This window comes from Streptomyces sp. NPDC016851 (assembly GCF_055562795.1).
On sequence record NZ_JBVHEP010000031.1, the window covers coordinates 1 to 55,005 of the forward strand.

56 protein-coding genes and 1 pseudogene (1 of these 57 only partly in view) are annotated in these 55,005 nt (G+C 72.0%); 23 read left to right on the forward strand and 34 right to left on the reverse strand.

The window, feature by feature from the left end:
• The first annotated feature begins 164 nt into the window (after positions 1–164).
• Genes ACZ3I3_RS35555 through ACZ3I3_RS35570 form a run of 4 tightly spaced genes read left to right on the forward strand, consistent with a single transcriptional unit; the run spans position 165 to position 3,917 of the window.
• Complete coding sequence (locus tag ACZ3I3_RS35555; protein ID WP_467371913.1) at positions 165–596, forward strand: CBS domain-containing protein; 432 nt, start codon at positions 165–167, stop codon at positions 594–596.
• Positions 593–1,267 carry a diguanylate cyclase gene (locus ACZ3I3_RS35560; protein ID WP_467371915.1) on the forward strand — a complete coding sequence of 225 codons (675 nt, stop codon included), beginning with the start codon at positions 593–595 and terminating at the stop codon, positions 1,265–1,267. Before ACZ3I3_RS35555 ends, ACZ3I3_RS35560 begins: the two co-directional genes overlap by 4 nt.
• Positions 1,268–1,272: 5 nt before the next feature.
• Positions 1,273–1,815, forward strand: a complete 543-nt coding sequence (locus ACZ3I3_RS35565; RefSeq protein WP_467371917.1) for a type 1 glutamine amidotransferase domain-containing protein — start codon at positions 1,273–1,275, stop codon at positions 1,813–1,815.
• Positions 1,815–3,917 (forward strand): catalase, encoded by a 2,103-nt coding sequence (locus ACZ3I3_RS35570; protein WP_467371919.1) that lies wholly within the window; start codon positions 1,815–1,817, stop codon positions 3,915–3,917. Before ACZ3I3_RS35565 ends, ACZ3I3_RS35570 begins: the two co-directional genes overlap by 1 nt.
• A 685-nt stretch (positions 3,918–4,602) precedes the next feature.
• Here ACZ3I3_RS35570 and ACZ3I3_RS35575 read toward each other — a convergent pair.
• Positions 4,603–4,890 (reverse strand): DUF6158 family protein, encoded by a 288-nt coding sequence (locus tag ACZ3I3_RS35575; RefSeq protein WP_010038687.1) that lies wholly within the window; start codon positions 4,888–4,890, stop codon positions 4,603–4,605.
• Positions 4,891–4,955: 65 nt separating this feature from the next.
• Between ACZ3I3_RS35575 and ACZ3I3_RS35580 the strand changes: the two genes are divergently transcribed.
• Positions 4,956–6,056: a baeRF2 domain-containing protein gene (locus ACZ3I3_RS35580; protein WP_467371921.1), complete on the forward strand. Its 1,101-nt coding sequence runs from the start codon at positions 4,956–4,958 to the stop codon at positions 6,054–6,056.
• A 46-nt stretch (positions 6,057–6,102) separates the two neighbouring features.
• On the opposite strand, the gene ACZ3I3_RS35585 is transcribed toward ACZ3I3_RS35580, so the two are convergent.
• Complete coding sequence (locus ACZ3I3_RS35585) at positions 6,103–7,722, reverse strand: ABC-F family ATP-binding cassette domain-containing protein (protein ID WP_467371923.1); 1,620 nt, start codon at positions 7,720–7,722, stop codon at positions 6,103–6,105.
• A 92-nt stretch (positions 7,723–7,814) separates the two neighbouring features.
• Positions 7,815–8,357, reverse strand: coding sequence for an MOSC domain-containing protein (locus ACZ3I3_RS35590; RefSeq protein ID WP_467371925.1), 543 nt, complete (start codon positions 8,355–8,357; stop codon positions 7,815–7,817).
• A gap of 92 nt (positions 8,358–8,449) precedes the next feature.
• Here ACZ3I3_RS35590 and ACZ3I3_RS35595 point away from each other — a divergent pair, with 92 nt between their 5' ends.
• From ACZ3I3_RS35595 to ACZ3I3_RS35605, 3 genes are all read left to right on the forward strand, one after another.
• Positions 8,450–9,799, forward strand: a complete 1,350-nt coding sequence (locus ACZ3I3_RS35595) for a diacylglycerol/lipid kinase family protein (protein WP_467371927.1) — start codon at positions 8,450–8,452, stop codon at positions 9,797–9,799.
• A 99-nt stretch (positions 9,800–9,898) separates the two neighbouring features.
• On the forward strand, positions 9,899–10,720 hold the full coding sequence (locus ACZ3I3_RS35600) for a class I SAM-dependent methyltransferase (RefSeq protein ID WP_467371929.1): 822 nt from the start codon (positions 9,899–9,901) through the stop codon (positions 10,718–10,720).
• A gap of 42 nt (positions 10,721–10,762) precedes the next feature.
• Complete coding sequence (locus ACZ3I3_RS35605; protein ID WP_020270859.1) at positions 10,763–10,933, forward strand: hypothetical protein; 171 nt, start codon at positions 10,763–10,765, stop codon at positions 10,931–10,933.
• A 1-nt stretch (position 10,934) separates the two neighbouring features.
• On the opposite strand, the gene ACZ3I3_RS35610 is transcribed toward ACZ3I3_RS35605, so the two are convergent.
• The 13 genes from ACZ3I3_RS35610 to ACZ3I3_RS35670 form a co-directional block, all read right to left on the reverse strand.
• A complete protein-coding gene (locus ACZ3I3_RS35610) occupies positions 10,935–11,255 on the reverse strand; it encodes a gas vesicle protein K (RefSeq protein ID WP_356925355.1) in 321 nt (106 codons plus the stop codon).
• The gene (locus tag ACZ3I3_RS35615) at positions 11,252–11,440 is read right to left on the reverse strand and encodes a gas vesicle protein (protein WP_003994122.1); all 189 of its coding nucleotides are present in this window, start codon (positions 11,438–11,440) and stop codon (positions 11,252–11,254) included. The genes ACZ3I3_RS35610 and ACZ3I3_RS35615 overlap by 4 nt, the downstream gene beginning before the upstream one ends.
• 16 nt (positions 11,441–11,456) lie before the next feature.
• A complete protein-coding gene (locus ACZ3I3_RS35620; protein ID WP_467371932.1) occupies positions 11,457–12,212 on the reverse strand; it encodes a GvpL/GvpF family gas vesicle protein in 756 nt (251 codons plus the stop codon).
• Positions 12,209–12,547, reverse strand: coding sequence for a gas vesicle protein (locus ACZ3I3_RS35625; protein ID WP_086560744.1), 339 nt, complete (start codon positions 12,545–12,547; stop codon positions 12,209–12,211). The genes ACZ3I3_RS35620 and ACZ3I3_RS35625 overlap by 4 nt, the downstream gene beginning before the upstream one ends.
• On the reverse strand, positions 12,544–13,626 hold the full coding sequence (locus ACZ3I3_RS35630) for an SRPBCC family protein (protein WP_467371934.1): 1,083 nt from the start codon (positions 13,624–13,626) through the stop codon (positions 12,544–12,546). Before ACZ3I3_RS35630 ends, ACZ3I3_RS35625 begins: the two co-directional genes overlap by 4 nt.
• A complete protein-coding gene (locus ACZ3I3_RS35635; protein ID WP_467371936.1) occupies positions 13,623–14,255 on the reverse strand; it encodes a DNA primase in 633 nt (210 codons plus the stop codon). Before ACZ3I3_RS35635 ends, ACZ3I3_RS35630 begins: the two co-directional genes overlap by 4 nt.
• The gene (locus ACZ3I3_RS35640; RefSeq protein WP_467371938.1) at positions 14,252–14,515 is read right to left on the reverse strand and encodes a gas vesicle protein GvpG; all 264 of its coding nucleotides are present in this window, start codon (positions 14,513–14,515) and stop codon (positions 14,252–14,254) included. The genes ACZ3I3_RS35635 and ACZ3I3_RS35640 overlap by 4 nt, the downstream gene beginning before the upstream one ends.
• 4 nt (positions 14,516–14,519) lie before the next feature.
• Complete coding sequence (locus ACZ3I3_RS35645; protein ID WP_467371940.1) at positions 14,520–15,293, reverse strand: GvpL/GvpF family gas vesicle protein; 774 nt, start codon at positions 15,291–15,293, stop codon at positions 14,520–14,522.
• The gene (locus ACZ3I3_RS35650) at positions 15,290–15,724 is read right to left on the reverse strand and encodes a gas vesicle structural protein GvpA (RefSeq protein ID WP_010038714.1); all 435 of its coding nucleotides are present in this window, start codon (positions 15,722–15,724) and stop codon (positions 15,290–15,292) included. The genes ACZ3I3_RS35645 and ACZ3I3_RS35650 overlap by 4 nt, the downstream gene beginning before the upstream one ends.
• Positions 15,725–15,767: 43 nt before the next feature.
• The gene (locus tag ACZ3I3_RS35655) at positions 15,768–16,145 is read right to left on the reverse strand and encodes a gas vesicle protein GvpO (protein WP_467371942.1); all 378 of its coding nucleotides are present in this window, start codon (positions 16,143–16,145) and stop codon (positions 15,768–15,770) included.
• A 92-nt stretch (positions 16,146–16,237) separates the two neighbouring features.
• Positions 16,238–17,164, reverse strand: a complete 927-nt coding sequence (ligD, locus tag ACZ3I3_RS35660; protein WP_467371944.1) for a non-homologous end-joining DNA ligase — start codon at positions 17,162–17,164, stop codon at positions 16,238–16,240.
• Positions 17,161–19,008, reverse strand: coding sequence for a transketolase (locus tag ACZ3I3_RS35665; RefSeq protein ID WP_467371946.1), 1,848 nt, complete (start codon positions 19,006–19,008; stop codon positions 17,161–17,163). Before ACZ3I3_RS35665 ends, ligD begins: the two co-directional genes overlap by 4 nt.
• Positions 19,005–21,221, reverse strand: a complete 2,217-nt coding sequence (locus ACZ3I3_RS35670; RefSeq protein WP_467371948.1) for an NAD(P)/FAD-dependent oxidoreductase — start codon at positions 21,219–21,221, stop codon at positions 19,005–19,007. Before ACZ3I3_RS35670 ends, ACZ3I3_RS35665 begins: the two co-directional genes overlap by 4 nt.
• Positions 21,222–21,393: 172 nt before the next feature.
• Between ACZ3I3_RS35670 and ACZ3I3_RS35675 the strand changes: the two genes are divergently transcribed.
• Together ACZ3I3_RS35675 and ACZ3I3_RS35680 are read left to right on the forward strand one after the other, a co-directional pair.
• On the forward strand, positions 21,394–22,356 hold the full coding sequence (locus tag ACZ3I3_RS35675) for an LLM class F420-dependent oxidoreductase (RefSeq protein WP_467372029.1): 963 nt from the start codon (positions 21,394–21,396) through the stop codon (positions 22,354–22,356).
• Between the two features lie 19 nt (positions 22,357–22,375).
• Positions 22,376–23,467, forward strand: a complete 1,092-nt coding sequence (locus ACZ3I3_RS35680; protein WP_467371950.1) for an enolase C-terminal domain-like protein — start codon at positions 22,376–22,378, stop codon at positions 23,465–23,467.
• A gap of 65 nt (positions 23,468–23,532) precedes the next feature.
• Here ACZ3I3_RS35680 and ACZ3I3_RS35685 read toward each other — a convergent pair whose 3' ends face one another.
• On the reverse strand, positions 23,533–24,561 hold the full coding sequence (locus ACZ3I3_RS35685; protein WP_467371952.1) for an SDR family oxidoreductase: 1,029 nt from the start codon (positions 24,559–24,561) through the stop codon (positions 23,533–23,535).
• A 6-nt stretch (positions 24,562–24,567) separates the two neighbouring features.
• Complete coding sequence (locus ACZ3I3_RS35690; protein WP_467371954.1) at positions 24,568–25,071, reverse strand: phage holin family protein; 504 nt, start codon at positions 25,069–25,071, stop codon at positions 24,568–24,570.
• A 48-nt stretch (positions 25,072–25,119) separates the two neighbouring features.
• Between ACZ3I3_RS35690 and ACZ3I3_RS35695 the strand changes: the two genes are divergently transcribed.
• Positions 25,120–25,467, forward strand: a complete 348-nt coding sequence (locus ACZ3I3_RS35695; protein WP_466096755.1) for a VOC family protein — start codon at positions 25,120–25,122, stop codon at positions 25,465–25,467.
• Positions 25,468–25,483: 16 nt separating this feature from the next.
• On the opposite strand, the gene ACZ3I3_RS35700 is transcribed toward ACZ3I3_RS35695, so the two are convergent.
• From ACZ3I3_RS35700 to ACZ3I3_RS35750, 11 genes are all read right to left on the reverse strand, one after another.
• On the reverse strand, positions 25,484–26,044 hold the full coding sequence (locus ACZ3I3_RS35700; RefSeq protein ID WP_467371956.1) for a GNAT family N-acetyltransferase: 561 nt from the start codon (positions 26,042–26,044) through the stop codon (positions 25,484–25,486).
• Between the two features lie 65 nt (positions 26,045–26,109).
• Positions 26,110–27,894 carry a CocE/NonD family hydrolase gene (locus ACZ3I3_RS35705; protein WP_467371958.1) on the reverse strand — a complete coding sequence of 595 codons (1,785 nt, stop codon included), beginning with the start codon at positions 27,892–27,894 and terminating at the stop codon, positions 26,110–26,112.
• Between the two features lie 156 nt (positions 27,895–28,050).
• The gene (locus ACZ3I3_RS35710; protein ID WP_467371960.1) at positions 28,051–28,983 is read right to left on the reverse strand and encodes a S66 peptidase family protein; all 933 of its coding nucleotides are present in this window, start codon (positions 28,981–28,983) and stop codon (positions 28,051–28,053) included.
• Positions 28,980–30,932 carry a S9 family peptidase gene (locus ACZ3I3_RS35715; protein ID WP_467371962.1) on the reverse strand — a complete coding sequence of 651 codons (1,953 nt, stop codon included), beginning with the start codon at positions 30,930–30,932 and terminating at the stop codon, positions 28,980–28,982. Before ACZ3I3_RS35715 ends, ACZ3I3_RS35710 begins: the two co-directional genes overlap by 4 nt.
• 16 nt (positions 30,933–30,948) lie before the next feature.
• Positions 30,949–32,262 (reverse strand): M20/M25/M40 family metallo-hydrolase, encoded by a 1,314-nt coding sequence (locus ACZ3I3_RS35720; protein WP_467371964.1) that lies wholly within the window; start codon positions 32,260–32,262, stop codon positions 30,949–30,951.
• Positions 32,255–33,088: a M55 family metallopeptidase gene (locus tag ACZ3I3_RS35725; RefSeq protein ID WP_467371966.1), complete on the reverse strand. Its 834-nt coding sequence runs from the start codon at positions 33,086–33,088 to the stop codon at positions 32,255–32,257. The genes ACZ3I3_RS35720 and ACZ3I3_RS35725 overlap by 8 nt, the downstream gene beginning before the upstream one ends.
• A gap of 76 nt (positions 33,089–33,164) precedes the next feature.
• Positions 33,165–34,256, reverse strand: coding sequence for an SGNH/GDSL hydrolase family protein (locus ACZ3I3_RS35730; protein ID WP_467371968.1), 1,092 nt, complete (start codon positions 34,254–34,256; stop codon positions 33,165–33,167).
• 97 nt (positions 34,257–34,353) lie between these two features.
• A complete protein-coding gene (locus ACZ3I3_RS35735; protein WP_467371970.1) occupies positions 34,354–35,637 on the reverse strand; it encodes an NAD(P)/FAD-dependent oxidoreductase in 1,284 nt (427 codons plus the stop codon).
• Entirely contained in the window at positions 35,634–36,428 is a 795-nt protein-coding gene (locus tag ACZ3I3_RS35740; RefSeq protein WP_467371972.1) for an amino acid ABC transporter ATP-binding protein, read from the reverse strand. Before ACZ3I3_RS35740 ends, ACZ3I3_RS35735 begins: the two co-directional genes overlap by 4 nt.
• On the reverse strand, positions 36,425–37,180 hold the full coding sequence (locus ACZ3I3_RS35745; RefSeq protein ID WP_467371974.1) for an amino acid ABC transporter permease: 756 nt from the start codon (positions 37,178–37,180) through the stop codon (positions 36,425–36,427). The genes ACZ3I3_RS35740 and ACZ3I3_RS35745 overlap by 4 nt, the downstream gene beginning before the upstream one ends.
• Positions 37,181–37,191: 11 nt before the next feature.
• Entirely contained in the window at positions 37,192–38,121 is a 930-nt protein-coding gene (locus ACZ3I3_RS35750) for a substrate-binding periplasmic protein (protein ID WP_467371976.1), read from the reverse strand.
• A 204-nt stretch (positions 38,122–38,325) separates the two neighbouring features.
• Between ACZ3I3_RS35750 and ACZ3I3_RS35755 the strand changes: the two genes are divergently transcribed.
• Complete coding sequence (locus tag ACZ3I3_RS35755) at positions 38,326–39,507, forward strand: CdaR family transcriptional regulator (RefSeq protein ID WP_467371978.1); 1,182 nt, start codon at positions 38,326–38,328, stop codon at positions 39,505–39,507.
• 100 nt (positions 39,508–39,607) lie between these two features.
• On the forward strand, positions 39,608–39,964 hold the full coding sequence (locus ACZ3I3_RS35760) for a hypothetical protein (protein ID WP_467371979.1): 357 nt from the start codon (positions 39,608–39,610) through the stop codon (positions 39,962–39,964).
• Here the strand turns inward: ACZ3I3_RS35760 and ACZ3I3_RS35765 are convergent.
• The 4 genes and pseudogenes from ACZ3I3_RS35765 to ACZ3I3_RS35780 all read right to left on the reverse strand — a co-directional run bounded on the left by ACZ3I3_RS35765 (position 39,954) and on the right by ACZ3I3_RS35780 (position 43,941).
• A protein-coding gene (locus ACZ3I3_RS35765) for an IS5 family transposase (protein WP_467371981.1) occupies positions 39,954–40,774 on the reverse strand; the annotation gives its coding sequence in 2 pieces (ribosomal slippage) (positions 39,954–40,417 and positions 40,417–40,774; 822 coding nt in all). The two genes, ACZ3I3_RS35760 and ACZ3I3_RS35765, sit on opposite strands and share 11 nt — an antisense overlap.
• 39 nt (positions 40,775–40,813) lie before the next feature.
• Positions 40,814–40,939 (reverse strand): annotated as a pseudogene (locus ACZ3I3_RS35770) (SAM-dependent methyltransferase); the annotation flags it as partial.
• 12 nt (positions 40,940–40,951) lie between these two features.
• Positions 40,952–43,342: an MFS transporter gene (locus tag ACZ3I3_RS35775; RefSeq protein ID WP_467371983.1), complete on the reverse strand. Its 2,391-nt coding sequence runs from the start codon at positions 43,340–43,342 to the stop codon at positions 40,952–40,954.
• 155 nt (positions 43,343–43,497) lie between these two features.
• A complete protein-coding gene (locus ACZ3I3_RS35780; RefSeq protein ID WP_020276619.1) occupies positions 43,498–43,941 on the reverse strand; it encodes an SRPBCC family protein in 444 nt (147 codons plus the stop codon).
• A 171-nt stretch (positions 43,942–44,112) separates the two neighbouring features.
• On the opposite strand from ACZ3I3_RS35780, the gene ACZ3I3_RS35785 reads away from it, so the two are divergent.
• From ACZ3I3_RS35785 to ACZ3I3_RS35815, 7 genes are all read left to right on the forward strand, one after another.
• Positions 44,113–45,153: an Rv2578c family radical SAM protein gene (locus tag ACZ3I3_RS35785; RefSeq protein ID WP_467371984.1), complete on the forward strand. Its 1,041-nt coding sequence runs from the start codon at positions 44,113–44,115 to the stop codon at positions 45,151–45,153.
• 207 nt (positions 45,154–45,360) lie between these two features.
• On the forward strand, positions 45,361–46,962 hold the full coding sequence (locus tag ACZ3I3_RS35790; RefSeq protein WP_467371985.1) for an alpha/beta hydrolase: 1,602 nt from the start codon (positions 45,361–45,363) through the stop codon (positions 46,960–46,962).
• A gap of 250 nt (positions 46,963–47,212) precedes the next feature.
• A complete protein-coding gene (locus ACZ3I3_RS35795) occupies positions 47,213–48,253 on the forward strand; it encodes a 4Fe-4S binding protein (protein ID WP_467371986.1) in 1,041 nt (346 codons plus the stop codon).
• 64 nt (positions 48,254–48,317) lie between these two features.
• A complete protein-coding gene (locus ACZ3I3_RS35800) occupies positions 48,318–48,887 on the forward strand; it encodes a TetR/AcrR family transcriptional regulator (protein WP_467371987.1) in 570 nt (189 codons plus the stop codon).
• A 102-nt stretch (positions 48,888–48,989) separates the two neighbouring features.
• Positions 48,990–49,691, forward strand: a complete 702-nt coding sequence (locus tag ACZ3I3_RS35805) for an SDR family oxidoreductase (protein WP_279544824.1) — start codon at positions 48,990–48,992, stop codon at positions 49,689–49,691.
• A gap of 98 nt (positions 49,692–49,789) precedes the next feature.
• Positions 49,790–50,188: a RidA family protein gene (locus ACZ3I3_RS35810; protein WP_467371988.1), complete on the forward strand. Its 399-nt coding sequence runs from the start codon at positions 49,790–49,792 to the stop codon at positions 50,186–50,188.
• A 32-nt stretch (positions 50,189–50,220) separates the two neighbouring features.
• Entirely contained in the window at positions 50,221–50,724 is a 504-nt protein-coding gene (locus tag ACZ3I3_RS35815) for a GNAT family N-acetyltransferase (RefSeq protein ID WP_467371989.1), read from the forward strand.
• A gap of 2 nt (positions 50,725–50,726) precedes the next feature.
• On the opposite strand, the gene ACZ3I3_RS35820 is transcribed toward ACZ3I3_RS35815, so the two are convergent.
• Positions 50,727–51,302, reverse strand: coding sequence for an adenylosuccinate lyase (locus ACZ3I3_RS35820; RefSeq protein WP_467371990.1), 576 nt, complete (start codon positions 51,300–51,302; stop codon positions 50,727–50,729).
• 390 nt (positions 51,303–51,692) lie between these two features.
• Between ACZ3I3_RS35820 and ACZ3I3_RS35825 the strand changes: the two genes are divergently transcribed.
• From ACZ3I3_RS35825 to ccrA, 3 genes are all read left to right on the forward strand, one after another.
• A complete protein-coding gene (locus ACZ3I3_RS35825) occupies positions 51,693–53,498 on the forward strand; it encodes a 3-hydroxyacyl-CoA dehydrogenase family protein (RefSeq protein WP_467371991.1) in 1,806 nt (601 codons plus the stop codon).
• A gap of 136 nt (positions 53,499–53,634) precedes the next feature.
• On the forward strand, positions 53,635–54,444 hold the full coding sequence (locus tag ACZ3I3_RS35830; protein WP_467371992.1) for a TetR family transcriptional regulator: 810 nt from the start codon (positions 53,635–53,637) through the stop codon (positions 54,442–54,444).
• Between the two features lie 379 nt (positions 54,445–54,823).
• Positions 54,824–55,005: the 5' portion of a crotonyl-CoA carboxylase/reductase gene (ccrA, locus tag ACZ3I3_RS35835; protein ID WP_467371993.1), read on the forward strand. The gene runs 1,162 nt beyond the window's last position; the window shows 182 of its 1,344 coding nt (coding positions 1–182); its start codon is at positions 54,824–54,826; its stop codon lies off the right edge, out of view.

Below are 55,005 nucleotides of genomic sequence, written 5' to 3' on the forward strand. Positions count from 1 at the left end.
GGCCGCCCCGGGGGCGCCCGCGTTTGCCCCGGCCGGGGCCCCCGCCCGGCCGCGGCGCCGGGGCTCCCGCCCCGGGGGTGGCGGGGCCCGGGGGGGGGGGGGGGGGGGGGGGCCCCCCCCCCCCCCCCCCCGCCGAAGGGGGAACAGAGGGAGGGCCCGAAGTGATGGCCGAGTTGGTGAAGGACGTGATGACCCCGGGTGTGGTCGCCGTACGCCCGGACGCCTCGCTCGTCGAGGCGGCGCAGTTGATGCGCACCCAGAACATCGGTGACGTGGTGGTGGCCGACGGGCAGGACGTGGTCGGCGTGCTCACCGACCGTGACATCACGGTACGGGCGGTGGCCGACGGGGCCGACCCGATGACGGTGAGCGCGCAGTCGGTGTGCACACCGGATCCGGTGACGGTGACGCCGGACGAGCGGGTGGCGACCGCGGCCGCGCTGATGCGCGAGCACGCGGTGCGCCGCCTGCCGGTGGTGGAGAACGGGCTGCCGGTCGGGATGGTGAGCCTCGGTGACCTGGCCGAGGCCGAGGATCCCGCCTCGGCGCTCGCCGACATCAGCCGCGCCGAACCGGACGCCCGGGGTGGTGTGTGAGTACCGACCAGGCGAAGGAGATCAGTGCCAGTGGCGTCACCGTGGACGTCGGTGACGCCACGACCCGCTACCTGCTGTACGGGCTGCTGCCCAGCTGGTTCGTGCCCGGGGTGGCCGACTGGGCGATGCACCGGCGGACCCGCATCGAGGAGACCGCGGGCACCAAGGAGTCGTTGATCCACTCGCTGATGATGGCCGAGGTCGGCATCCCGATCGCGCTGACGCTGCGCTACGAGGTCAACCCGCTGCTGCTGAGCGTGCAGCTGGGCGGGGCCGCGGTGCACGAGGCGACGGCGCTGTGGGACGTCCGTACGGCCGTCGACAGCGAGCGGGAGGTCAAGCCCATGGAGCAGCACATCCACAGCTTTCTGGAGTCGCTGCCGTTCGCGGCGCTGGCCTCCCTGATGTGCCTGCACGCCGACCAGGTGAAGTCGCTGCTGCGAGGCGGCCGCGGGGATCCCGACGCGTGGCGTCTGGTGCCGCGCCGGCGGCCGCTGTCGCGCGGCTATCTGGCGGGCATCGCCGCGGCGATCGGCACCTGTGTGCTGCTGCCGTACGGCGAGGAGTTGCTGCGGTGCGTGCGTACGGGCCGCGGGAACCGCAAGAAGGAGAAGCAGGCGAGGAGCGACGCGGCGCGCTGGAGCGCCGCCCGCTCCGGGAAAGGACGTTGAGCATCATGCGTATCGCATTTCTGGTGGCACCCGAGGGCGTCGAGCAGGTCGAGCTGACCGATCCGTGGCAGGCCGCGAAGGACGCCGGTCACGAGCCCGTGCTGGTGTCGACGAAGCAGGGGGAGATCCAGGCGTTCAACCACCTCGACAAGGCGGACACCTTCCCCGTGGACGAGGTCGTGGGCGAGGCCGCGCCGGGCTCGTTCGGCGCTCTGGTGCTGCCGGGCGGCGTGGCCAACCCGGACTTCCTGCGGATGGACGACAAGGCCGTCGCGTTCGTCCGGGACTTCTTCGAGCAGGGCCGGCCCGTGGCCGCGATCTGCCACGCGCCGTGGACCCTGGTCGAGGCGGACGTCGTACGCGGCCGGGTGCTGACCTCGTGGCCGAGCCTGCGGACCGACATCCGCAACGCGGGCGGCACCTGGGTCGACGAGCAGGTGCAGGTCTGTGACCACGGCGCCAACAAGCTGGTCACCAGCCGTAAGCCGGACGACCTGAAGGCGTTCTGCGAGACCTTCCTCGACGTCTTCGCCGAGGAGGCCGCCTGATGGCCTCGCCCGCCGACCGGAAACAGGAACAGCGCGAGGCCTTCAAGGCGGACGATCCGGCCGGCGGGCCGCTCACCACCGACCAGGGAGTCGAGGTCGACCACACCGACGACTCCCTGGCCGCGGGCGAGCGCGGTCCCACGCTGATGGAGGACTTCCACTTCCGGGAGAAGCTCACCCGCTTCGACCACGAGCGGATCCCGGAGCGGGTGGTGCACGCGCGGGGCGCGGGGGCGTACGGCTACTTCGAACCGTACGAGTCCTGCGCGGAGTTCACCCGTGCGGCGTTCCTCCAGGACCCGGCCGTGCGCACGCCCGTGTTCGTACGGTTCTCGACCGTGCAGGGCCCCAAGGGCTCGGCGGACACCGTGCGGGACGTGCGCGGCTTCGCGACCAAGTTCTACACGTCCGAGGGCAACTACGACCTGGTCGGGAACAACTTCCCCGTCTTCTTCATCCAGGACGGCGTCAAGTTCCCCGACTTCGTGCACGCGGTGAAGCCCGAGCCGCACAACGACATCCCGACGGGCGCGTCCGCGCACGACACCCTGTGGGACTTCGTGTCGCTCCAGCCCGAGACGCTGCACGCGATCATGTGGCTGATGTCGGACCGGGCGATCCCGCGCAGCTACCGCATGATGCAGGGCTTCGGCGTGCACACCTTCCGGTTCGTCAACGCGGACGGCAAGGGCACGTTCGTGAAGTTCCACTGGAAGCCGCGGCTCGGCGTGCACTCGCTGGTGTGGGACGAGGCGCAGGAGTGCCAGGGCCGCGACCCGGACTTCAACCGGCGTGACCTGTGGGACGCGATCGAGGCGGGCGAGTACCCCGAGTGGGAACTGGGCGTGCAACTCGTGCCGGAGGAGGACGAGTTCGCGTTCGACTTCGATCTGCTCGACCCGACGAAGATCATTCCGGAGGAGCAGGTGCCGGTGCGGCCGATCGGCCGGATGGTGCTGGACCGCAACCCGGAGAACTTCTTCGCGGAGACCGAGCAGGTCGCCTTCCACACGGCGAACGTCGTCCCCGGCATCGACTTCACCAACGACCCGCTGCTCCAGGCGCGGAACTTCTCCTACCTGGACACCCAGCTGATCCGGCTCGGCGGGCCCAACTTCTCGCAGCTGCCGGTGAACCGGCCGGTCGCGCCGGTGCGCAACAACCAGCGCGACGGCTATCACCAGAGCGCGATCCACTCCGGCACGAACTACTTCCCGAACTCGCTCGGCGGGGGCTGCCCGGCCCACGCGGGCGCCGGGGGAAGTGCGTACACGCATTACGCCGAACGGGTGGACGGCCACAAGATCCGGCGCCGCAGTCCCAGCTTCCAGGACCACCACAGCCAGCCCGCGCTGTTCTGGAACAGCATGGCGGACTGGGAGAAGCAGCACATCGTCGAGGCGTTCCGCTTCGAGCTCGGCAAGGTGGGCGCGATGACCGTGCGGGCACGTACGGTCGAGCACCTGGCCAAGGTCGACGGGGACCTGGCGGTGCAGGTGGCACGGGGTGTCGGGGTGCCGGAGCCGTCCACTGCGGAGGCCGCGTCCAAGTCTGCCTCCCCCGCGCTCAGCCTGGAGTCGCTGCGCGGGGACGGTTCGATCCGGACCCGGCAGATCGCGGTACTGGTCACCGACGGCGTGGACGCCGAGCAGATCACCTCCGTGCGGGAGCGGCTGGCCGCCGAGGGGGCGATCGTCGAGGCGCTGGCCCCGACGGACGGGACGATCACCGGGTCCGACGGCGAGACCTACGCCGTCGACCGTGCGCTGCCGACCGTGGCGTCCGTGCTGTACGACGCCGTGCTGCTGCCCGGCGGGCCCGTCGGCACCCCGCCGACGGCGGCCGATCCGGACGCGGTGCGGTTCGTGCGGGACGCCTACCGGCACGGCAAGCCGGTGGGCGCACTCGGCTCGGGCGTGGGCGTCCTGTCGGCCCTGGAGCCCGAGGGCCTGCGGCTGTCGACGGAGTTCCACCGCGTGGTCACGGACCAGGGCGTGGTGACGGACACGTCCCCGGGCCCGGCGAGCGAGGAGTTCCTGAACGCGCTCTGCGCCGCGATCGCGGCACACCGCCACTGGGGACGTGCGCCGGTGCGGCACTGAGCCCGGGGCCGGGGGCAGGGCCGGGCCGCGCTTGTGGGGGCGCGGCCCGGCTCGCTTTGTGCTGCGAGGGGGGCGTCTCGTGGTGTGGCGGGTGGGGAGGCGGCTCGGGTTGTGCCGGTTGGGGGGGCGGGCTCGGTTGTGCCGGTTGGGAAGGCGGTTCGGGTTGTGCCGGTTGGGTGGCGGGCTCGGGTTGTGCCGATGCCGGCCCGTTCGCGATGCGCCGGTGCGGGCGGGGTCGCGCGCTGTGCGGTGCGGGCCAGGTCACGCCGGTGCGGGGCAGCTCGCCTCATGGCGACGCGAACCCGGTCGTGACGGGCGGTGCCGACCCGGGCACGAAGCGCCAGCGGGGCCGGGGCTCGTTTTTGAGTGGTGGTGCGGACCGGGTGGCGGCGCGCGGAGCAGCTTCCCTCATGCCGATGCGAACCCGGTCGTGACGGGCGGTGCCGACTCGAGCGCGAAGCGCCGACGGGTCCGGGGTCCCCTTGTGCGGTGTGCGCCAGGTCGGGCTGCGCCGGTGCGGGTCGGGGGCGCGAGGTGCCGCTGCCGACCGAGTCGCGTTGTGCCGCTGCCGGCCGGGGCGCGAGGTGCCGGGTGCCGACCCGGGGCACGAGATGCCGGTGCCGACCCGGGGCGCGTTCTGCCGCTGCCCGCCGGGGCGCGTCGCTTCCGTGCTGGTCCGGCAGGGTCACGTGCCGGGGGTCGTGGGCGTCGTCGACTCCCCGCTTCCCCGTTCCCGGGCGCCTTCGCGGGTGCGGCCCGCAGCCACCGGGCGGCGTGGGTTGCGGCGCAGGAACTCGCCCTCCAGCTGCGCCATGCGCTCGTTGTGGGCCCGCAGCGCGTCGTTCGAGCCGTAGAGCAGCGTGTCGTGGCGCGTGCGGTGGATGGTCTCCAGCTCCTTCATGAGCTGCTGGTCGTCCAGCCGGTCAGGGTCCACTCCGGTCATGGTGTTGCCCCGCTCGTCGTGTTCGTTCATGTGGTCCGGGTACCCGCCCGGGGAGCAACTGAGCACTACCCCCGAGCGGCATCCGGGAGGGAGCCATGGATCTCGCCTTTCTGCACCCACTGTACGAACACCCCGGGCCTTGGGCCTCGGTGTACGTCGACACCTCCCGGCATACGGAGGCCACCCCCCACGAGCGGCAGCTCACGGCCCAGGCGATGGCCAGGCAGCTGGCCGACCAGGGCGCGGACGAGGCGACCTGCCGGGCCGTGCAGAGCGCGATCGAGGACCTGCGGCACTCTTCGGAACCGCATGGCCGGGCCCTGTTCGCCCGTGCCGGCGAGGTGGTCCTCGACCCGCCGCTGGCCCGTCCTCCGCAGGGCGGCGACTGGGCCGAATGGGCCCCGCTGCCGCGGGTGACGCCGCTGCTGGAGCTGGCCGGCGAGGACCCGGTGTGCGTGGTGGCGTACGTCGACCGCAAGGGCGCGGACTTCGAGCTGCGCAGCGCACTGGGCCGTGAGGACGCGGGAAGCGTCACCGGGCGTCAGTGGCCGGTGCACCGGACGAGCTCCGTGGACTGGTCCGAGCGGCATTTCCAGCTGCGGGTGGAGAACACCTGGGAGCACAACGCCGCGGAGATCGCCGACGCGCTCGCCGTGTGCCAGGAGGAGACCCGCGCCGACCTGCTGATTCTCGTCGGCGACGACCGTGAGCGGCGGTCCGTGCACGAGCGGCTGCCCAAGCGGCTGCACGACCTCGTCGTCGAGGCGCCGCACGGCACCGGCAGCCGGCTCCTCGACGACGACGTGGAGCGGGCCCGCGCCGAGCACGTGGCGCGGCGGGCCGAGGCGGAGCTGGAGCGGTTCCTGGCCGCCCGGAACCCGGACGACGAGGGCCGTGCCGGAGCCGTGGAGGGCGTGCCCGCGCTGATCGAGGCGGCGCGCGAGCGCCGCATCGACGAGCTGCTGATCAGGCCGGACGGCCCGGACGCGCACCGCGAGGTGTGGATCGGCGAGGACCCGGACCAGGTCGCGGTGCGGCGTACGGACCTGAAGATCCTCGGCGAGCAGCACTCCTGGCCGGCCCGGGCGGACGACGCGCTGATCCGGTCGGCCGTGGCGACGGACGCGGCGGCACTGGCCGTTGCGGAGCGCGAGGTCCCGACGGGCGGTCTCGGGGCGCTGCTCCGCTGGAAGTGAGCGGGGAGCAGGGCCCCACACGGGCCGGCCCCCTACGGGCCGGCCCCTAGCGGGCCCGTTCCACCCTGCGTTCGTCCCAGACCGGGTCCGGGGTCTCCCGGACCCGGCCGTCGCTGCCGAAGACCAGGTAGCGGTCGAAGGAGCGGGCGAACCAGCGGTCGTGCGTGACCGCGAGGACCGTGCCCTCGAAGGCCTCCAGACCCTCCTGGAGTGCCTCCGCGGACTCCAGGTCCAGGTTGTCGGTCGGCTCGTCGAGCAGCAGCGCCGTCACGCCCTGGAGCTCCAGCAGGAGGATCTGGAAGCGGGCCTGCTGACCGCCGGACAGGCGGTCGAACGTCTGCTCGGCCTGGTTCGTCAGCTCGTAGCGGCGCAGCCGGGACATCGCGGCGCCGCGGTCCTGTGCGTGTTCCGTCCACAGGATGTCGAGCAGTGTGCGGCCCTCCAGCTCCGGGTGCGCGTGCGTCTGCGCGAAGTGCCCGGGGACGACCCGGGCTCCCAGTTTCCAGTGGCCCGTGTGCGCCACGTCGCCGCCGGCGAGCAGGCGCAGGAAGTGGGACTTGCCGGAGCCGTTGGAGCCGAGGACGGCGACGCGTTCGCCGTAGAAGACCTCCAGGTCGAAGGGCTTCATCAGGCCGGTGAGTTCGAGTCCTTCGCAGGTGACGGCCCGGACGCCGGTGCGGCCGCCCTTGAGCCGCATCCTGATGTCCTGTTCGCGGGGCGGCTCGGGCGGCGGGCCGGCCTCCTCGAACTTGCGCAGCCGGGTCTGGGCGGCGGCGTAGCGAGAGGCCATCTCATGGCTGATGGCGGCGGCTTGACGGAGCGTCAGCACCAGCTTCTTCAGCTGGGCGTGCTTCTCGTCCCAGCGCCTGCGCAGTTCCTCGAAGCGCTCGAACCGCTGCCGGCGGGCCTCGTGATACGTACCGAAACCACCGCCGTGCACCCAGGCGTCGGCGCCCGCGGGGCCGGGTTCCAGGGAGATGATCCGCTCGGCGGCGCGGGCGAGCAGTTCGCGGTCGTGGGAGACGAAGAGGACGGTCTTGCGGGTCTCGGCGAGCCGCTGCTCCAGCCAGCGCTTGCCGGGGACGTCGAGGTAGTTGTCGGGCTCGTCGAGGAGGAGCACCTCGTCGGTGCCGCGCAGGAGGGCCTCCAGGACGAGCCGTTTCTGCTCGCCGCCGGAGAGGGTGCGGACCTGGCGCCACTGTGCCTTCTCGTAGGGGATGCCGAGCGCGGCCGTGGTGCACATGTCCCACAGCGTCTCGGCCTCGTAGCCGCGGGCCTCGGCCCAGTCGGCGAGGGCCTGGGCGTATGCCAGCTGGGCGGCCTCGTCGTCGACGGTCATGAGGGCGTGCTCGGCGGTGTCCACGGCGTGGGCCGCCTCGCGGATGCGGGGGGTGGCGACGGACACGAGCAGGTCCCGTACGGTGCTCTCGTCGCGTACGGAGCCGACGAACTGCCGCATCACACCGAGTCCGCCGCTCACGGTGACGGTGCCGCCGTGCGGCTTGAGCTCACCGGCGAGCATGCGGAGCAGGGTCGTCTTCCCGGCCCCGTTGGGCCCCACGAGGGCGACGACGGCCCCCTCCCCCACCCGGAACGAGACGTCACCCAGCAGCGCCCTTCCGTCGGGCAGGTAGTACTCCAGATGCGCTGCTTCGAGGTGACCCATGCGTGCGATTCTGTGCGGCGGACGCCGCCCCGGGCAAACCCATTTCCGCGGGGCTGCGCACCCACCCGTCCCGGGTCACGACGGCCAGACGGTCAGACTTGCTCCAGAGGCCGGTGCGGCCCCGCGGGAAGGTCAACCGCGATCGCGTCGCCGGGGCGCACCACGCCCCCGTCCCGCACCACGCTCATGATCCCGGCCTTGCGCACGACGTTCCCCGCCTCGTCGCGCCCCACGACCCGCTTCAGCAGCCCGTCCTGGAAGAGGTCGATCTGCAGGCAGGGATTGCGCAGGCCGGTCACCTCCAGCACCGCGGTGTCGCCGATGCGCAGCAGCGTGCCGGCCGGCAGACCGAGCAGATCGATGCCCCGCGTGGTGATGTTCTCGCCGAGTTCGCCGGGCGCCACCTTGAACCCCTCCTCACCGACCTCCTCGAAGAGTTCCTCGTGCATGAGGTGCACCTGGCGCAGGTTCGGCTGGGTCGGATCCTGCGCGATGCGCGACCGGTGCTTGACCGTCACACCGGCGTGGACGTCCCCCTCCACACCGAGCCCGGCGAGCAGCCTGATGCTGTCCCGGTTCGGCTTGGTGAACGAGTACTCCCCGTTGCTGCTGACCGCAGTCACTCGCCCGCTCATTCCTCGGTTCCCCCTCTTCGGTCATGATGATCAGCCCTGAGCCTGCCCGTGGAGGGCCGGTGTGTCCACCCCCCTCCGGGTACCCGCACCCCATGACGCCCGCCGTCCCGCCCCGTCTGAGCCGCAGCGTGAACCACGGCACCCTGTGGTTCGCTGCCGCCGCCGCCCTCGCGGCGACCCGCACCCCCCGCGCCCGCCGCGCGGCGACCCGCGGCCTGGCCTCGCTCGGCCTCGCCTCCCTCACCGTCGGCGCGCTCGGCAAGGGCACCGTCCCAACGATGTGGCAGGTGAAGCGGCGACCGGCCGCCACCGCGTTCCCCTCCGGGCACGCCGCATCGGCCGCCGCCTTCGCGACCGGTGTCGCCCTGGAGTCCCCCGCCTGGGGCACGGTCGTCGTCCCGGTGGCCGCCTCCGTCGTCCTCGCCCGCGCCGACAGCGGCCCGCACGTCCCGGGCGACGTCCTGGCGGGCGCCGCCGTGGGCGTGGGCGCCGCGTTCGCCGTACGGGCCTTGGTGCCGACGCGGGGCCAGGTCGCCCCGCCGGCCCGGCCCCGCGCCGAGGTCCCGGCGCTGCCGGACGGCGAGGGACTCGTGCTGGTGGCGAACACCGGCGCGGGGAGCGCCGAGCGGGTCCGTGCCCTGCGGGACGCCCTCCCCCGGGCCGAGGTCGTCGAGTGCGAACCGGCGGACGTGCCCGCCGAGTTGGAGGAGGCGGCCACCCGCGCCCGGGTCCTCGGCGTGTGCGGCGGCGACGGCACCGTGAACGCCGCCGCCCGTGTGGCGCTCAGGACCCGCCTGCCGCTCGCCGTGCTGCCGGGCGGGACCCTGAACCACTTCGCCTACGACCTGGGCATCGAGGACGTACGCGATCTCGCCCGCGCGCTGCGTGCGGGCGACGCCGTGCGCGTGGACGTGGGCCGGTACTCCTGCGGCGGGGAGCACGGCGTCTTCCTCAACACGTGCAGTGTCGGCGTCTATCCGGAGCTCGTGCGCGAGCGGGAGCGCTGGTCGCACCGGATCGGCGGCTGGCCCGCCGGCGTGGTCGCGGCCCTGCGCGTACTGCGGGCCGACCGGCACCCGCTGGAGGCCGAAGTCCGGGGCCGTACGCATCCGTTGTGGCTGCTGTTCGCCGGGAACGGCACGTATCACCGCATGGGGCTGGCGCCGGGGCGGCGGAAGGACCTGGCGGACGGGCAGCTCGACGTGCGGGTCGTGCACGGCGGTCGCCGGCCGGCGGTCCGGCTGCTCGCCGCCGCCCTCGCGGGACCACTGACCCGCTCCCCCGCCCACGCCGCCGTCCAGGTGGGACGGCTGCAGCTGGATCACGTCGCGCCCGGCACGCTCCTCGCCTACGACGGTGAAGTCACCGAGGTGGAGGGCCGCGTGACCTTGGAGAAGCTGCCCGAGGCGCTGACCGTCTACCGGCCGGTCCCGTCCGACTGACACAGCGTCAGTCCATATGGCGGGAATGCGGTCTCAATATGCGGCCGGACTGCGTACGGTGATCCCATACCGACCCGATACGAAGGGGTGGGATCCGCCATGCCGGAACCACGGGAGACCGCCGTCTACACGCACGGGCACCACGAGTCGGTGCTCCGTTCGCACACCTGGCGGACCGCCGCCAACTCGGCCGCTTATCTGGTGCCGTCGCTCCGCCCCGACATGAAGATCCTGGACGTCGGGTGCGGGCCGGGCACCATCACCGCCGACCTGGCCGGGCTCGTGCCCGACGGGCATGTCACCGGCGTCGACCGGGAGCCGGAGATCCTGGAGCAGGCGCGCGCCACGGCCGCCGGGCGGGGGCTCGCCAACGTCGACTTCGCGGTCGCCGACGTGCACGCCCTGGAGTACCCGGACGCCACGTTCTGCGTGGTGCACGCCCACCAGGTGCTCCAGCACGTGGGCGATCCGGTGGGGGCCCTGCGCGAGATGAGGCGGGTGCTGAAGCCCGGCGGCCTGGTCGCCGTGCGGGACGCCGACTACAAGGCCATGACCTGGTTTCCGGCGTCCGAGGGGCTCGACGACTGGCTGGACCTCTACCGCCGGGTCGCCCGGGCCAACGGCGGCGAGCCGGACGCCGGGCGCCGGCTGAAGGCGTGGGCGCTGCGAGCCGGGTTCACGGACGTCACGGCGACCTCCGGCACCTGGACGTTCGCGACGCGGGAGGAGCGGACCTGGTGGAGCGGGCTGTGGGCCGACCGGACGCTGGCGTCGGCGTACGCGGACCGGGCCCGGCAGGGCGGGCACGCGAGCGAGGCGGAGCTGCGGGCCGTGGCCGACGCCTGGCGGGAGTGGGGGCAAAGGGAGGACGGCTGGTTCAGTGTCCTGCACGGAGAAATTCTCTGTCGAAAGGACGCCTGAAACACGGATTCGGGGACACCCTAAAAGCAGGAGGTTCGAATTATGGTTCCCATCCTGCTGGTGCTGCTTCTGGCGTTGGTTCTGTTCGGCGCCGGATTTGCAGTGAAGGTTCTCTGGTGGATCGCGCTCGCGGTTCTCGTTCTGTGGCTGCTGGGATTCTTCGTCCGTGGTACGTCGGCAGCCGGAGGCAGGGGCCGCTGGTACAGGTGGTGAATTAGCCCCCGTCGCGGGGCAGCAGCGGTCCGAGCGGCCCGAGGTCCAGATTGAGGTCCTCGGGCCGCAGTCCGTAGCGGTCGCGCAGTTCCGCCATCCGCTCCTCCAGCAGCATCAGCGTGAGGCCGATCCGCTCCTCCTGGTCCTCGCTCAGATCCCCCACGTCGAACCGGCGCAGCGCCTGGCGCTCCATGAGCTGGCGCAGCAACTCCACCACCGTGAGCACGAGTTTGACCAGGTCACGCTCGACAGTGTCGGGTTCCAGGTCCAGCCGGTTGCGGCGCGGCCGCGGGTCCTGCGCGGGCTGGTCGGACGACGTCACAGCAACTCCTCGAACGGGGATGGCACCTGGGCGTTCACCGAGCTGATGAGCGCGTTGAGGTCGATACGGACGAGGTCGACGTCGGCGATGCGCAGCGTGATGTCCCCCGTGATCACGACGCCGCCGGCGAGCAGCCGGTCGAGCAGGTCCACGAGGGCGACCTCACGGCGTTCCACTACGGTCACGGCTTCTTCCCGTCGGTCATGTGGTCTCCCCGGCGAACGAATAGGCCGCCCAGGGGCCGGTGAGTTCGACACGCATTCCGGGCAGCTCGCCCTTCGTCCGGTCGACCATTTCCACGAATTCCTCGGAATGCGAGCGCGGCACGAGATAGGCGGCGTTCAGTACGTTCCGCCCGGTCGCCTTGGAAAGCGCGGGATTCTGCGGGGGATGCAGCCGGGAATCCTCCGCGAATTCGGAAAGCTTTTCGTGCAGTCGGGTGGAAAAGCTTTCCGCCTTCTGCCACATCTCCTCGTGCGACCGGGTCTGCATACGCCGCTGCCGCAGGTAGTCGCGGCCCGACGTGGCTTTCTGCGCGGGCTGGGCGCTCTCCTGCGGCTCGGACTCGGCGTACACCTTCACGCCCCACTCGACCCGGCCCTCCAGCCGGTCGAGGGTGCGCCGGAAATCCTCTTCGCGGGCCTCGATCATGGTCCGCACGCCGCTGTCGTCGCGGAAGACGGTGCCCAGGCGCAGCGGCAGCGGGGTCGTGACGGTGGTGAGCGCGTCGATCACGCCCTGGTGGGCGCGGGCGGTCGCGGTGAGCCAGTCCAGGTCCTCCAGATGGGCGTGGAGCGGTTCCTCCGCGAAGTCCCGCTCCGGTACATGGCTCACCACGGCCACGAGGCCGTGGTGGGTGAGCGCTCTGGGCGGATCACCCGCCACACCCGACAGCTGGGACTGGAGCGGCGTACCGAAGGGGCGGCAGACGGCGTAGACGTACCGCAGTCCGGTCACGGTGCCTCCTTCTTCTGCGCACGGCCGGGCTCCAGTTCCTCCAGCCGGGCCAGCCTCTCGCGCAACTCGGCGTTCTCACGGGTCAGTTCATCACGGCGGGCCCGCGAGCTCAGTGCCGGGTCGGTCTCCCACCAGTCGATGCCCATCTCCTTCGCCTTGTCCACGGAGGCGACGATCAAACGCAGCTTGATGGTGAGGAGTTCGATGTCGAGCAGGTTGATGCGGATGTCGCCCGCGATGACGATGCCCTTGTCGAGCACCCGTTCCAGGATGTCGGCGAGGTTGGCGCCGCTTCCGTGGCCGTAGGGTTCGGGCATCCTGCTGGGCGTTGTCATCGGCGGCTCCCGCCTTCGGCGTACTCGTCCTCGTCGGCCTCGTCCTCCTCGTACGCCCCTTCAGGCTCTTCGGCCTCTTCCTCGGGCTCCTCCTCGTCGTCGTACTCGCCCTCGGCTTCGTCCTCGTACTCGCCCTCAGGCTCCTCCTCGCCTTCCTCCTCCGGCTCCTCCTCGTCGTACTGGTCCTCGGCCTCCTCGGACTCCTCCTCGGCAAGCGCGTCCTCGTGACTGCGGACGACCTCGCCGTCGCGGATCTCGCCGCGCCAGCTGTCCTCGGCCTCACCCTTGATCGTGATGAAGCGGACATAGTTCTTCAGGTCGAGCCGGGCACGGCGGCCCTGGGCGCGCCAGATGTTGCCGGTCTTCTCGAACAGGCCCGTGGGGTAGTACTCGATGACCAGCAGGACCCGGGTGAGGTTGTCGGCGAGGCGGTGGAAGGAGACCACGCCCTTCGTCGTGCCCTTGGCACCTTCCGACGTCCAGGCGATGCGGTCGTCGGGCACCTGCTCCGTCGTCTGCGCCTTCCAGCTCCGGTTGGACCAGAAGACCTTCAACTGCCAGTCGGAGTGTGTGTCGTCGGCCTTGTTCGCCGCCTTGACACCTTTCGCGAAGGTGCTGAAGTCCTGGTACTGGGTCCACTGGTCGTACGCCGTGCGCAGCGGCACGCCGACATCGATGTGCTCGATGATGACGGTGGGCTTCTTGCCCGCCGAGCGCTTGCGTTTGCCCTTGCCGCCGCCCAGGCTCTTGAAGGCGCCTGTGACCTTGTCCTTGAGGCTCGACCCGCCGGTCTCCAGGGCGGCGCGCAGCGGGCCCTTGCCCTCGGCGAGCTTGCGGCCTCCGTCGAGGGCGAGCTTGGCGAAGCCGGGACTGTTGCCCTCGGCGATGTCGTTCAGTCTGTTGGTGGTCTCACCGAGCTTGCGGCCCACGCCGGTCAGCATGCGGGTGGCCTGCGCGGCGACGTACTCCTGCAACTCGGCCTTCAGCCGGTCGGCGGCCTCGCTGTGGGCCACGTCGGTGAGCGGGTTCTTCGTCGCTCCGTTTGCGGCGGAGGTCGCAGATCCGAGCGCGTCGGTCATCCCTCACCGCCTCCCTTCGGCAGCCGGGCCCGGGAGCTGCCGCCCCTGTTCCCGGCGGAGGTCGCCTTCTTCGCGGCCGTGGTCTTCTTCGCCGCCGCGTTCCGGCCCGCCGACTTCTTGGCGGGGGCCTTCCTCGCGGGGGCGTTCTTGCCGGTGGCCTTCTTCGCCGCCTTCTTCGCGGGCGCATTCTTGGCCGAGGCCTTCTTCGCCGCCTCCTTCGGGGCCGGCCCGGGCTCCTCGTCCTCGTCCGGCCCGGAGTCCTCGGGCTCCTCGTCCTCGGCGTCTTCGGCATCGGCGTCGCCGCCGGGCACGACACCCGACAACTGGTCGCGCACCTGGGCCGTCCGGCCGTGCAGCCGGTCGGCGACGGCGTCGAGCTGACGCTCGACCATGGCACCGGAGGCCGCCTTGCCGACGCCGCGCAGGTCCTGCCGGAGCTGGTCGCCGATCTCCTTGAACTGCGGGTTGTTCCGCAGTTGCTGCTGGACCAGGTCCGCGACCATGCGCGGGCTCAGGTTCATCTTCTTCCCGGCCACCAGGCCGCCGACGGCCACCGCCATCTTGAGTTTCTTGGTCCGTCCCAGGAGGTATCCGGCCCCCACGGCGAGACCCAGTCCCACTCGGTTCATTGTGTTGTCCCGTTGCCCGTTCCCGCGCTCCCGCGCGAAGCGATCTCCAACCGGTCGAGGAGTTCGTCCTCGAGGTGGTCGAACTCCTCCTCCGTGATCTCACCGGCCTCCAGCTGCTCCTCCAGCCGGGCCAGTTCGGCCCGGATGGTGGCGGGGTCGTAGTAGATCCGCTCGGCCTCCTGGACCACCTGTCTGATGGCCCAGGCGCTGCCGCGCACGGGTGCGAACGGCAGCAGCAGTACCTCCGAGATCAGGCCCACGTCGTCACCCCGCTCCGGTGTCCGTGCCGCTCGCCATGGCGTCCGCCGGTTCGGCCGGGCCGGGCTCGACGAAGCTGTACGGCGGCAGCGGCCCGTTGACCCGCACCTCCAGGTGCGGCAGATCCTTGCGGGCCTCTTCCACGGCCGCCAGGAAGCCGTCGGCCGACTTCCGGTCCACCAGGAACGACACGTTGGCCAGCCAGCCGGTGGACTCGGGGCCCACGCTCACGGCCTCGCCGGCCGGTTCCAGCGCGCGCTGGAGTGCGGCGGCGTCCTCGGCCTCCCGGGCCTTGACGGCGGCCGCGACCATCTCGCCGAGCCGGATCTTGTCGTCGTAACTGCCGCCGCCGGCCTGGCGGTTGGCCTCGGCGAGACCGCGGATCTCCGGGTTCTCGGCCATCACCTGGTGCAGTACGGCCTCTTCGACGTGGTTGGCCTTGACGTTGTACTCGACCCGGCCGTCGAGGGCCTGCAGCCGCTCTTTGTAGTGCTCGGCGCGCTCGGCGAGGACCGCGGTGATCGAGTTGTCGTCCGGGGCGACGCTGCCGAACCGCATGGGCAGCACACAGCCGGCCGCGCCCGCCTCGCTGAGCACGTTCTGGTGGGCGAGCAGGTCCTTGCGCTTGGGCCGCAGCCCTTCGGGCGCCTCGCTGACGACGGCCGCCAGGTCGCCCTCGCGCAGGATGCGCACCGGGCGGGGCGGGTCGCCGACACCGCCCATGCCCTCGGGGAGCCCCGGGTGCGAGCTCGCCGCGATGCCGTAGACGTAGGTGCTCACTCCTGCTCCTCCTTCCGGCGGGCGGACGTGCTCTTACGGGCTCGCGGGCGGGACTCGGTCTCCTGCTCGGAGCCTTCGGAACGCGCCTGCTTGAAGGCGTCGGAGATGGTTTCGGCGGCGCCGGACAGCGCCCCCTTGGACTTGCCGCGCGCGCCGGACTCGGTCATCTCCCCGACCAGGTCGGGCAGGCCCGGGTCCTTGCGCGGCCCGGCCTCCAGGTCGAGCCGGTTGCACGCCTCGGCGAAGCGCAGATAGGTGTCGACGCTGGCGACGACGACGCGAACGTCGATCTTGAGGATCTCGATGCCGACCAGGGAGACTCGCACGAATGCGTCGATGACGAGCCCCCTGTCCAGAACAAGTTCAAGCACGTCGTAGAGACCGCTGCTGCCGCCTCCGCCGCCGGTCTGCTGTGCCGGTACGACTGTCATGCCGGATGTCCCTCCTTGTCTGTGGGTGCGGGTCCCGGGCGGCCTAGCGACCGCCGGTCCTTCGCGGGTCGGACCGCCCCCGCTCGTAGCGGCGGACGCGGCGGTACCCCGTGAGCTGTCCCTGGGCGTCGAGCTCCACCTGGTAGCTCGCCATCAGGCTCATCGTGTCGGGCACGCGCTCGAGTTCGAGGACCTCGACCTCCAGCGCCCAGCCCTGCTCGGTCTGCTCGAAGGACGACACGGACTCGGCGGTCATGCCGGTGAGCTCCGCGAGCTGGCCGCGCGCCTGGCGCAGCACCTCCATGGGGCTCGGCCGGTCGTCGGCCGCGTTGTCACTCGGTTTGCGGGAATTCTGAGAGCTCTGGGAGTTCTGGGAGTTCTGTGAACCCTGTGACTCTTGCGTGTTTTTTGTGTTCGACATGGCCACCTCCCCCTCCGTGTGGCCGCAAGCGTGTTCGCCAAACCTCTACGGACGCATGCATCTGCCACCCGCCGGGGGGCGGCGGGCGTGCTTCAGCCGCTCAGCGCGGTCAGCCGGCGCCGGGCCGGTCCCAGGGCCCGGCCGCGGGCCGACAGGCCCGACCAGGGGTTGGTGCGGGCCTGCTCGACGGCGTCGGCGATGGTCCAGCGGCGGGCGTGCAGCTCGGGGTCGTCCAGCTGGTCCCAGGTGATCGGGGTGGCCACGGGCGCGCCCGGCCGGGGCCGGACGGTGTACGGCGCGACGGCGGTCTGCGCGTAGGCGTTGCGCTGCACGTCGAGGTAGAGCCGCTCACCGCGGTCCTTCTTGCGGGCGGCGGTGGTCAGCCGGTCGGGGTGGGCGCCGGCGAGGGTGCCGGCGACGTCGTGGGCGAAAGAGCGCACCTCGTCGAAGTCGTGCCGCCCGTTCAACGGCACGATCACATGCAGCCCGCGCGATCCGGTGGTCATCAGCGCCGAGGGCAGCTCCAGCTCGTCGAGCAGCTCCCCCAGCAGCCGGGCGGCCTCGCGCACGGCGTCGAAGTCGTCCCCCGCCGGGTCGAGGTCGAAGACCAGCCGGTCGGGGTGGTCGACGCTGTCGGCGCGGGACAGCCAGCGGTGCAGCGTGATGCTGGCCTGGTCGGCCAGGTAGAGGAGGGTGGCGGTGTCGTCGCAGACGGCGTGGCGGACGGTGCCGCCCTCCTTGGCCACCTCGACCCGGGTGATCCACTCCGGGTAGTGGTCCGGGGTGTTCTTCTGCATGAACGTGGGCCCGTCGAGCCCGTCCGGGCGCCGCTCCAGCATCAGGGGACGGCCGCGCAGGTGCGGCAGCATGTAGGGCGCGACGGCCCGGTGGTAGTCCACCAGATCGCCCTTGGTGTACTCCTTGGCGTCCCCGCCGGGGAAGAGCACCTTGTCCGGCCGGTGGACCTCCACGGTGCGGCGGCCGGCCCGCACCCTGCGCGTGCCGTCGCCGCCGCTCACGGCACGACCGCCTCCTCCACCAGCAGCCGCCCGGCCGCCGCGATCGACTCGGCGTCGATGCCCGCGGCGTGCAGCTGCTCGTCCGGGGAGGCCGAGCCGGGCATGCTCCGCACGGCGAGCCGCACCAGGCGCGGTACGGGGCGTCCGTCGGCGAAGGCCTCCAGGACGGCGTCGCCGATCCCGCCCTCCGGGTGGTGGTCCTCCACGGTCACCAGGCAGCCGGTCTCCTCGGCGGCCTTGCGCAGGGCGGCCCGGTCGACGGGCTTCACCGAGTACAGGTCGATCACCCGGGCCCGGATGCCCTGGTCGGCGAGGGCGTCGGCGGCGGCCAGCGCCTCGTGCACGGTGACGCCCGCCGCGACCAGGGTCAGCCGGTCCTCGCCGGAGGAGCGCAGCACCTTGCTCCCGCCGACCGGGAAGTCCTCGTCCGGACCGTAGATCACCGGGCTCTCGCCGCGCGAGGTGCGCAGGTAGCGGACGCCCTCCAGACCGGCCATCGCGCCGATGAGCCGCGCGGTCTGGTTGGCGTCGCAGGGGTACAGCACGGTCGAGCCGTGCACCGCCCGCATCATCGCCAGGTCCTCCAGGCCCATCTGGCTCGGTCCGTCCTGGCCGATGGCGACGCCCGCGTGCGAGCCGACGAGGTTGATGCCGGAGCCGCTGACGGACGCCATCCGGATGAAGTCGTAGGCCCGGGTCAGGAAGGCCGCGAAGGTGGCGGCGTACGGCACCCAGCCGCGGGCCGCGAGTCCGACCGCCGAGGCGACCAGCTGCTGCTCGGCGATGTAGCACTCGAAGTAGCGGTCGGGGTGCTCCTTGGCGAAGAACTCGGCGCGGGTGGAGTCGCCGACCTCGCCGTCCAGGGCGACGATGTCCCCGCGGCCGGTGCCGAGGGCGGCGAGGGCCTCGCCGAAGGCGTTGCGGGTGGCGACCTCCTCGCCCTGGTCCCACTTGGGGAGTTCGAAGTTCCCGGTGTGGACGGAGTGCAGCATGCGGGCGGCCGGCGGCTCCTGCACCTGAACGCGGATGTCGCGCGGGCCGCCGAGTTCGGTGATCGCCTCGTCGGCCTCGGGCAGCGGCTTGCCGTGCAGGCCCTCGCGGTCCTGGACCCCTTCGACGCCCTTGCCCTTGAGGGTGCGGGCGAGGATCGCGGTGGGCTGGCCCTTGGTGGACAGGGCCTCGCCGTAGGCGCGGTCGATCGCGTCCACGTCGTGCCCGTCGACCTCGATGGTGTGCCAGTCGAAGGCCTGGAAGCGGCGGGCGTAGGCGTCCAGGTCGTGGCCGTGCCGGGTCGGGCCGCGCTGGCCGAGCCGGTTGACGTCGACGATGACGGTGAGGTTGTCGAGGTGCTCGTAGCCGGCGTGCTCGGCGGCCTCCCACACGGAACCCTCGGCCAGTTCGCTGTCGCCGCACAGCACCCAGGTGCGGTAGCCGGTGCGGTCGAGCCGCTTGCCGGCCAGCGCGATGCCGACCCCGACCGGCAGGCCCTGCCCGAGCGAGCCGGTGGCCGTCTCGACCCACGGCAGGCGCTGCGGCGTGGGGTGCCCTTCCAGGCGGCTGCCCAGCTTGCGGAAGGTGAGCAGTTCCTCGTCGTCGATGGCGCCGGCCGCCTTGTACGCGGAGTACAGCAGCGGGGAGGCGTGGCCCTTGGAGAGGACGAAGCGGTCGTTGCCGGGGTGGGCCGGGCGGTCGAAGTCGTAGCGGAAGTGATGCGCGAGCAGCACGGCCATCAGGTCGGCCGCGGACATGGAGGAGGTCGGGTGCCCGGAGCCCGCCGCGGCGGCGGCGCGGACACTGTCCACGCGCAGCTGCTGTCCGAGGTCGGTGAGTTCACCGGTGTTCATGAGTCTCCTTTCGCGGAGTCGTCCGGGACGTCGGATCGCTTGACAGGACCGGGGGCGGTGTCGGGGCCGGGGGGTGGCTGACCGGGCGGGGGCTGTGGGGTGGGCCCGGGCTGATTCCTGGCGGGCTCACCACCGGGCTGACTCTTGGCGGCTTCACGCCCGGGCTGGTTCTTCGCGGGCTCACCACCGGGCTGATTCCTGGCGGCTTCGCGCCCGGGCTGGTTCCTGGCGGGCTCACCACCGGGCTGATTCCTGGCCGGTTCGCCGCCTGGCTGGTTCCTGGCGGGCTCGCCGCCGGGCTGGTCCTTGGCCGGCTCCCCGCCGGACTGCCCCTTCGCAGGCTCACCCCCGGGCCGGTCCTCGGCAGGCTCGCCGCCAGGCTGATTCCCGGCCGGATCGGCGGGCTCCCCGCCGGAGCGCCCCTTCGCGGGCTCACCACCCGGATGCTTCGCGGACCCGGCCCCGACCGGTCCCTTGGCGGGCTCGTCGGTCGGCCAGTTCCTGGTCGGTCGGCCGCCGGGGCGCCCCTTGGCCAGCTCCTCTTCCGACCGGCGCTGTGCGGTCCCGGATCCGGGCCGGTGCTGGTCGCGCGTCGCCCCGGATCCGGGCTGCCCCTTCGCGGACCCGCCCCCGACCGGTCCCTTGGCGGGCTCGTCGGTCGGCCAGTTCCTGGTCGGTTGGCCGCCGGGGCGCCCCTTGGCCAGCTCCTCTTCCGACCGGCGCTGTGCGGTCCCGGATCCGGGCCGGTGCTGGTTGTGCGTCGCCCCGGATCCGGGCTGCCCCTTCGCGGGCTCTCCTCCGGCCCGGCCCTCCGAGGATCCGGCACCGCTCCCCCCGTCGTGGGTGTCGGCCTCGATCGCCGCCCCGGGCCCCGACCGGGCGCTCGCCTCCTGCCGCCGCTCCGGCCCGCCCGGCACCCGGGCCAGCTCCGGCGAGGACGTGTCCAGCGGCACGGACCAGGACCGGACGAGCCCCAACTGCACGGCCTGGCGCGGCAGTACCGCGTCCAGCAGCCAGTCGGCGGCGACCCGGACGCGGTTGCCGGGCATCGCGGCGAGGTGGTAGCCCCGTGTCACCGCACCCGCCGGCACCCCGGACAGGGGCACGCCGAGCGGATTGGCAGCGGCCTTCGCACCGCCCAGGTCGACGACGAAGCCCAGGTCGCGATGGCGGTAGGGCTTGCGCGCGCCGCCGAGGCCGAGCGAGGCGGCGACGTTCTCCGCCGCGACCTTGCCGTGCCGCCAGGCGTGCTGCGCGGTCATCGGCGTGTAGCTCCCCGGCTTCTCCAGATCCGGCACCGCGGCCACGTCACCGCAGGCGAACAGCTCGGGCCGGCCCGGCACCTGCAGGTGCGGGTCGACGAGCAGCCGCCCCTTCTCCATCGGCAGCCCGAGGGACTCGACCAGCGGGTCGGGCCGTACGCCCACGCACCACACCAGGGTCCGGGTCTCGACGAACTCGCCGTCGGTCAGCACGACCCCGTCGGGCGTGGCCTCCTTCACGGAGGTGCCCATCCGCACGTCCACGCCCCGCTGCCGCAGCACCCGGTCGGCGGTGGTGGACAGCTTCTCGTCCATCTCGGGCAGCACCCGGGGCGCCACGTCCAGCAGCATCCAGCGTGGCCGCATGCCCTGCCGCAGCGGGTGCTTGCGGACCTGCGCGTCGGTGAACATCTGCCCGTGCGCGGCGACCTCCGTGCCGGTGTATCCGGCGCCGACCACGACGAAGGTGCACCGGGCGGCGCAGCTCTTGGGATCGTCGGCGGCGGCCGCCAGCTCCACCTGCCGGGTCACGTGGTCGCGCAGGTACAGCGCCTCCGGCAGCCCCCGGAAGCCGTGCGCGTACTCGGCGACGCCGGGGATCGGCAGCAGCTTGTTGACGCTGCCGGCGGCGAGCACCAGCCGGTCGTAGGCGAGTGTGCCCTCGTCGCCCTCGGGCCCGGTGTAGTGCAGGGTCCGTCCGTCGAGGTCGATCCGGTCGGCCTCGCCCAGCACGAGCCGTACGTCCGGCAGCGTGTCCGAGAGGGAGACCGTGACCCGGCGCGGCTCCAGGACACCGGCCGCGACCTGGGGCAGCAGGGGCAGATACAGGAAATAGTCGGTGGGGTTCAGCAGGGTGATGTGCGCCCGGCCCCGGGTCTCCCGGGACAGGGTGCGGGCCGTGCGGTACCCGGCGAAACCGGCACCGACGATCACGATGCGGGGTCGACTCACGGTTCGCTCGCCTCCGGCGCTGTCGCGTAGCTCGGGAGCCTTCCGCGTCCCCCTGGCCAGGGCACCCAAACGTCCGCCGGGGCCCTCTCGGCCGGACGCCGCCGGTTTCCGGACCCGCGCCCGGGTACCCGGTGCGGGATACGGACCGCCGATGTCGCGGAGGCACTTCCCCATGACCGAGTACGGCTACTTCCTGTCGTGCGAGCAGTACGGCCCCGCCGAGCTGATCGAGCAGGCGCGGATGGCCGAGCAGGCCGGATTCCAGGCGCTGTGGATCTCGGACCACTACCACCCGTGGAACGACGCGCAGGGCCAGAGCCCGTTCGTGTGGTCGGTGATCGGCGCGCTGTCCGAGGCGGTGTCCCTGCCGGTGGAGACGGCGGTGACCTGCCCGACCGTGCGGATGCACCCGGCGGTGGTGGCGCAGGCCGCGGCGACCAGCGCGGTGATGACGGAGAACCGCTTCCGGCTGGGTGTCGGCTCCGGTGAGGCGCTCAACGAGCACATCCTGGGTGACCACTGGCCGCCGGCCCACGTCCGTCTGGACATGCTGGAGGAGGCCATCCAGGTGATGCGCCGGCTGTTCACCGGCGAGGAGGTCAACCACCACGGCCCGCACTACACGGTGGAGAACGCCCGCCTCTACACGGTCCCGGACGAGCCGATCCCGATCGACATCTCCGGCTTCGGCCCGGCGGCCACGCAGCTCGCCTCCCGCGTCGGCGACGGTTACATCACCATCCAGCCGGACGAGGCGATGGTGGAGCAGTACCGCAAGGGCGGAGGCGGCGGAAAGCTCGTCAGCGGCGGTACCAAGGTCTGCTACGACACCGACAAGGAGGAGGCCGTACGGACCGTCCACCGGCTCTGGGCGAACGAGCAGCTGCCCGGCGAGCTGGGCCAGGTGCTGCCCTCCCCGAAGCACTTCGAGCAGGCGCAGCAGCTGGTCACCGAGGACATGGTGCGGGAGAACCGGGTGTGCGGCGACGACGTGGACGAGCACGTGGCCGAGCTGAAGCAGTTCGCCGACGCGGGCTTCGACCGGGTCTACGTCAACCAGATCGGCCCGGACCTGCGCGGCTTCTTCGACTTCTACCGCACGAAGGTGCTGCCGCAGCTCGAGCAGGCCGTCTGAGGGAAGGCCGGGCGATCCGATGGAACTCCACCGTCCCGCCGTGTCCGTGTACACGGTGCCGACGGACGCCCCCGAGGCGGACGGCACGCTGTCCTGGGACTCCACGACCGTGGTGGTCTGCGAGGTGACGGCGGGCGACGCGACCGGCACGGGCTGGACGTACGGCCCGGCGGCGGTCGGTGACTTCCTCACCGCCGAACTCGCCCCGCTGGTCGAGGGCATGAGCGCCCTGGACATCCCGGCGGTGCACGACGCGATGTGCCGGTCGGTGCGCAACGCGGGCCGCCCGGGCATCGCGTCCTGCGCGGTCTCGGCCCTGGACATCGCCCTGTGGGACCTCAAGGCCCGGCTGCTGGAACTCCCCCTGGCCCGGCTGCTGGGGGTGCGGCACGAGCGGGTGCCGGTGTACGGCAGCGGGGGCTTCACGACGTACCACGACACGCATCTGGCCGCGCAGCTGAACGGCTGGGTGCACGGGCAGCACATCCCGCGCGTGAAGATCAAGATCGGTGAGGGGTGGGGCCGCGAGGTGGCCCGCGACCTGCACCGTGTCCGGGCGGCACGCCAGGTCATCGGCCCGGACGCGGAGTTGTACGTCGACGCCAACGGCGCCTACACCCGCAAGCAGGCGGTGCGCGTCGGCCACGCCCTCGCCGAGCACGGCGTGGGCTGGTTCGAGGAGCCGGTGTCCTCGGACGACCTGACAGGCCTGAGGCTGGTCCGGGACGCGGTGGTGAGTGACGTGACGGCCGGGGAGTACGGCTTCGACCTGCCCTCCTTCGCCCGGATGATCACGGCCGGGGCGGTCGACTGCCTCCAGATCGACGCCACCCGCTGCGGCGGCCTGACCGAGTTCCTGCGCGCGGCCGCCCTGGCGCACGCCCACGGCCTGGAGGTCTCCGCGCACTGCGCCCCGCACGCCCACGCGGCTGCGGCCGCCTCACTCCCCAATCTCCGGCACATCGAGTGGTTCCACGACCACGTCCGCATCGAGGACATGTTCTTCGACGGCGCCCTGGACCCCACGGGCGGAACGATCCACCCGACCCAGGGCGTGGGCCACGGACTCACCCTGCGGACGCAGGAGGTGGCGGAGTACCGGGTGGCCTAGTGCTCCGGCATGTCGACGTGCTTTCCGGCATGTCGACGTGCTCCGGCATGTCGACCGAGGTGCGCCTACCGGCGGGCCTGCCCGGCCAGTTTGCGTGCGGCCAGCGCACCCGCCGCCCCCACGGTCAGGGCCGCGCCCATCCGCCGCCGGTTCCGTGAGATCCACTGCTGCGGGCTGACGGGGACGGCCTCGTCGTCGAACCGCCCGTGCGCGCCGAAGTCGCGGCCCCGCCGCCCGTCCGCCGGGGCCCACAGGTTGGCCGGCTCGTCGTGCCGGTCCCCCTCCTGCTGGGACGAGAAGCCCGTGCGCGCCAGATAGCGGTCGAGCAGCCCGGGGGCGACGGCGTTGGCGAGGAGCGTGGCGGCCGTGGAGGCGCCCACCCAGTACTCCCGGCGCTCCGCGTGGGAGGCCGCGTACACGATCGCCCGGGCCGCGACCTCCGGCTGGTACACGGGTGCGACCGGCCGGGCCCGGCCCCGCATGCGGTTCAGCACCCACTCGAACTGGGGGGTGTTGAGGCCCGGCAGCTGCACCATCGTCGTACGCACCCCACTGCGGGTGTGCAGCAGTTCGCAGCGCAGGGACTCGTTGAAGCCCTGGATCGCGTGCTTGGCCCCGCAGTAGGCCGACTGGAGTGGGATGCCCCGGTAGGCGAGTGCGGAGCCGACCTGCACGATCGTGCCGCGGTCGCGCGGCAGCATGTGGCGCAGGGCCGCCCGGGTGCCGAAGACGTAGCCCAGGTAGGTCACTTCGGTCACGCGGCGGAACTCGTCGGGGTCGATCTCCGTGAACGGGGCGAAGACCCCGGTGAAGGCGTTGTTGACCCAGACGTCGATGGGGCCGAACGTGTCGACGACCTGCTGGGCGGCGTCGTCGACGGCCTTCGCGTCGGAGACGTCCACGCTGATGACGAGGGCCTCGCCCCCGGCGCGCCGCACGTCGTCGGCCGCGGCGGCGAGCCCTTCCGTACCGCGGGCCAGCAGGGCGACCCGGTCGCCGCCGGCGGCGAAGGCGCGGGCCGTGGCCCGTCCCACGCCGCCGCTGGCGCCGGTCACCACGACGACGCGGCCGAGCGGTGTCTCTGCCGTGCTCACTTCGGATCACGCCCCACGGGGAGGAACGTCGGGTTCGTCGGTCGGCCGCGGGGGCACCACGCCGGGGGCGGGCCCGCCGGCGGCGCCGGCGACCGGCCCGGCGGCGGGCGGGGCCGGCGGCACGGGCGGCACACCGCCGGGCACTCCGGTGCCCGGTGCGGTGGTGCTCTCGTGTCCCGGCGCCATGCCGGCCGCGTGCGCGGGGCCCGGCGGGGAGGCGGACGGGCGGGCCATGCCGCGCAGCACGTACGCCAGGGCGCCCAGGATCACGGCGGTGATCAGCGCGGCGGCCCAGTCGGGCAGGCCGAGGGCGAGGGCCAGTCCCACGGCGAGCGCGAGGGCCGCGCCCGCGTACAGGGCGAGGGCGCCGGACGCGGCGTACAGCGCGGCCTTGCGGCGCTGCTTGCGCGTCTGCTCGCGCAGTTCGTCCCGGACGGTCTCGCGCGCCACCTGTGCCAGCTCGTCGACCAGATGCTTGTCCAGATGCTCCAGGTGATCCAGCGGCTTCATACCCGGCCGGGTACCCTCGCCCCCTCGCGCGTAACTAGGCTCGTCCCCATGGAGATTCTGGGTGCCACACTGCGCGTCTGCGTCGACGACCTCGAGACCGCGATTCCCTTCTACGAGCGGCTGGCGGGCGGCAGAGCCCAGCGCTTCGAACGGGGCGGTGTCCAGGTGGCGGCGATCGGCTGCTTCCTGCTGATGAGCGGTCCCCCGGCCGAACTGGAGGTGCTGCGCAAGGTGGCCGCCACGATCGCCGTGACGGACGTCGAGGAGACGCACAAGGTGCTGACCGAGCTGGGCGCCCACATCATCGCGGGGCCCATCGCCTCCCCGGCCGGCCGCAACCTGATCGTCCTGCATCCGGACGGGTCGATCTACGAGTACGTGGACCGCCAGGCGTGATCCCGCCGGGGCCGGCTCAGCGCCGCCCCGGCTCCTCGATCATCTCGGTGGTGATCGCCCAGCGCTCGTGGTCGCGCCAGGCTCCGTCGACGAAGAGCATGTTCGGCGAGAAGCCCTCCAGGCGGAAACCGCCTCTGCGGGCCAGGGCGATCGACGCGGCGTTCCGGGGCTGGACGTTGATCTCCAGCCGGTGCAGCCGCATCGGGCCGAACGCGTACCGCACCACGAGGTCCAGCCCTTCGCGCATCAGCCCCCGCCCGGCGGCGTGCGCGAAGGCGCCGTAGCCCAGCGTCCCGCACTGGAAGCCGCCCTCGACGATGTTGTTGATGTTGATGAACCCGGCGATGGACCCGTCGGCCTTCTCGCAGACCAGGAAGCCCGCCTTGGACGGGTCCTCGATCAGCCGGGCCGCGTACGCGGTGTACGCGGGTGCGCTGTCGGGCGGGAAGAGCCAGGGCTGGTGCAGGTCCTTGCTCTCCCGGGCGCGGGCGGTGAACTCGGCACCATCCTCGTAGGTGAAGTGGCGTATGCCCACCCGGGGGCCTTCGGCGAGGTAGCGGGATGCGTTGTGCGGCACCCCGCCACAGTAACCGCGCCGGCGGTGTCCCTTCAGAACCCGGCGACCTCGGAACCCCGGGGACCTCAGGGCCCGGCGACCGGCAGCCGGAGCACGCCGGGCTCGCGCGGTCCGCCGACCACGGTCACCGGCTTGACCCCCCGGTTGCCGAAGTACGCGTCGTCGCTCGCCGCGATCATGAACCGCAGCCGGTGCCCGGTCTCGTACCGGTGCACGATGCCGGGCAGGGTGACGGTGAAGCTCTTCGTCACGTCAGGTACCCGGACAGGTGCGACCAGGCGGCGTACGAGGGTGCGGGCGCCGTCGGGGGCGACGTCGTAGATCTTGGCGAAGAGGACGAGCTTGTCGGCCGCGTCGGCGGAGTTCTGCGTGCGTTCGGCCTTCGGGGAGTGCACCTTGAGTGTGGCCCGGGGCGCGCCGACGACGTCGAGGGGGCGGTCCAGCGGCTCGCTGGTCCAGTCGAGGTAGGTGCCCTTCGTGTCGCGTGGTGGTGAGTCCCGCAGCCCGATGAGCCCGGCCAGCGAGCTCTCCGAATGGCTCGTGGGGATCAGCCAGTTGGTGTAACCGCGCGTGCCGCGGGCCACTTTGCCGCGATTGTCGACGAGTTTGCCGTCGCCGGAGAGGTACAGCGTGCGGTTGAGCGCGGGGAGGTGGTCGGCGGTGGCGTAGGTGCGGTCCGGGTCGGTCACCCAGTCGCGGTAGTAGGCGAAGGCCGGTCCCGTGTCGACGTCCGTCCGCTTGCGCAGGTGGCGGTCGAACCAGGCGAGGACGCGGCGGCCGACGTAGCTGGTCTCCAGGTTGCCCTTCGACAGGTCCAGCTCACCGGCGGCTGCCGGGCCGGTGATGCCGCCACTGTGGCCCCAGGACTGCCAGATCATCTTCACGGGGGTGCCCTGGGCCCGCAGTGTCCGGTACGTCGCCGTGGCCTCGTTGAGGTTGAAGAGGGTGTCGGCCTGCCCCTGGACCAGCAGGGTGGGCGTCTTGACGCGGTGCAGGTAGGACGCCGGGGAGACGCGGTGGGCGAAGGCGAGCAGCTCGGCGGTCCGGTCGGCGGGGTAGCTGCCGGAGTTGAGGGTGTGGACGGTCCGGCAGGCCTGGGTGACGAAGTGCAGGCAGGCCAGGGAGTTGATGCGGGAGGGGTCGAGGCTCGGCTGGAGCAGGGGCTGGCCCTCGCCGATGAGGTAGAAGCCGTTGGTCCACTGCCACTTGAAGACGCCGGGGACGCCGGCGCTGCCGACGGCGTTGTTGGGGTCCAGCGAGTACGCCAGGTCGTTCCAGGTGATCATGGGGACGAGCGCGTCGAGGCGGTGGTCGACGGAGGCCGTGGCGAGCTGGACGGCGCCGCCGTAGGAGCCGCCGATCATGCCGACGCGTGGGTCGCCGGGGGCGTCGAGGGTGACGAAGTCGGCGGTGGTGCCGTCGTCGGCGGCGCGTTTGCCGCCCAGGAAGTCGACGAGCTGCGCGGCGGCGGCGCCGTCGATGTCCGGGTCGTCGAGGGAGACGAGGCAGCCGCTGCGGCCGAAGCCGAGCCCGGAGTAGACGAGGGAGACGTAGCCGCGCTGGGCGAAGGCCTTGCCGATGGTGTCCGTCGAACCGTCCGACTTGCTGCCGCCGAAGCCGTTCGTGCCGAGCACGGCGGGTGCCGGGTGGTCCCGGTCCACGCCCGCGGGACGGTACAGGTCGGCGTCGACCGTGCAGGAGCGGCCGCCGGCCTGGACGGTGAACTTCAGCGGGGTGACGGTGTAGGGGTCGGCCGCGGAGGCGGGTGGGCCGATGGCGAGGGGGGCGGCCAGGGCGGCGCCCAGAGCGAGGGCGAGGGGTGCGCGGGATCTGGGCACGCGTCGGGACACACGGACCTCCACGGTGAGGGGGGACGACAACGGCGACAACCTGCCAACCCGGATACCGACCAGTAGGTACCGGCCGGTAGTCATGGTGTGACACGTGTCAGGGGCCGTCAATCACCGAAACGAGGGTTTCTTGACAGGATTTCAGTAGCGGCGCGCTCAGCTCAGGGCCGGCGCGTCGAACGTCAACCTGCCCGTGCCGGCGTCCAGTTCGGCCGGGACGCCGAGCGGCATCGTCAGCGCGCCCTCGCCGTGCCCGAACCCGAACTCCTCCACGACCGGGACGCCGAGGCCGCCGAGCCGGTCGGCGAGCACCGCGCGCAGCTCCTCGTACGGACCGCACGCCGCCCAGGACCCGAGCACGATCCCCGCCACCCCGTCCAGCCAGCCGGTGCGCAGGAGTTGGGTCAGATACCGGTCGACGCGGTACGGACTCTCGCCCACGTCCTCGATCAGCAGCAGCCCGCCCCGGGAACCGGCGAGGGCGTGCGGGGTGCCGAGGTCGCTCGCGAGGAGGCTGAGGCAGCCGCCGAGTGTGACGCCGCGGGCCCGTCCGGGCACCAGCGCGGTGCCGCCCGGGGACACGGCGGTGACGGTCCGCACGGACTCGGGCTCGAAGAGGGTCGCCCGGAGGTGTTCCTGCGCCCGGGCGTTCTTGAGGAAGTCGACACCGGCCGCCGCCGGGCCGTACAGGGTGGCCAGTCCCAGGCGGGTGGCGAACGCCTGGTGCAGGACGGTGATGTCACTGAACCCGGCGAACACCTTCGGGCCCGCCGCCCGCATCGCCTCCCAGTCGAGCAGGTCCACCATGCGCTGCGCCCCGTACCCGCCCCGGGCGCACAGCACCGCGGCGACGGCCGGGTCGCACCAGGCGTTCTGGAGGTCGGCGGCCCGCTGGGCGTCCGTGCCGGCCAGGTAGTCGAACTCCCGGTGGCGGCCGAGCACATGGGGCGCCACCACGGGGTCGAGGTCCCAGCCGCGCAGGACGTCGAGCCCGGCCTGGAGCCGCTCCTCGGGCACGGGCCCGCTGGGCGCGACGACGGCCACGCGGGCGCCGGGACGGAGTCGGGGCGGTCGCAGCAGAGGTCTCACTTCTCGAGCTCCAGGGTCGGGACGCCGGGCGGGTTCAGTCCGAACACCTGGGCGTACAGGGAGAGTTCGGCTTCGATGGCGCGCACCATGGTCTCCGCCCTCCGGAACCCGTGTCCCTCCCCCTCGAAGGCGAGGTAGGCGTGCGGCACGGGCCGGTCCCCGAGCCGGGCCAGGAACCGCTCGCACTGGACGGGCGGGCAGATCACGTCGTCCAGGCCCTGGAGGAGCAGGAACGGCACGTGGAGGCGGTCGGCGTGGGTGGCGGGCGAGCGCTCCGTGTAGCGCGCGGGCACGTCGGCGAGCGGCCCGATCAGGCTCTCCAGGTAGTGGGACTCGAAGTCGTGGGTCTCGCCCGTGCCCCAGCCGGTGAGGTCGAGGATGGGGTACTTGATCGTGCCGCAGGCGTAGACGTCGGTCGTGGTGAGGGAGGCGGCGGCGGTCCAGCCGCCCGCGCTGCCGCCCCGGACGGCGAGCCGGTCGCGGTCGGCGGTGCCCTCGTCGGCGAGGCCCAGGGCGACGGCGGCACAGTCCTCGACGTCGACCACGCCCCACTGCTCGCGCAGCCGTTCGCGGTAGGCGCGGCCGTAGCCGGTGGAACCGCCGTAATCGACCTCGGCGACGCCGATGCCGCGCGAGGTGAAGTACGCGATCTCCAGGTCGAGCACGAGCGGCGCGCGTCCGGTGGGCCCGCCGTGCGCCCAGACGACGTACGGCGGCAGCTCGTCGGCGGGCGCGACGCAGCCGGGGTGGTGCGGCGGGTAGATGTGGGCGTGGATGTCGCGTCCGTCGGGGCCGGTGAAGGTGCGGATCTGCGGCTCGGGGTAGTACGCGGGGTCCACGGCGTCGTCGTGCTCGGCGCCGATGACCCGGGCGTGGCCCGTGCGGGCGTCCAGCTCGACGACTTCATGGGCGCTGCGCGGGCTGGCGCCCACGGCGACGACGCGCTCGCCGTGCGCCGCGAGGGTGGCGGCGAACTCGGTCCAGGGTCCGGCCGCATCGACGACCTCACCGGTCTCGGGGTCCAGGATGCCGAGGGCGGTGGCGCCCCGGCCGTGGACGACGGCGATCAGGCCGCTGTCGAGCGGCGCGAACCACCGCATGCCGAGTTTCCACAGCGCCCCGGCGAACTCCTCCTCGCGCGGGCACAGGGGTTCACCGTCGAGGTAGAGGTTCCACCACCCGCTGCGGTCGCTCGCGTGCAGCAGGCGGCCGTCGTGGGTGAAGTCGGCCTGCGCGATGGACTCGCCGGGCCCGCCTGCGACGGTCCGGGCGCCGTGCAGGGTGCCGTCGGGGCCGACGTCGGCGAGGAGCAGGTGGGTGCCGTCCCACGGCATGCGCGGATGGTCCCAGGCGAGCCAGGCCGCCCGCCGCCCGTCGGGCGACAACCGCGCTCCGGTCACGAACCGGTGCCGGTCGTCGGTGAGTTCCCGCACGGCGTCCCGGTCCCGGGCGGCGGAGCCGTCCAGCGGTACGGCGGCCAGGACGCGGCGCACGTCGCCGGGCCCGGCGCCGGTGAACTCCTCCAGCACGCACCACACCTCACCCTGCTCGGGCCGCAGTTGCGGCTCCGCCCAGCGCAGGCCCGCGCCCACGTCGGACACGGGCGTGAGCGGACGCGGCTCGCCGCCCGGCTCGTACCGGTACAGCCGCTGGTCGGCGAAGTTCACGAAGACCACCAGCGGGCCGTTCTCCTGCGGGAGTGCGGCCCACGGATGTCCGCCGTACTCGATGACCCGGCTGCGCACGTTCCACGGCGCGGGCAGCAGCGACTCCTCCCGGCCGTCGGCGTGCCGCCGCACCAGGGTGCGCCGCCCCGCCTCGGCGGGGCGCGGTTCGGTCCACCACACCTCGTCGCCGACGAACCCCACGTACTCCGGGTGCCCGTCGTGCGCGGCGGCCAGGGCCGCGTCGATGGGCGAGGGCCACGACCCGTACGCCAGTGTCCGCACCGTCTCCCCCGCTCGCCTAGGCCGTCCGCAGGAACCGGTCGAGCACGCGGACACCGAAGTGCAGCGCCTCGACGGGGACCCGCTCGTCGACGCCGTGGAACATGGCCCAGTAGTCGTAGCCCTCCGGCAGCTTCAGCGGTGTGAAGCCGTAGCCGGTGATGCCGAGGCGGGAGAACTGCTTGGCGTCCGTCCCACCGGGCATGCAGAACGGCACCACGTGCCCCTCCGGGGCGAACTCCTCGACGGCGGCCCGCATCCGGGCGAACGTCACCGAGTCGACCGGCGCCTGGAGGGCCACCTCGTGGTGGTGGAACTCCCACTCCACGTCCGGCCCGGTGAGCCGGTCGAGGGTGTCGCGGAACTCGTCCTCCCCGCCCGGCAGATACCGGCCGTCCACGTGCGCCACGGCCTCACCTGGAATCACGTTGATCTTGTAACCGGCGTCCAGCATGGTCGGGTTGGCGCTGTTGCGGATGGTCGACTCGACGAGTTGGGCGGCCGGCCCGAGCTTGTCGAGCAGCCGGTCCACGTCGGTCAGATCGGGCTCGATGCCGTACAGGGCGGCGAGTTCGGTGAGCGCGGCGCGCACGGTCGGGGTCAGCCGCGGCGGCCACTCGTGCTCGCCGATCCGGGTGATCGCGGCCGCGAGCCGGGTGACCGCGTTGGTCTTGTTCACCTTGGAGCCGTGCCCGGCCCGGCCGCGCGCGGTGAGCTTCAGCCAGGCGGTGCCCCGCTCACCGGCCGAGAGGGGGTAGATCTGCCGTCCGGAGCCGTCGTGGAAAGTGAAGGCGCCCGCCTCGCTGACGCCTTCTGTGCACCCCTCGAACAGCGCGGCGTGTTCGTCGGCGAGGAATCCGGAGCCGTCCTCGGCGCTGGCCTCCTCGTCCGCGGTGAACGCGATGACGATGTCCCGCCGGGGCCGGACGCCCTGGCGCGCCCAGGCACGCACCACGGCCAGGATCATCGCGTCCATGTTCTTCATGTCGACGGCGCCGCGTCCCCAGACGACCCCGTCGCGGATCTCCCCGGAGAACGGGTGCACGCTCCAGTCGGCGGCCGCGGCGGGTACGACGTCCAGATGGCCGTGGAGCAGCAGCGCGTCGGCCGAGGGGTCGGTGCCCTCGATGCGGGCGACGACGTTGGTGCGGCCCTTGGTGCGCTCCAGGAGCGTCGGCTCGATGCCGGCCTCGGCGAGCCGCGCGGCGGCGTACTCGGCGGCGGGCCGCTCCTGGCAGTCGCCCCCGCCCCGGTTGGTGGTGTCGATCCGGATCAGGTCGGACGTGAACGTCACGACCTCGTCCAGCGCCTGCCGGTCCGCCTGCTCAGCCATACTGCTCCTCCACCGCGGCCGAGACGATCGTGGTGACCGCCTTGAAGGCGCGGATGCCCTCGTACATGGTCTCGCTCGTGTAGGCCACCTTCCGCTCCCCGATCCGGTCCACACCCGGCACGACGGTGGCGGCCATGGCCAGGTGCTCGGCGTCGAACTCCACGGCGACGGTGAAGGGGCCGCCGCGCACGGGTTCGTGACGCACCGCCAGCGACGCCGCCTCCTTGGCCGCCGCCCGGATCTCCGCCCCGGTCCTGGCGGGCGTACGGCACACCGCCGCGTACCGCGAGACGTGGTCCTTCACGGCGACCTTGAGCGCCTCGGGCGCGTACCCGAGCGCGTCCTCGCAGGCGACGTCGTCCCCGGTGACCAGCACGACCGGCACCCCGAACTCCGCGACGACATGGGCGTTGAGCAGCCCCTCGCTGGCGGGTACGTCGTTCAGCCACACGCCGGTGATCTGGTTCGCGAGGTAGGTGTGGGCGAGGACGCCCTCCATGCCGGCGCCCGCGTGGTAGCCGACGAAGGCGATGCCGTCCACGTCGCCGTGCTGCACGCCCTCCACCATGGACAGCGCCTTGTGCCGCCCGGTGAGCAGCTGGGCCCGTTCGTCCAGTTGTTCCAGCAGCAGGTTGCGCATGGTCGCGTGCGCCTCGTTGATGACGACCTCGTCGGCGCCGCCGTCGTAGAAGCCGAGCACGGCGGCGTTGACGTCCGAGGTGAACAGCGAGCGGCAGCGCTCCCACTGCGAGGCGCCCGGCAGCACGTCGTCGGGCCAGGTGACCCCGGTGGCGCCCTCCATGTCGGCGCTGATGAGGATTCTCATGACGAGCCGTCCCCCCGGATGGAGATTTTCATGGTTCGTCACGTTACGCGCTGCGGGCGGAACCGGCTACGACATGTCACCACCGTATCCGCAGGTCGGTGATGAACGCGGTGAGCCGGTCGGCGAGCAGCCGGTTGTCGCGGGCCGAGTAGTGCCAGTGGCAGCCGAGGAGATCCAGGCCCGTGTCGTCGAGGCGCCAGTAGCGGACCCGGCGGTCGCCGGCGGCGGTGCGTTCCTGGACGACCTGCTCGACATGTCCGGCGAACGACCCTGCGCCGACGGCCACCACGGTGGTCCCGGCTCCGTAGCGCGCCCGCAGCTTCTGCAGGAAGCCGCTGTAGGCGCTGCGGTAGGCGGCGGCGAGGCTCTCCTCCGTCCACGGCTCGCCCGGGTTGACGGGCGTCGAGAAGTCGTTGGTGCCCAGGTGGACCACCACGAGCTTCGGCCGCCAGGTGCCCGGGTTCTGCCAGACGTCGCCGGGCGCGTTCAGCAGCGCGCGGTCGTAGAAGGTGCGGTAGTTCACCTCCGGCGTGCCGCCGTTGTAGTTGCGGACCATGCCCAGGCCGGAATACGCGTTGACCTGGTAGTCGGCGCGCAGCCGCCGGGCGGTGAGGGCGCCGTAGCTCACGTCGGCGTTCGTGGTGCGGGCGACCTGCTCGCCGGTGCAGTCGCGGGAGGTCGAGAGGTTGCCGTAGCCCGCCGTGAGGGAGTCGCCGACGAACTCGATCTGGCGGCTGCGCGCGGCCGGCCTGGTGAGGACGGCGCCGCCCGGCGCGGCGACGAAGCCGCCGAACGAGCTGGTGCTCCAGGGGGTGTCGTTGCGCTTGACGAGCCGGACGGTGTGCACGCCGTTGCGCAGACCCTTGATCCAGTGGGTGGTCCTGCCCGGCGTGACGAGGGTCGCGACGGTGGCCCCGTCGATCTGGACGTCGTAGTCGGCGGCCGGGTCGTCGAGCACGACGCCCACGCCGGTGCCGCGGAACCGGCCCTCGAAGTACACGCCGGGCCAGCTGTACTGGAGTACGTCCCCGGCGTCCTTGACCCGCCCGGCGGTGTGCACGCTCGCCCGCACGCCGTCCTGGTCCGGCGGGGCGGCGGTGGCGACAGCGGTCGGGCCGGCCAGCACCATCGCCGCCGTCGACGCGACCAGCGTCCGTAACCAGGGCATCGGCATGACTGTCCTCCAGGGGACGAGGCAGGGTGCACGGATCGGGGCGACATGACCGTACATCGACAAAATCCCCGCCCACCAGACCGCGTCGGGCTCAGCTCCGCAGCCGGTCGAAGCCGAAGGGCACGAGGGCCTCGGGCCGCCGCCCGGTGGCGATGTACTGGGCGAGTCGGTGCCCGGTGACCGGGCCCAGGGTGACCCCGAGCATGCCGTGGCCGGTGGCCGCGAAGGCGTTGTCGTGCCCGGGGACGCGGTCGATCACCGGGAGTCCGTCGGGGAGGAACGGGCGCCCGCCGACCCAGGGGTCCCGGATCAGGCCGACCAGGTCGTCCGGGTCGTCGAACCAGCGGCCCAGGTAGTGCCGGCTCGCGAGGGCGACCGCGACGATACGGCGCCAGTCGAGACGGTTGTTGTTGCCGCTGAGTTCCATCGTGCCGCCGATCCGCGTGGTGCCGCCGATCGGTGAGGCGACGGCCCGGCGCTCGCCGAAGTACAGCGTGTGCCGGGGCGCCGGATCCAGGTCCACGGAGAAGCTGTAGCCCTTGCCCGCCTGGAGGGGCAGACGGTGCCCCAGGAGCCCGAGCAGGTCCGGCGAGCGCATCCCGGCGGCGACGACGACCGCCGAACAGGGCAGTTCGGTGTCGGCGGTGCGCAGCGCGGTGACCCGGCCGCCCGCCGTCCGGAACCCGGTGACCTCGGCGTTCTCGTGGATCTTCACACCCGCGCCGGCCAGCGCCTCGCCGAGGGCACGCGCGAACGCCTCCGGGTCGACGACCCCCTCCCCCGCCACGAGGTAGGCCGCGCGCACGGCCGGTGACAGGGCCTCGTCCAGCAGGTGCGCCTCGGTGCCCGTGACGATGTCGTCGGGCACGGGGTAGTGCCCGTCCGCCATCTCCCGCTGGACCGCGAGGTGGTGCCGAGCCTCGGCCGGTGACAGGAAGGCGTGCACCATCCCGGGCCGGGTCAGCGTCGTGTCCACCCCGGCCTCGCGCATGCCGTCGAACAGGCCGAAGGTCTCGCGGTTCAGCTCGGCGACCGCCGCGTAGCCGCGCTTGAAGACGGCCGGGGTGCTGCTGCGCCAGAACCGCCACAGCCACCGTACGAACGCCGGGTCCGGAAGTGGCCGCAGGTAGAGCGGGGAGTCCGGGCGGCCCAGCGAGCGCAGGGCGTAGCGCACCACGCCCGGGGCCGGCACCGGCGTCGAGTGGCTGAGGCAGACCCAGCCGGCGTTGCCCCGGGACGCCCCGGAGCCGAGCCGACGCCGCTCGACCACCTCTACCGGCAGCCCGGCGGTGGCCAGGTAGTAGGCCGTGCACAGCCCCACGACACCGCCGCCCACGACGACGACCGGGTCCGCGGTACCCGACACGGCGCTCATGCGGGGTTCCCGTACGACGCGAGGAACTCCCTGGTGCGGGCCTCGGCGGGAGTGTCCAGGACGTCCTCGGGCCGGCCCTCCTCCACGATCCGGCCGCCGTCGACGAACACGACGTGGTCGGCCACCTCCCGGGCGAAGGGCAGTTCGTGGGTGACGAGCAGCATCGTCATCCCGTCGGCGGCCAGTTCGCGCATCACGCTCAGCACCTCCCGCGTCGCCTCGGGGTCCAGGGAGGAGGTGGGCTCGTCGAAGAGCAGCACCTCGGGCCTGAGGGCGAGGGCCCGCGCGATGGCGACGCGCTGCTGCTCGCCGCCGGAGAGCTGCTCGGGCTGGGCGAGGGCGCGGTGGGCCACCCCGACCCGGCGCAGCAGTGCCACGGCCCGTTCCAGGGCCTGCGCTTCGGGCACTCCCGCCTTGCGCTGCGCGAGCACCACGTTCTCCACGGCGGTCAGGTGCGGGAACAGGTGGAACCGCTGGAAGACCATGCCGACCGTGCGGCGCAGCCGGGGCAGGTCGCGGCAGACCATGCGGCCGCCCTCGTGGACGACCTCACCGGCGACTTCGACGGTGCCTTGGTCCGGGCGTTCCAGCAGGTTCACGCAGCGCATCAGGGTCGTCTTCCCGCCCCCGCTCTGCCCGATGACGCTGACGATGCTGCCCCGGCCCACCTCCAGGTTCACCCGGTCGAGCACGAGCCGGCCGTCGAAGGACTTGCACAGCCCCTCGATCCGTATGACGGCCTGGGAGGAGGCCCGGGCGGCGGGCGTCGCCGCGGCCACTGACTCGGTCATGCGGAAACCTCCTTCACGGGAACGGCGGCGGCCGGCTCGGTGGCCAACAGGGCACGGGCCGCCCGCAGGCGCCGCCGTCGCCACGGCGACAGGGGCACTCCCGACCGGACCTTGCGCTCCAGGAGCAGCAGCAGCTGGGACAGCGGGTAGCAGAGGGCGAAGTAGATCGCCGCGATGACCAGGTACACCTCCAGGGCCCGGAAGGTGGCCGAGGTGATGAGCCGCCCCTCGGACATCAGCTCCGCGGCGGAGACGGTGACCAGCAGCGAGGTGGACTTGAGCAGGTCGACGAGCATGGTGTTGGTGCCGGGCAGGGCCAGGCGCAGGGCCTGCGGCAGCACGATGTGGCCGAAGATGCCGGTCCTGCCGACACCCAGCGCCTCGCCGGCCTCGGTCTGCCCGGCGTGCACGCCGCTGATCGCGGCGCGGAAGATCTCGGACAGGTAGGCGGCGTAGAAGACGATCAGGCTGAGGCAGCCGGCCGTGAAGACGTCCAGCCGGATTCCGGCCGAGGCGAGGCCGAAGTAGGTCAGGAAGATGATGGCGAGCAGCGGGATGTTCTTGAACACCTCGGTGTAGACGGCGGCGAGGGCGCGCGCCGGCCAGGCCTTGCTGAGCCGGAGCAGCGCCACGGCCAGGCCGAGCAGTACCGCACCCGCGAAGCTGACGACCGTGTAGGACACGGTGCGCCCGAGCGCGGAGATCAGATCGGGCCGGTAGTCGGACCAGGGCACCTCGAAGAGACCGGACATGGCGGCTGCTTTCACTGGGCGATGGACGGGGGCGTCCAGTCCTTGGGCCGGTCCACGCCGCGGCGGGCCGTGGCGACGTCGGCGGCGGGCACGAGGAACTGCTTCGGGTCGCCGCCGTACTTGCGGACGAGCTTGTCCAGCTCGCCGTTCTTGTACATGGCGTCGATCTGCGCGGAGATCGCCCGCTCCAGCTTCGTGGCCTTCTTCGGCAGGTAGAAGCCGGTCTGGTACGGCTGGAAGTACGCGTAGGCGGGCTTGGCCTTCACCTGCGCGGCGGTCGGCGGCGTCAGGTACTGGGTGTCGATCTTCAGCTCAGGACGCTGCTTCTGCGCGGCGATGATGATCAGCGGGTCGAGGAAGCCGACGTCGACCCGGCCGGCGCCCAGGTCGTCGAAGACGCCGTTGGCGTCGGGGTACGCGTGCAGCTTGCCGTCCGGCACGGCCTGGATGGACTTGACCCAGACGTAGCCCTCGACGGTGCCCAGGTTCAGGCCCTCCAGGTCACCGACCGTCTTGTACGTCTTGCCGCTGCGGACGGCCATCGCCGGGGGCGAGTAGTAGGGCGGATCGGTGAACAGCCCCTGTTTCTGCCGGTCGGCGGACCAGGCGACACCGCCGATGGTGATGTCGACCCGGCGGGACTGCACCCCGGCGAGCATGCCCGCGAAGTCCGTCACCTCCGGCTCGATCTTCAGGCCCAGCTTCTTGGCGGCGTAGGCGAGGATGTCGCCGTCGAGTCCGACGATTCTGCCGCCCTGCACGCTGGTGTACGGGGCGTAGGGCTGGACGGCGACCTTGATGACGCCGGGCGTGAGCGTGCCCAGCGCGGCGGTCTCGGCGGACACGTTCTTCGGGGCGTCGTCCCCGCCCGAGCCGCAGGCGGCGGTGGACATCAGGAGCATCGCGGACAAAGCGAGAGCGAGCGAGCGCACACGGATCATCGGCTCGGGCCTTCCGTCTCGGTGCTGAAGGATCCCGCCGATTCACGGGACGCTGTGCTCCCGGCGGGGAGGTGATGAGGCCCATACGCTAAGCACAGGCCCGCCGCACGTCACCGTTCACTTCGTACGAACTTGTCGCCGGAATGCCTGCCTCCCCTGTACGGTGCGTCCAACCCGGACCGCCCCTGGCGGGAGGAATCGCCCATGCTGAGCCCGTCACTCGCGCAGGAGATCGCCGGGGACACCTCCGCGGTCATCGGCTTCAACGTGCTGATCACCGACGCCGAGGGCATGGTCATCGGCAGCGGCGACAGCAGCCGCGTCGGCACCTTCCATGAGGCGTCCGTCGAGGTCGTCCGCACCAAGGAACCCGCCACGCACAACGCCTCTCAGGCCCACTCGCTGCGCGGGGTACGGCCCGGGATCACGCTGCCCCTGGTCACGGACGGGCGGGCGGTGGGGACCGTCGGGATCACCGGCACCCCCGCGCAGGTGGGCCGCTTCGGTCTGCTGGTGAAGCGGCAGACGGAGATCCTGATCCGGGAGTCGGTGATGCTGCGCTCCCGGCTGCTCGCCGAGCGGGCGGCCGAGAAACTGCTCACCGACATCGCCTCCTACGACCCGCTGGTCGTGGAGGGCGATCTCCTGATGTTCCGGGCTGCCGACCTCGGCTTCGACCTGCGGCTGCGCCGGGTCGCGGTGGCGTTCGAGGTGACGGTGCCGGATGCGGGCGCCCGTCGGGGCGCCCGGGCCCGGGACGTGGCGCTGGTCCGCTCCGAGCTGCTGCGTACGGTCCGCGACGTCTTCGCCGACCCGCAGGACATCGTCGCCGGGACGGCTCCCGGCTGGATCGGCGTCCTGCACCGGCTGCCGGCCCGGGCCCCGGCCGACGCGCCGGCCGCCGACTGCCGCCGGGTCACGGACGTCATCGCCGCCCAGGACGGACTCACCGCCCGCGCGGGCATCGGCGAACCGGCCACGTCCGTCGGCGCTCTGCACGACTCCTACCAGGACGCGTGCGACGCGCTGCGCCTGGGCGCCCGGGTGGACGGCGGCTCCACCGTCCACGCGATCGGCGATCTACGGGTCCACCAGCTCCTCGCGGCGGTGAGCCAGTCCGCCCGCACCCGGCTGCTCGACCTGACCGCCGCGCGGCTGCGGGAACAGCCGGACTGGCCGGCCCTCCGGGACACGATCACCGCCTGGTGCGAGAGCGGCTTCAACCTCGTACGGGCGTCCGCGGCGCTGCACATCCACCGCAACACCGTCGTCTACCGCATGAACAAGATCGAGCAGCTCACCGGCCGCCCGCTGCGCGAGCACCGGACGGCCATGGCGCTGTACCTGGCGTGCCTGGCCGACCGGCTGGGCGGCCCGGACCGCTGACCGTCCGTCTCAAGGACCCTCCGGCTTGAGGACATCTGACTTGAGGACCTCTAAGACGTCGTTTCTTATGGCTGTCAGAGCGGCATGAGAGCCTCCTGGCATGAGCTACGACCTTGCTGTTTGGGAAGGCGAGAGGCCGGCGGATGACAAGACCGCCGGCCAGGTCTTCAGCAACCTGTACGACCGCTACATCGGCAGCGAGGTGGAAGAGCGTCCATCCGAACGCATTGCGGCTTACGTTGCCGCACTGCTTGAGCGGTGGGGCGACCTCACCGAGGACGAAGAGGACACCTCGCCCTGGTCAACTGGTCCGCTGATCGACGAAGCCAGTGGTCCGCTGATTTACTTCCCCATGCGATTCAGCATGGCTGAGGAGGCGTCGGCCTACGCAGCGGATGTCGCGGAGTCCATGGGGCTGGTCTGCTTCGACGTGCAGCAGGACAGGCTCAGGCCGTGAGAAAGGTGGCCAAGCGGCGATAGCCGATGAGAGTCGCTGCTATGGCGACGAAGGCGAGGAAGTGTTCGGCCTTGCGTTCATAGCGGCGGTGGAGCCTGCGGCAGCCGGCCAGCCAGGACACGGTTCTCTCGACCACCCAGCGATGTCGCCCCAGCCGTTGTGAGGACTCAACGCCCTTGCGGGCGATGCGATGGCGGATGCCTCGTCGGCGAAGCCATCGGCGCAGGTGGTCGTAGTCGTAGCCCTTGTCCGCGTGCAGTTTTGCCGGCCTCCGGCGCCAGGGCCCGCGGCGGGACCTGATCGGCGGAATGCCGCGCACGAGCGGCTCCAAACCTTGGCTGTCGTGCATGTTCGCGCCGGAGATACCCAGGGACAACGGCAGCCCGTTCCGGTCACAGATCAGGTGGATCTTCGATCCCCGCTTGCCGCGATCGGTCGGATTCGGTCCCGTCAGTGGCCCCCTTTTGCCGCCCGCAGACTGACCGAGTCGATCGCGCACCGTGACCAGTCCAGCTCACCCCGCGCTCCGAGTTCGTCGAGGATCACACGGTAGAGCCGGGCCCAGACCCGGTCCCGGCTCCACTGGGCGAACCGGCGGTAGACCGTGGGCCAGGCCGGGCCGAACACCGGCGGCAGCTGCCGCCATGTGCACCCCGAAGTCGCCACAAAGATGATCGCGGCCAGGGCTTCGCGGTCACCCGTCCGGCGTCGGCCACCACCCTGCGGACGTCTCACCACTGTCGGTGGCACCACCCGCCTGAACAACGCCCACAACTCGTCCGGCACCAGCCGCCCCACGAGATCCGTCATGCACGGATCAACGAACGATCACGCCATAAGAAACGACCTCTAAGCCGTACGCCCCGCCACCAGCCACCTGGAGGGCAGCTCGACACGCCCGCCGTCGGGGTGGAACTCCGTGGTGACGAGGGGCAGTTCGCCGCTCGCCAGAACGGTGAGACCGGCCGAGCGCAGCGCCGGTGCGGGTCAGTCCTCGTGTCCGAGCTGGAGGTCCCGCTCGGTGCGCCCGCCTCCGGCCACCTGAAGGACGGTGGCGACGGGCGGGTAGCCGGCGGCGATGACGGTGTACTCGCCGGAGGACAGGTCGACGAACCGGAACGTGCCGTCGGGCCCTGTGGTGAGGGTGTCGACGACGTTGCCCGCCACGTCGAGCAGCGTCACCCGGGCGTCCTCCACGGGCCGTCCGCCGCCCGCCCGGACCGTGCCGCGCAGCAGGGCGCCGCCGGCCAGTTCGATGTCCCGGCGGGTCTCGCGGGCGGCCTGGACGGTGACGGGGAGCGCGGCCGGGCGGAAGGCGGGGGCGCTGGCGGCGAGAGTGTACTCGCCTGCCACCAGATCGGTGATGACGTAGCCGCCCTCGCGGCCGCTACGGGTGGTGGCCACCACCTCGCCGTGCGCATTGGTGAGCGTGACGCTGGCGTCCCGTACGGGGGTGCCGTCGGCGGTGACCACGCTGCCGACGAGGTTGCCCGCGCCGCCGAGGACGATGTCCAGTTCGACGGGGCGCTCGCCGACGGTCACCGAGACCGCCTGCGGCTGGTGGCCGCCCGCGGCGGCGATCAGCACGTAGGAGCCGGGCCCCGGCGTGGCCAGCGCGTAGCGCCCGTCCTCACCGCTCGCGCCGCGTCCGGTCTGCCGGCCGGTGACGTCGATGAGGGTGAGCGCCGCGCGGGGCACGACGGTCCCGTCGTGGTGCTGCACCGAGCCGCAGACGGGGACCCCGGCGGTGTGCGGAGCGCGGGCCTGCGGGATCGGGGCGCTCCCCGGCTCCGTGTCCGGGTCGGTGACGGATGCGTGGTGGGACACCAGGGGTTTCTCCTTGAGGAAGAGGGCGATGACCAGCCCGAGGGCCAGCACCGGCACCAGGTAGAGGAAGATCCTCGGCATGGCGTCGGCGTACGCCCCGATGTAGCCGTCGCGCAGCCTGGGGGGCAGGGCGTGCACGAGCTGCGGGGTGAGGGACTCGGGGTCGGGGAGCCGGTCGCCCGCGCGCGTGGGCAGGTGGTGGGCCAGGGCGTCGGCGAGCCGGCCGGCGAGGAACGTGCCGAGGACGGCGGCCGAGACGCTGCCGCCGATCTGCCGGAAGTAGTTGTTGGCGCTGGTCGCGGTGCCCAGGTCGGCGGGGCGCACGGAGTTCTGCACGGCGAGGATCAGCACCGGCATCACCATGCCGATGCCGGCGCCGAGGACGGCCGTCCAGATGCCGTAGTGCAGCCGGGGCGTGTCGGCGTCGAGGCGGGACAGCAGCCACATGCCAGCGGCGGAGAGGGCGCAGCCGAGGATCGGGTAGGCCTTGTAGCGGCCGGTGTGGCTGATGAGCTGGCCGGCGATGACGGAGGCACCGACGATGCCGGCCGTCATGGGCAGCATGAGCAGGCCCGACTCGGTGGCGGAGACCCCGTCGACCATCTGGAGGTAGGTCGGCAGATAGCTGGCGGCACCGAACAGCCCGGCTCCGGTCACCAGGCCGACCAGGCCGGTGACGTTGAAGACGGAGTCCCTGAACAGCCGTAGCGGGATGAGGGGTTCGGCGGCGAAGTGCTCGGCGACGAGGAAGAGGACGGTCGCCACGGCCGCTCCGGCGCCGAGGCCGAGGATCATCCGCGAGTCCCAGGCGTACTCGGTGCCGCCCCAACTGGTCAGCAGGACCAGGCAGGTGGAGGCGGCGGTCAGCAGCAGCGCGCCGAGGAGGTCCAGCCGGGCCTTGCGCGGCGGTTTCGGCAGCTTCAGGGCGATGGCGACGACGGCCAGTGTGACCAGGCCGAAGGGCACGTTGACGTAGAAGCACCAGCGCCAGGAGAGGTGGTCGGTGAAGTAGCCGCCGAGCAGCGGCCCGGCCACGGAGGCGAGTCCGAAGGCGGCGCCGATCAGGCCCAGGTAGCGGCCGCGCTGCCGGGCGGGCACGATGTCCGCGACGATCGCCTGGACACCGATCATGAGGCCGCCCGCACCGGCGCCCTGGAGGGCCCGGAAGGCGATCAGCTGGTCCATGGTCTGCGCCCGGCCCGCGAGCGCGGAGCCGGCGACGAAGACGACGATCGCGAACTGGAAGACGCCCTTGCGGCCGAGCAGGTCGCCGAGCTTGCCGTAGACCGGCAGCCCGACGGTCGCGGTGAGCAGGTAGGCGGTGATCGCCCAGGACATCCGGTCCAGGCCGTGCAGCTCACCGACGATCTTCGGGAGCGCCGTGGCGACGATCATCTGCTCCAGGGCGGCGAGGAGCAGGGCCGGCAGGAGCGCGAGGAAGACCAACCGCACTCTGCGCGGGCTCAGTTCGACGGCCGGGGCCGGCGGCGGGGCGGGAGGTTCGGGAGGTGCCACCGCCGGTTCGTCCTGCGCCAGAGTGATCCCGCCCACCCACCGCTCCCCTCGTCGCGCTGCCGCACAATTCCCGCGTAAAAGCGACAACTACGAGCAAGCGCGACGAGTTACGGCACGGGAGCGAGCCGTACGGAGATCACTCGAACCGGTGAGGGGCACAACAGCCCCTGGGCGTCCGAACCTTGGGGAGGCTACTTCTCGACCTCGGCGGCAAGCCGGGCGAGCAGCGCGTCGTAGATCCGGCCGAGGCCCTTGGGCGCGAAGGTCTTCTCGAAGAAGCCGCCGATACCGCCGGCGCCGGTCCAGGTGGTGGTCACGACGACCCGGGACTTGCCGTCGCCGGCCGGGGTGACCCGCCAGGTGGTGACCATGGAGGAGTTGCGGTCCTTCTCGACCAGCTCTCCGTCGGTGGGCTCGCTGACCTCCAGGAGGCAGTCGCGCACGCGCTTGCTGGTGGCCTGGAGCTTCCAGTGGACGAGGGTGCCCTCGCCGTCACCGCCCTCGCGGACCTCGTACTCGCTGAACTGCTCGGGCAGCAGCTTCGCGCGCGTGCCGCTGTAGTCGGCGAGGGCGTCGAACACCGTCTCCGCGTCCGCCGCGACGATCCGCTCCGTAGTGGCCTCGACCTGCGCCATCGCTTTCCTCCAGGACATGGGTTCTCGGGGATTGGGGGCAAGCCAACCACCCCGCTGCCCGGCCCCCCAAATCGGGGTCGCCCAACCCGGTCGCACCCGTTCGGAAAACACCCTCGCACGATCAAGGGAACATGTGTTCTATTCTGTGCTCAGTGCTACCGAGGAGGCGTCATGCGCTGGGACAACCTCACAGAGGACTCCGAACACAGCCGGGCCGACGCCGCGCTGTTCGGCGCGGACGCAGTTACGTCGGTTCAGTTCGACACGCCGGAGTTCGCCGGAATCACCTTCCACGAGATCCGGGCCCGGTCGATCATCAACCGGGTGCCTGCGGTCTCCCGGATGTCGTTCCAGTGGACCGTCAATCCCTATCGCGGCTGCTCACACGCGTGCGTGTACTGCTTCGCGCGCAAGACGCACAGCTATCTCGACCTCGACACGGGCCTGGACTTCGACTCCCAGATCGTGGTCAAGACCAACGCGCCGGAGCTGCTGCGCCGACAGCTCGGCTCGCGCCGCTGGCAGGGCGAGCACATCGCGATGGGCACGAACGTCGACTGCTACCAGCGCGCCGAGGGCCGCTACCGCCTCATGCCGGGCATCATCTCGGCCCTGCGCGATCACGCGAACCCCTTCTCGATCCTGACCAAGGGCACGCTCATCCTGCGCGACCTGGAGCTGATCAAGCAGGCCGCGGAGGTGACCGACGTGGGCATCTCCGTCTCGGTCGGCTTCACCGACCAGGAGCTGTGGCGCACCGTCGAGCCGGGCACGCCCGCGCCGGAGCGGCGCCTGGAGGTCGTACGGACCTTCGGCGAGCACGGCATCGGCTGCGGGGTGCTGATGGCGCCGGTCATCCCGTTCCTGAGCGACCAGCCGGACCGGCTGCGGGCCACCGTACGGGCGATCGCGGCCTCCGGCGCCACGTCCGTCACCCCGCTGGTGCTGCATCTGCGGCCGGGCGCCCGCGAGTGGTTCATGACCTGGCTGGGGCAGCACCACCCCCACCTGGTGCCCCGCTACGAGCGGCTGTACGCGGCGGGCTCCTACGCCCCGAAGTGGTACCAGCGCCGGATCACCCGTCAGGTGCACGAGCTGGCCGAGGAGTACGGCATCGGGCCCACACGCGCGGGGATGCCGCGCCGGATCCGGCCCCCGGAGCCGGCCGAGGAGCCCCCGGTGTCCGGGCCGACACAACTCTCGCTCCTTTAAGGCGCCAGAGCGCGACCCTTTAAGGCGTCAGAGCGCGCTCCTTGAGGAGCGTTCGAGCGCATACCTTCAGGCGCGTTCGAGCGCATCCGAAGATCCATCCGGGTCATGACAGTGATGGCATGAGCTCTTCCAGGACTCCTCTCCGGGACGATGCGGCGAGGACGGTGACCCTCGCGGTCCTCCATCCCGCCGTCCTGGGAGGACTCCATGAGAAAACGCGCAGCCGCGCTGTGCGGCGCCGCCGCCGTCATGGCCGGCACCTTCACGGCCGTTCCCGCCGAGGCGAGCGCACCGCGCACCGCGGAGCCCGTGCACACCGCGGGACCCATCGCGGAATCCATCGCGGAACCCAGCTGGAAGAACTGCGCCACCAAGAAGTACCCGACGCTCCAGTGCGCGTCCCTGCAGGTGCCGCTCGACCACCGCAGGCCGCACGGAAAGCGGATCACCCTCGCCCTGTCCCGCGTCCCGCACACCGCCAGGACCTACCAGGGCCCGCTGCTGGTCAATCCGGGCGGCCCCGGCGGCAGCGGTCTGGCGCTCGCCGGGTTCGTCGCGTCCGCGCTGCCCGGGAAGGTGGCGGCCCAGTACGACGTCATCGGGTTCGACCCGCGCGGCGTGGGCAAGAGCCGGCCCGCGCTGGACTGCCGCCGCGGCCACTTCGGCCCGGTGCGCCCGGACTCCCTGCCGGTGACACCCGCGATCGAGCGGGCCAACCTCGCTCGCGCCGAGTCCTTCGCGACGTCATGCGGCAAGAAGTACGGCCATCTGCTGCCGCATCTGAACACCACCAGCGCCGTGCGCGACATGGACGCCATCCGGCAGGCCCTGGGCGCGCAGCGGATCAACTACCTCGGCTACTCGTACGGCACCTACCTGGGCGCGGTCTACGCCAAGCTCTTCCCGGAGCGCGTCCGGCGCCTGGTCCTGGACTCGGTCGTCGACCCCACGGAGGTCTGGTACGACGCCAACCTCAACCAGGACCTGGCCTTCAACGACCGCCACCGCGCCTTCCTGGCCTGGGTCGCCGAGCACGACGCGACGTACCGGCTCGGCACCGACCCGGAGCGGATCGAGGCCAGGTGGTACGCGATGCGGGCGGCGCTGGCGAAGAAGCCGGCGGGCGGCAGGGTGGGGGCGGCGGAGCTGGAGGACACCTTCATCCCGGGCGGCTACCACAACGGCTACTGGCCCCGTCTGGCCGAGGCGTTCGCGGCGTACGTGAACGACGGGAAGCCCGAGCCGCTGATCGAGGCGTACGAGGCCCTCGGTGCGGTCGACGCCCCCGGCGCCAACGGCTACAGCATCTACACCTCGGTGCAGTGCCGGGACGCCGGCTGGCCGCGCGACTGGCGCCGGTGGCGCGAGGACAGCTGGGCGGTGTACGAGAAGGCACCGTTCATGACCTGGAACAACGCCTGGTACAACGCGCCGTGCGCGTTCTGGCCGGCGGACTCGCTCAAGCCGGTGAACATCGCCAACGGCAAACTGCCGCCCGCCCTGCTGTTCCAGGCGACCGGCGACGCGGCCACCCCGTACGAGGGCGGTGTCACCGTCCACCGTCTGCTGGCGGACTCCAGCCTGGTGGTCGAGGAGGGCGGCGGCAACCACGGCATCACGCTGAGCGGGAACAAGTGCCTGGACGAGCATCTGGCGGCGTACCTCTCCGACGGCACGGTGCCGCGCGGCCACGGCGAGGCGGACGCGGTGTGCGAGGCACGGCCCGACCCGGAGCCGGCCGCCGGGAAGGGAGCGCCGGCCTCCTCGAAGGGCTCGGCGCTGCACGGCCTGCTCGGCTTCCGAGGCTGAGCTCCAGCGTGGAACGCTTCGCCGCCTTCACGTCCATACCCACCCTGGAGGAGAGCGTCGAAACCAACCGCTCCGCTCACCGCTGACCCGTCCGACACCGGAGGTTCCCGCCCGTCCCGGCCCGGACCGCACGGAGCCCGTCCGATTCCAATGACCTTGCGCGTGAAAACCGATCGGTTTACGGTGAAGCCGAAACCGAACGGTTTCTCGCCCTGGGGCGAGCTCGGACGAGATCTACCAGGAGTGTCGGATGACTACCGCACGCGGCGCCGAGGGAAAGTCGGCGGAGCACAGGATTCCGGGGAAGCTGGCCGCGCATCCGTCGGTGCGGGCCGTACTGGCCCGGCGCGCGGCGGGTGACGTCGCGAGCCCTCCGGCGGTGATCGACGCGGCCTGGCTGCGCGACCTGTGCCTGGCGGCCGGTGCGGACGACGCGGCCGCGGTCAGCCTGGACCACCCCGACCTGGCCGGCGAGCGCGAGCACACCCGGTCCGCACTGCCCGGCACCCGCACCCTCATCGCGATGGCGGTCCGGATGAACCGCGACAACTGCCGCTCCCCCGCCCGCAGCGTCACCCAGGCGCTGCAGGACGCCGGATACCGTGCGCTCAATCCGTCGGTCGGCTTCCCCCAGGAGATGGACCGCTTTCCCAGCGAGCGGATCTGGGTCGTTGCGCACAAGACCGTCGCGGTGGCCGCCGGACTCGGCGTGATGGGCCTGCACCGCAACGTCATCCACCCGAAGTTCGGCAGCTTCATCCTGCTGGTCACCGTCCTGGTGGACGCAGAGGTGAGCGAGTACGGGCAGCCGCTGGACTACAACCCCTGCATCGACTGCAAGTTGTGCGTCGCCGCCTGTCCGGTCGGCGCCATCGCCAAGGACGGCGCCTTCGACGCGCTCGCCTGCACGACGCACAACTACCGTGAATTCATGAGCGGGTTCACCGACTGGGCGCAGACCGTGGCCGACAGCGAGGACGCCGCCGACTACCGCTCCCGGGTCACCGATTCCGAGAACGCCTCCATGTGGCAGAGCCTGAGCTCACCCCCCGGCTACAAGTCCGGCTACTGCCTCGCCGTCTGCCCCGCCGGCGAGGACGTCCTGGGCCCCTACCTGGACGACCGCAAGAACTACATGGATACCGTCCTGCGGCCGCTCCAGGACAAGAAGGAAACCCTGTACGTCCTGCCGGACTCCCACGCGCAGGAACACGCCCGACGCCGCTTCCCCCACAAGCCCGTCAAGGAAGTCACCGGCGGCTGGCAGCCCCCGGCGAAGCGAACGCCCTGATCTGCCCCGACACCCTAAAAACCGATCGGTTTTCATTTCCTCCACATCGGGTTAACCTCGCGGTATGACCACCGAAGTGAAGCCAAACACCAGAGAGCGGCTGCTGGAGGCGGCGGCCACGCTCACCTACCGGGAAGGTGTCGGTATCGGCGTCGAGGCGCTGTGCAAGGCGGCCGGCGTGTCGAAGCGCTCCCTGTACCAGCTGTTCGAGAGCAAGGACGAACTGCTGGCAGTGAGCCTGGAGGAGCGCGCCTCCGCCTTCGTGGCGACCCTCCTGCCCGCGGCGGACGACGGCCGGTCGCCCCGCGAGCGAATCCTGCACGTCTTCGAGCAGGTGGAGTCGCAGTCGGGGACGCCCGAGTTCCGAGGCTGCCCGTACCTGGCTGTTCAGATCGAGCTGAAGAACCAGAACCACCCCGCGAGCCGGGTGGCCCACCGGATCAAGGCGAACCTGACGGAGTTCTTCCGTTCCGAGGCCGAACTGGGCGGGGCGGGCGACGCCAACCTGCTGGCCCGGCAGCTCAGCCTGGTCTTCGACGGCGCCAGCGCCCGCGCGGGAATCGGGGCCGACAAGCTGCCCGGGCTCATCGCGCCCACCGTGAACACCCTGCTCGACGCGGCAGGCATGCGCTGACGCGTCACTCGCAGCCGTTGGCGCCGCGGCCATCCTCTTGCGCCTGAAAACCGATCGGTTTACGATGGTGAAACCGATCGGTTTTCCATGTTGGAGGTAGTCGTGACAGCGATCAAGGGCGCCGGCGTCTTCGTCACCGGAGGCAGCCGGGGCATCGGCAAGGTGCTGGTCGAGGAGCTCTACGCGCGCGGGGCCGGCAAGGTCTACGCCACCGCCCGCGACCCTCGCTCGGTGACGCACCCCGATGCCGTTCCGCTGGCGCTCGACGTCACCGACCCGGCATCCGTGGCAGCCGCCGCCGAGCAGGCCCAGGACGTCACCATCCTGATCAACAACGCCGGCGCCTCCGCCCGCGCTTCGTACCTCGAGTCCCCGATGGACGACGTGCGCCGGGATCTGGAGACCAACTTCTACGGGCCGCTGCTGGTCACCCGGGCCTTCGCGCCGATCATCGAGCGCAGGGGCGGAGGGCACATCCTCAACGTCCACTCCGCCCTGTCCTGGCTGGCCGACGGCACGCCCTACAGCGCCTCCAAGGCCGCCCTGTGGTCGCAGACCAACTCCCTGCGCCTGGAGTTGCAGCCGCGCGGCATCGCGGTGACCGGGCTCCATGTGGCCTACGTGGACACCGACATGACGTCGGGCATCGACGCGCCCAAGGCCGACCCACGCGACGTCGCCGTGGCCGCGCTCGACGGCATCGAGGCAGGGGCGCACGAGGTACTGGCCGACGACACCACCCGGTGGATCAAGTCGCAGCTGTCCGCAGACCTGGAAGCCATGTACGCCCAGCTGAAGCGCTAGGGGGTGTCCGCAAAGTCCCGTGCAAGGAAACCGGTCCGGGGAGCCGGCGGCGGCCGGTTCCGAGCACACAGGTCGGTGCCGTGGTCCACGATGGACCCATGAGTGAGCTGACCAGAATTGCCGCGCCCGACGGGGTCGCCGCCGCGGCCCAGTACAGCCACGTCGTCATGGGCACCGGCCGTTTCGTGGCCATCGCAGGACAGCTCGCGCTGGACGAGCAGGGCCGGCCGGTCGGAGAGGGCGACCCGGCGGCACAGGCCCGTCGGGTCTTCGAGAACCTCCGGCGCTGCCTGGCCGCCGCCGGGGCGACCTTCGACGACGTCGTCAAACTCACCTACTTCGTCACGGACATGGCCCACATGCCCGCCATCCGGGCGGCCCGTGCGGAGTACATACCCGACGACCGGCTGCCTGCCGCGTCGGCGGTGCGGGTCGCGGGGCTGGTCCGGCCCGAATTCCTGCTGGAGGTCGAGGCGTTCGCGGTGGTGACGGAGTGAGTCCTTCGACCAGGGCGCTTCGGATACGGGAGATGACGCTCGCCGACTGCGACCGCGTCGCCGAGATCCGCGTCCGCGGCTGGCAGAGCGCGTACCGGGGGCTGGTACCGCAGTCGTACCTGGACCGGCTCAGCGTCCCGGAGGACGCCGAGCGGCGTCGCGGGCATCTGGCGCAGGCCGACGGCAGCGTGGTGAACCTGGTCGCCGAGGACACCGGCGGCGAGGTCGTGGGCTGGGCCTGCCACGGGCCGTACCGGGACGGTGAACTCCTCACGCCCGACGCCGAGTTGTACGCCATCTACGTCCACCCCGACCAAGTGGGACAGGGCGCGGGGCAGGCCCTCCTCGCGGAGTCCGTCGCGCGCTGCGCCGCCGCGGGCCACGGCCGTCTGCTCCTGTGGGTCCTCAAGGGCAACGGCCGGGCCCGCCGCTTCTACGAACGGGCCGGCTTCGAGGCGGACGGCGCGGAGGAGCCCTTCCAGGTGGACGGTGTCACGGTCCCCGAGGTGCGGTACGCACGCGCACTCCCCCGCTGACCTCACCTCTGCTTCGGAATCCGCCCCAGCGCCCGCACCGCCGCCTCCGCCAGTACCGGATGCGCGAGGGCCTCGTTCAGCACGGGTCTGGCCCGGGCGTCGCCCAGCGCGCCGAGCCCGTCCACGCAGGCGATGGCCACGCGGCGGTACGGGTCGTGCGGGCGCAGCCGTCGCTGAAGGGTGGTGATCAGGGCGGGCACGGCCTCCGGGGCGCGCAGGTCGACCAGGAGCCGAACGGGGTGGAGGGCGTAGGCGACGCGCAGTTCGTTGGTGGCGAGGGCGGCGGCCGCGCGGGCGGTGCGCGGGTCGCCGAGGCGGGTCAGGGCGTGGGCGGCGGAGGCGCAGCGCGGCGGGTCACGGTGGTTGAGCAGCAGCACCAGGGACTCGAAGGCCCGCCGGTCCCCGGCGAGCCCCAGCCGGAAGGCGGCCAGCTCCCTCGCCCACAAGGGCTGCCCGTGTTCGGTCAGCACCGCGGCCAGGGCGTCGAGGTCGTCGGTCGCCACGAGCCGCTCGAAGGCGGGCGACGCCCCCGACTCCTGCCGTAAGCGCTCCGTGAGTGATCGCAACTCTTCGTCCATGACTGAGAGATTAGGGGCTGGCGCGAGCTGCGCGGGACGTACATCACAAACACGAGGGCTGGCGCGCTCGTTACCCGCGAGTTAAGCTCAGACGAGCGAGTTACCCACTCGTATCTCCTCGCGGCGGTCTGGTGACGCGGCCACCGTGAGAGCAGTCGGTTCGGTACATCGGTACCGCAGTACGGCTCGGCCCCGGGACAGGGCCGGTCGGAACCGCCGTTCACCGGGCGTGTGCACGCCCGGCTCCTCGGCACCGGGCGTGTGCGCTCGCAGCCCGGCCAACACCCGCACTTCTCACGCACCCGGTGCGCCCGGGACCGGCCCCTGCCGGTCCGTACGCGGCGCACCCGGGAGCGTTCCCCGTCGTCACCCTCATCCTGGAGTCCCGCGATGGCCACTCCCCTTTCCGACCCGTCCCTGTCCCCGCTGCGCACCATCGCCGTCGTCGGCCTCGGCACGATGGGCACCGGCATCGCCGAGGTCCTCGCCAAGGCCGGCCGCGAGGTCGTCGGCATCGACATCAGCGAGGCCCAGGCCGCGAAGTGCGTCGCCGCCCTGGAGTCCTCCACCGCCCGTGGCGTCGAGCGCGGCCGGCTGACCGAGCAGGAGCGCGCGCAGATCCTGGACCGCGTCCGCACCTCCACCGACCTGCGGGCCGCGGCCGACGCCGACCTGGTCATCGAGGTGGCGCCGGAGTCGTACGAGGTCAAGCACCAGATCTTCCGCGAACTGGACGGGATCGTGCGCCCCGAGACGATCATGGCGACCGGCACCAACGCCCTGTCCGTCACGCGGCTCGCCGCCGACTCGGCCCGTCCGGAGCGAGTCCTGGGCCTGCACTTCTTCAACCCCGCCCCGGCGATGCGGCTGGTCGAGGTCGTCTCCTCGGTGCTGACCGCGCCGGCGGCCGTCACGGCGGTCACCGATCTCGCCCTCGACCTGGGCAAGGAGCCCGTCGCGGTCGGCGACCGGCCCGGTTTCGTCGCCGACGGGCTGCTGTTCGGCTACCTCAACCAGGCCGCCACGATGTACGAGGCGAAGTACGCCTCCCGCGAGGACATCGACGCCGCGATGCGGCTGGGCTGCGGCCTGCCGATGGGCCCGCTGGCGCTGCTCGACCTGATCGGCGTCGACACCGCGCGCACGGTCCTGGAGGCGATGTACGCCGCCTCCCGCGACCGGCTGCACGCCCCGGCGCCGATCCTGAAGCAGCTGAGCGAGGCGGGTCTGACCGGCCGCAAGGCGGGACGCGGCTTCTACACGTACGAGGCGCCGGGCAGCGGCACCGTCGTGCGGGACGCGTTGACCCCGCTGGAGGGCGGCGACCTGGTCCCGGGCCGGGAGGTCCGCTCGGTGGGTGTCGCGGGCTCGGGCACCATGGCCTCCGGCATCGCCGAGGTCTTCGCCAAGGCCGGGTACGAGGTCGTCCTCGCCGCCCGCAGTGAGGAGAAGGCCCAGGCCGCGAAGGCCCGCATCGGCAAGTCCCTGTCCCGCTCGGTCGACAAGGGCCGGATGACCGCCGAGGCCGCCGCGCAGACCCTGGACCTCATCACGCCGACGGGCACGTACGACGACTTCGCGGGCGTCGACCTGGCCGTGGAGGCGGTCGCCGAGGACCTGGAGGTCAAGCGGCAGCTGTTCGCCGCACTGGACAAGGTCTGCAAGCCGGGCGCGGTCCTGGCCACCACCACCTCGTCGCTGCCGGTCGTGGCCTGCGCCCGGGCCACCTCGCGCCCGCAGGACGTGATCGGCATGCACTTCTTCAACCCGGCGCCGGCCATGAAGCTGGTCGAGGTCGTCCGTACGGTGCTGACGGCCGACGACGTCCACGCCACGGTCCGCGAGGTCTGCGGCCGGATCAGGAAGCACCCGGTCGACTGCGGGGACCGGGCGGGCTTCATCGTGAACGCGCTGCTCTTCCCGTACCTGAACAACGCGATCAAGATGGTGCAGGAGCACTACGCGTCCCTCGACGACATCGACGCGGCGATGAAGCTGGGCGGCGGTTACCCGATGGGCCCGTTCGAGCTGCTGGACGTCGTCGGGCTCGACGTCTCGCTCGCCATCGAGAAGGTCCTGCACCGCGAGTTCCGCGACCCGGGGCTCGCTCCGGCACCGCTCCTGGAGCACCTGGTGGCCGCGGGCTGCCTCGGCCGCAAGACGGGCCGTGGCTTCCGCGAATATGCCAAGCGCTGACGGTCCCGGCGACTGGTTCCGGTCCGGCGCGGAGTGGGGCGGCCTGCTCGGCCCGGACCGGTTCCCGCCGCCCCAGGGCGGCGGCGGAGAACCAGGTCACGCGCAGCGAGCTGCGCACATGCAGTACGTTCAGGGCATGTCCCAGCCCGCCAAGTCCTCACGTACACCAGCTTCGACCGACGCGCCGGAAAGTGCCGCAGGATCTCGCGCCGCCGCCCAGCGGCTCAAGATGCGCCGGGAACTGGCGGCCGCCGCGATGGAGCTGTTCGCGGCCAAGGGCTACGAGGCGACCACCGTCGACGAGATCGCGGCCCAGGCCGGCGTCGCCCGCCGCACCTTCTTCCGCCACTTCCGCTCCAAGGAAGAGGCGATCTTCCCCGACCACGACGACACCCTGGTCCGGGCCGAGGCGGTGCTCAACGCCGCGCCCGCGCACGAGCATCCGCTCGACACGGTGTGCCGCGGCATCAAGGAAGTCATGAAGATGTACGCGGCCCGGCCGGAGATCTCGGTCGCCCGCTACAAGCTGACGCGCGAGGTGCCGACCCTGCGCGAGGCGGAGATCGCGTCGGTGGCCCGCTACGAGCGCCTGTTCACCCGGTACCTCCTCGGCCACTTCGACGAGCGCGCCCACGCCGACGACGCCAACGACGACCCGCTGCTCGCGGAGGTCGCCGCGTCCGCCGTGGTCACCGCCCACAACCACGTCCTGCGGCGCTGGCTGCGGGCGGGCGGGCAGGGGGACGTGGAGGCGCAGCTGGACCACGCCTTCGCGATCGTGCGCAAGACGTTCGGCACGGGGATCGGGGCCGGGCGCTCCACGGAGGCACAGCCGGCCGCGGCGACGGCCTCCGCGCAGGGCGAGGTGCTGGTGACGGTCGCCCGTACCGATGCCCCGCTGGACGAGGTCATGCGGACGATCGAGCAGGCCCTCAAGGAGCGCTGAGCGGCTCCCGTTCCTGTGATGACGGCCACCCCACGGGGTGGCCGTTTTGCCATGTCAGGGGCCGTTTTGCAGGTCCTTGACGAGGCCGTTCGATCGATCATCGCTCATTTGTTACGTAAAGATTTCATCTGAGAGGAAGTTCTGGCACTCAGTGCCTTGCGAGGTGACACGCGGTGTCATACGTTGAAGAGGTCCGGGCGACGTCCCAGCAAGCCCAGCGCCTGCCCGCCCGGACGCCTGCGTCACAGGCACCCTCCCGCGCCACCAGCGCTGCCGAACAGCACCACCGCCGAACCGACGGCACACCCCCAACTCTCAGCAGCACCGACGTAACCATCGGCGCCCCTCCCTCAGGGCGCTCACCGCCGGAGGCAACACCGTGACCGTTAAGGACATCCTGGCCGCGATCCAGTCGCCCGACTCCACGTCGGAGGACTTCGCCGCCCTCCCGCTCCCCGAGTCGTACCGCGCGATCACCGTGCACAAGGACGAGACGGAGATGTTCGCCGGGCTCGCCACGCGCGACAAGGATCCCCGCAAGTCGATCCACCTGGACGAGGT

Excerpts from the sequence above, each read along its gene's own strand:
- ACZ3I3_RS35555 (WP_467371913.1), top strand. The coding sequence starts at position 165 with ATGGCCGAGTTGGTGAAGGACGTGATGACCCCGGGTGTGGTCGCCGTA.
- ACZ3I3_RS35565 (WP_467371917.1), top strand. The coding sequence starts at position 1,273 with ATGCGTATCGCATTTCTGGTGGCACCCGAGGGCGTCGAGCAGGTCGAG.
- ACZ3I3_RS35570 (WP_467371919.1), top strand. The coding sequence starts at position 1,815 with ATGGCCTCGCCCGCCGACCGGAAACAGGAACAGCGCGAGGCCTTCAAG.
- ACZ3I3_RS35575 (WP_010038687.1), bottom strand. The coding sequence starts at position 4,890 with ATGAACGAACACGACGAGCGGGGCAACACCATGACCGGAGTGGACCCT.
- ACZ3I3_RS35580 (WP_467371921.1), top strand. The coding sequence starts at position 4,956 with ATGGATCTCGCCTTTCTGCACCCACTGTACGAACACCCCGGGCCTTGG.
- ACZ3I3_RS35585 (WP_467371923.1), bottom strand. The coding sequence starts at position 7,722 with ATGGGTCACCTCGAAGCAGCGCATCTGGAGTACTACCTGCCCGACGGA.
- ACZ3I3_RS35590 (WP_467371925.1), bottom strand. The coding sequence starts at position 8,357 with ATGAGCGGGCGAGTGACTGCGGTCAGCAGCAACGGGGAGTACTCGTTC.
- ACZ3I3_RS35595 (WP_467371927.1), top strand. The coding sequence starts at position 8,450 with ATGACGCCCGCCGTCCCGCCCCGTCTGAGCCGCAGCGTGAACCACGGC.
- ACZ3I3_RS35600 (WP_467371929.1), top strand. The coding sequence starts at position 9,899 with ATGCCGGAACCACGGGAGACCGCCGTCTACACGCACGGGCACCACGAG.
- ACZ3I3_RS35605 (WP_020270859.1), top strand. The coding sequence starts at position 10,763 with ATGGTTCCCATCCTGCTGGTGCTGCTTCTGGCGTTGGTTCTGTTCGGC.
- ACZ3I3_RS35625 (WP_086560744.1), bottom strand. The coding sequence starts at position 12,547 with ATGACAACGCCCAGCAGGATGCCCGAACCCTACGGCCACGGAAGCGGC.
- ACZ3I3_RS35630 (WP_467371934.1), bottom strand. The coding sequence starts at position 13,626 with ATGACCGACGCGCTCGGATCTGCGACCTCCGCCGCAAACGGAGCGACG.
- ACZ3I3_RS35635 (WP_467371936.1), bottom strand. The coding sequence starts at position 14,255 with ATGAACCGAGTGGGACTGGGTCTCGCCGTGGGGGCCGGATACCTCCTG.
- ACZ3I3_RS35650 (WP_010038714.1), bottom strand. The coding sequence starts at position 15,724 with ATGACAGTCGTACCGGCACAGCAGACCGGCGGCGGAGGCGGCAGCAGC.
- ACZ3I3_RS35655 (WP_467371942.1), bottom strand. The coding sequence starts at position 16,145 with ATGTCGAACACAAAAAACACGCAAGAGTCACAGGGTTCACAGAACTCC.
- ACZ3I3_RS35665 (WP_467371946.1), bottom strand. The coding sequence starts at position 19,008 with ATGAACACCGGTGAACTCACCGACCTCGGACAGCAGCTGCGCGTGGAC.
- ACZ3I3_RS35675 (WP_467372029.1), top strand. The coding sequence starts at position 21,394 with ATGACCGAGTACGGCTACTTCCTGTCGTGCGAGCAGTACGGCCCCGCC.
- ACZ3I3_RS35680 (WP_467371950.1), top strand. The coding sequence starts at position 22,376 with ATGGAACTCCACCGTCCCGCCGTGTCCGTGTACACGGTGCCGACGGAC.
- ACZ3I3_RS35690 (WP_467371954.1), bottom strand. The coding sequence starts at position 25,071 with ATGAAGCCGCTGGATCACCTGGAGCATCTGGACAAGCATCTGGTCGAC.
- ACZ3I3_RS35695 (WP_466096755.1), top strand. The coding sequence starts at position 25,120 with ATGGAGATTCTGGGTGCCACACTGCGCGTCTGCGTCGACGACCTCGAG.
- ACZ3I3_RS35720 (WP_467371964.1), bottom strand. The coding sequence starts at position 32,262 with ATGGCTGAGCAGGCGGACCGGCAGGCGCTGGACGAGGTCGTGACGTTC.
- ACZ3I3_RS35725 (WP_467371966.1), bottom strand. The coding sequence starts at position 33,088 with ATGAGAATCCTCATCAGCGCCGACATGGAGGGCGCCACCGGGGTCACC.
- ACZ3I3_RS35730 (WP_467371968.1), bottom strand. The coding sequence starts at position 34,256 with ATGCCCTGGTTACGGACGCTGGTCGCGTCGACGGCGGCGATGGTGCTG.
- ACZ3I3_RS35735 (WP_467371970.1), bottom strand. The coding sequence starts at position 35,637 with ATGAGCGCCGTGTCGGGTACCGCGGACCCGGTCGTCGTCGTGGGCGGC.
- ACZ3I3_RS35740 (WP_467371972.1), bottom strand. The coding sequence starts at position 36,428 with ATGACCGAGTCAGTGGCCGCGGCGACGCCCGCCGCCCGGGCCTCCTCC.
- ACZ3I3_RS35745 (WP_467371974.1), bottom strand. The coding sequence starts at position 37,180 with ATGTCCGGTCTCTTCGAGGTGCCCTGGTCCGACTACCGGCCCGATCTG.
- ACZ3I3_RS35750 (WP_467371976.1), bottom strand. The coding sequence starts at position 38,121 with ATGATCCGTGTGCGCTCGCTCGCTCTCGCTTTGTCCGCGATGCTCCTG.
- ACZ3I3_RS35755 (WP_467371978.1), top strand. The coding sequence starts at position 38,326 with ATGCTGAGCCCGTCACTCGCGCAGGAGATCGCCGGGGACACCTCCGCG.
- ACZ3I3_RS35760 (WP_467371979.1), top strand. The coding sequence starts at position 39,608 with ATGAGCTACGACCTTGCTGTTTGGGAAGGCGAGAGGCCGGCGGATGAC.
- ACZ3I3_RS35780 (WP_020276619.1), bottom strand. The coding sequence starts at position 43,941 with ATGGCGCAGGTCGAGGCCACTACGGAGCGGATCGTCGCGGCGGACGCG.
- ACZ3I3_RS35785 (WP_467371984.1), top strand. The coding sequence starts at position 44,113 with ATGCGCTGGGACAACCTCACAGAGGACTCCGAACACAGCCGGGCCGAC.
- ACZ3I3_RS35790 (WP_467371985.1), top strand. The coding sequence starts at position 45,361 with ATGAGAAAACGCGCAGCCGCGCTGTGCGGCGCCGCCGCCGTCATGGCC.
- ACZ3I3_RS35795 (WP_467371986.1), top strand. The coding sequence starts at position 47,213 with ATGACTACCGCACGCGGCGCCGAGGGAAAGTCGGCGGAGCACAGGATT.
- ACZ3I3_RS35800 (WP_467371987.1), top strand. The coding sequence starts at position 48,318 with ATGACCACCGAAGTGAAGCCAAACACCAGAGAGCGGCTGCTGGAGGCG.
- ACZ3I3_RS35810 (WP_467371988.1), top strand. The coding sequence starts at position 49,790 with ATGAGTGAGCTGACCAGAATTGCCGCGCCCGACGGGGTCGCCGCCGCG.
- ACZ3I3_RS35815 (WP_467371989.1), top strand. The coding sequence starts at position 50,221 with ATGACGCTCGCCGACTGCGACCGCGTCGCCGAGATCCGCGTCCGCGGC.
- ACZ3I3_RS35820 (WP_467371990.1), bottom strand. The coding sequence starts at position 51,302 with ATGGACGAAGAGTTGCGATCACTCACGGAGCGCTTACGGCAGGAGTCG.
- ACZ3I3_RS35825 (WP_467371991.1), top strand. The coding sequence starts at position 51,693 with ATGGCCACTCCCCTTTCCGACCCGTCCCTGTCCCCGCTGCGCACCATC.
- ACZ3I3_RS35830 (WP_467371992.1), top strand. The coding sequence starts at position 53,635 with ATGTCCCAGCCCGCCAAGTCCTCACGTACACCAGCTTCGACCGACGCG.